The sequence below is a fragment of the Streptomyces sp. NPDC033131 genome, from assembly GCF_055578365.1.
Map to the genome: position 1 here is coordinate 1 of NZ_JBVIPA010000011.1, position 57,263 is coordinate 57,263.

The following is a 57,263-nucleotide window of genomic DNA, read 5'->3' on the forward strand; positions in this document are numbered from 1 at the left end:
ACGGTGGCGATGCCCTTGTCGAGGGCCTCGCGCGGGGTGGAGAAGCGCACGGGGGTGCCGTCGACGAGGAAGTCGCCCTCGGTGTGCTGGTGCAGTCCGGAGATGATCTTGATGAGGGTGGACTTGCCGGCGCCGTTGTCGCCGAGCACGCAGGTGACGCGGCCGGGGTGGACCTGGAGGTCGACGCTGTGCAGGGCGCGGACGTTGCCGTACGACTTGCCCGTCCCCCGCAGTTCGACGATCGGGGCGTCCGTGTCCGGTGCGGCGGCGTCCCCGTCGGGAAGGACGGCGCCGTGGGTGCCGGTTTCATTGGTTGTCATGCGGGTCACCTCCGGGTCGCCGACTGGCGGACCCACAGATTGATCAGGACGGCGCCGAGGAGCATGACGCCGAGGAAGGCCTTGAACCAGTCGGGGTTCCAGCCGGCGTAGACGATGCCCTGCTGGACCATGCCGAACATGAAGGCGCCGAAGACCGGGCCGATCGCCGAGCCGTAGCCGCCGGTCAGCAGACAGCCGCCGATGACCGCCGCGGCGATGTAGATGAGCTCCTGGCCGACGCCCTCGCCGGACTGGACGGTGTTGAAGGTGAACAGCTGGTGCATGCCGACGAACCAGGCGCCGAGGCCGACCAGCATGAACAGGGAGATCTTGGTGAAGGTCACCGGCACACCGACGGCGCGCGCGGACTCCTTGTTGCCGCCGACCGCGAAGATCCAGTTGCCGTACTTGGTGCGCAGCAGCACCCAGGTGGCGATCGCCGCGAAGACCAGCCAGTAGAAGACCGTGATCTTCACCTGGACGCCGCCGATGTCGAAGGACGAGGCGAAGATCTTCTTCGCCTGGTCGAACCCGGCCATGTCGCTGATGTCGTCGGTGGCCACGTTGGTGGTCACGAGCTTGGTGACCGCGAGGTTGGCGCCCTGGAGGATCAGGAAGGTCCCCAGGGTGACCAGGAAGCTGGGCAGCCCGGTCTTGACCACCATCCAGCCGTTGAAGAAGCCGACCGCGAGCGACACGATCAGCGCGGCGAACACACCGACCCACACGTTCATGGTCAGTTGGTAGCTGAGCATGCTCGCGGTGAGCGCCGAGGTGAGCACCGCGACACCGGACGACAGGTCGAACTCGCCGCCGATCATCAGCAGGGCGACCGGCAGGGCCATGATGCCGATGGTCGACGACTGGTACAGGATCGTGGACATCGAACTGCCGTCACGCACCGGCGGTGCCGCGATCAGGAAGAACACGTACACCGCGGCGGCGCCGAGAAAGACACCCACCTCGGGGCGGGCCAACAGCCTGAACACCAGCGGCCGTTGGGAGGCACGGCCATCGGTCTTCTGTGGGCCGGAGGCCGGCGGTGTGGTCACCGCCGGCTCGGCGTGCTGGGTCATACCCATCACCTGGTGCCCTTCGCGGCGAACGCGGCCACGGCGTCGACGTTGGACTTGTCCACGAAGGCCGGCCCGGTCAGCACCGGCTGTTCACCGCCGCCCATGTAGTTGCCGTTGTTCTTGTAGAGCCACAGGGAGTCGATCGCCAGGTAGCCCTGGAGGTAGGGCTGCTGGTCCACGGCGAACTCGATGGTGCCCTGGTCGATGGCGCCGGTCAGCTGCTTGTTGAGGTCGAAGGTGGCGATCTTCGCCTTGCTGCCGGCCTCGGACACCGACTGGGCCGCGGTCAGCGCGAAGGGGGCGCCGAGGGTGATGATCTGGTCGATGGAGGAGTCCTGCTTGAGCTTCGCGGTGATCGTCGACTTCACGGACGGCATGTCAGTGCCGTTGACGAACAGCGTCTGCAGCTTGCCGGAGAAGGTCTTCTCCACGCCGTCGCAGCGCTGGGTGAGGCCGATGTTGCCCTGCTCCTGGACGACACAGACGGCGTTCTTGGCGCCGGTCGTGTTCAGCTTGTTACCGAGGGCCTCGCCCGCGACGGTCTCGTCCTGGCCGAAGAACTCCATCAGGCCGAGCTTCTTCCATTCGCTCACACCGGAGTTGAGGCCGACCACGGGGATGTTCGCGGCCTTCGCCTTGCCCACGACGTCCTTGAGGGCGTCCGGCTTGGCGAGGGTGATGGCGATGCCGTCGACCTTCTGGTCGATCGCGTTCTGGACCAGGTTGGCCTGGTTGCCCGCGTTCGGGTCGGCGGAGTAGATGAGCTTGATGTTGTCCTTGGCGGCCGCGGCCTCGGCACCCTTGCGGACGATGTCCCAGAAGGTGTCGCCGGGCGACTGGTGGGTCACGAGCGCGACCGTCATCCGAGGAGTGGTGGCCTTGCCCGCGGAGGCACCGGCCTCGCTCTCCTCGGCCTTCTTGCCGCCAGAGCTGCTGGAGCAGCCTGCGAGGGTCAGGGCCGCAGCCGCGGCGACGGCCACCACCGGGGTCATTCTGCGGGAGCGGAAGCGAGAAGAGCGGTCCATCTTACCTGCACCTCACTGGGCTACTGAAAAAAGCAATCACGGGGATTCAGGGCCCGGGACCTCGGAAGACCCGGGTCGTATGTCGCGAAAACGCGGCAGTTGCGCTGGGACGGGATCCAATCCTTTGCCACGCCCACTGTCAATACTTTGTTAAGACATCATTTCACAAGCAGGTCCGAATGTAAGTACAAACCATTGACAGCGCGGTCCCCCGCGGCCTACACCTGGGGGCGGCGGGTCCCGCGGGACCCGTCTCCCCCCGCACAGCTCGAGGAGGTCGCGCATGGCCGGATCAGCCAATTTCTTCGACCTGATCACTATGGGCCGAATCGGAGTCGATCTCTACCCCCAGCAGTCCGGCGTGCCGCTGGCACGCGTGGAGAGTTTCGGGAAGTTTCTCGGGGGTTCGGCCGCGAACGTGGCGGTCGCCGCCGCCCGGCTGGGCCGCTCCACCGCGGTGATCACCCGCACCGGCGCCGACCCGTTCGGAGTCTATCTCCACCAGCAGCTCCGCGAGTTCGGGGTCGACGACCGCTGGGTGACACCGGTGGCCGGGCTCCCCACCCCGGTGACGTTCTGTGAACTCTTCCCGCCGGACGACTTCCCCCTGTACTTCTACCGCCGCCCCAGCGCCCCCGACCTCGCGATCCACACCGACGAGTTGGACTACTTCGCCATCCGCGCCGCCCGGATCTTCTGGATCACCGGCACCGGCCTCAGCGAGGAGCCGAGCCGCTCGGCGACGCTCGCCGCCCTGAAGTCCCGCGACAAGGCGGGCACGACGGTGTTCGACCTCGACTGGCGCCCCGCGCTGTGGAGCGACACGGCGTGGCGGGATCCGGAGGAAGCCCGGCCCTACTACGCCGAAGCGCTCCGGCACGCCACCGTCGCCGTAGGCAACCTCGACGAGTGCGAGATCGCCACGGGCGTGCGCGAACCGCAGGCGTGCGCCGAGGCGCTGCTGGCGGCGGGTGTGGAGCTGGCCGTGGTGAAGCAGGGACCCAAGGGTGTCCTCGCCGTGCACCGCGACGGCACGACGGCTCAGGTCCCGCCCGTCCCGGTCGAGGTCGTCAACGGGCTCGGCGCGGGCGACGCGTTCGGCGGCGCGCTGTGCCACGGCCTGCTCGCGGGCTGGGAGCTGGAGCGCACCATGCGGTACGCCAACGCCGCCGGCGCCCACGTCGCCGCCCGCCTCGCCTGCTCCTCCGCGATGCCGACCGGGGCCGAGGTGGAGACCCTGCTCGCGGGGGCTCCGGAGCCGACGACCGCCTGAGACGGATCCGGTCCGTACGAACGCCCGAGGCGGGTGGCCCCGTCTCCGTACCGCTGCCGGCCCACCGCCCGCCACCACCACCTGCGACCCCGCTCCCGACCCCCCGAGGGAGGTACGCCCACATGGCGAAGACCGGCGGCTACCCACGTGCTGCGACCACCCGCACGCTGAGCTCCCTGGACTTCGCCCTGGACCGGAGCAGTCCGGTGCCGCTGTACTACCAGCTCGCCCAGCAGCTGGAGGCGGCGATCGAGCACGGCGTGCTCGCCCCGGGTGACCTGCTCGGCAACGAGATCGACCTGTCGGTACGTCTCGGGCTGTCCCGGCCGACGGTCCGCCAGGCCATTCAGTCCCTGGTGGACAAGGGCCTCCTGGTGCGACGGCGCGGGGTCGGCACACAGGTGGTGCACAGCCAGGTCAAGCGCCCGCTCGAACTCAGCAGCCTGTTCGACGACCTGGAGGCGGCCGGACAGGGACCGGCCACGCGGGTCGTGCGCAACGAGAGTGTCCCGGCCCCCGCCGACGTCGCTGCCGCCCTCGGCGTCGCGGAGGGCAGCCAGGTGACCGTCCTGGAACGGCTGCGCTCCACGCACGGCCAGCCCGTGGCCTTCCTGTGCAACCACCTCCCCGCCGGTCTCCTCGACCTGGACACGGCCAGGCTCGAGTCGACCGGTCTGTACCGGATGATGCGCTCCGCCGGCATCACCCTGCACAGCGCCCGCCAGACCATCGGCGCCCGCTCCGCCACCGTCGAGGAGGCCGCCCTCCTCGACGAGCGGGAGGGCGCCGCACTGCTGACCATGCGGCGCACGGCGTACGACGACACGGGCCGGCCGGTCGAGTACGGGACGCACATCTACCGCGCCTCCCGGTACGCGTTCGATTTCCAGTTGCTGGTCAGAGGCTGAACCGCAGGACCGCCTTGACATACGGGCATAACGGTCCAAGATGTACATATACATCGTAAACATACGGACCAGGACTCGTCGGCCCTACTCCGGGAGGCACCGACATCATGAGCACTTCTGACCTGAGCAACCACCCCGTCTTCGCTCCGCCCTCCACCAACGGCGGCCCTTCCGAGCACGGCTCCCGCAGGGCCGGCGACCGGCGGGCTCACCCCTTGCGCCGGGCGGAGGACCAGCCCCCACCCCGCGCCACCGTGAGCCTCGTCGTGCCCGCCCGCAACGAGGCGCGCAACATTCCCTGGGTCTTCGAGCAGATCCCGGACTGCGTCGACGAGGTCATCCTGGTCGACGGCGACTCCAGTGACGCCACGGTGCACATGGCCGCGGACTGTCTGCCCACCGTCCGCCAGGTCCGGCAGAGCGGTCCGGGCAAGGGGAACGCCCTGCGCACCGGCTTCCTCGCGGCTACGGGCGACTACATCGTGATGATGGACGCGGACGGCAGCATGGCGCCCGGGGAGATCCCCCACTTCCTCCACTTCCTCGACAACGGCTACGACTTCGTCAAGGGGTCGAGGTTCATCGCCGGTGGCGGCTCCCTCGACATCACCCGCATCCGGCGCCTGGGCAACCACGTCCTGCTGACGGCCACCAACCGCCTCTACCACGCCTCACTGACGGACCTCTGCTATGGATTCTGCGCCTTCCGCCGCAGCTTCCTGAAGGATCTCGACCTGCACTCCACCGGCTTCGAGATCGAAACCGAGATGATCACGCACGCACTCCGTTCCGGTCTGCGCATCGCCGAGGTTCCCAGTCTCGAGCTGCCCCGCCGCAGCGGCCGCTCCAACCTGCACGCGATATCCGACGGCCGCCGGGTGCTGCGGACGCTGCTCTCCGAGCGGCCGCATACCCGGACGCCATCGCCGACCAGAGGGAGCACGGGGTGATCACCGCCCCCCGGCTCCCCGCCGGTGCCCGTTCGACGGTGGATCCGTTGCTGCTCACCGAGCCCGCCTACACCCCGGTCCGGGTCGTCGACATCGATCTGGCCCGACCGTACGGATTCCGTGGACCCGGCGGCGGCGCCGTCGTCCGCCCGGCAGGCCCGGTGCTGGCACTGGTGCGGCTGCACGGTCATCCGCTGGGCGTGATCCGGACGGCCGGCGACCGGGCCGTGAACGGCGGTGGCGGCCCCGACGAGCTGTGGCAGTTCCTCGCGTGCACGGCGTTCCGGCGGTTCGCCGCTCCACTCGCCCGGCACCTGGAGGCCGACGCCGTTTACGGCCACCTGTACGACGCCCCTCCCGGGGCCCCGCCGGCCATGCGGTCCGGCCGGCTGCCCCACCCTTCGCTCCTCGGTCCGCAGGACCCGGGCCCGCTGCCCTGCCAGGCCGCGCGGCTCCGCGTGCTCCGCTCCCCGCCCGCCATCAGCGTGATCGTCGCCACGCACAACCGGCCCGAGCTGCTGCGGCAGTGCCTGACGTCCCTGCTGCGGACGGAATACCCCCGGTTCGAGGTGATCGTCGTGGACAACGCACCCGCCGACGACACCACCGAGCGACTGGTCCGGGACGAGTACGGCCCGAGGGTCCGCTACCTCCGGGAACCGGTGGCCGGCCTGGCCCGCGCGCACAACCGTGGCCTGGCCGTGGCACGGGGCCGGATCGCCGCCTTCACCGATGACGACACCCTGGTCGATCCGGGGTGGTTGGCCGCACTCGCCGAAGTCTTCGAGAAGGACCGCGGCATCGGGTGTGTCACCGGCCTCATCGTCCCGGCCGAACTGCGGACCGCGGCACAGGCGGCCCTGGAGAACCACGGCGGCTTCGCCAAGGGATACACCCTGCGCACCTGGTCCCTGCGCGCCCCACCCGAGGATCCCCTCTTCCCCTTCACCGCCGGACGCTTCGGCTCCGGCACCAACATGGCGTTCCGCGTCGACCAGTTGCGCGCCCTGGGCGGATTCGATGCCGCCACCGGTACCGGAACGCCCGCCCACGGAGGCGACGACCTGCTCGCCTTCTTCAGGGTCCTGGCAGCGGGCCAGACCCTGGTCTACCAGCCGGACGCGGTCGTCTGGCACCGCCATCGCCACACCGCGGACGCCCTGGACGGCCAGGCATTCGGCTACGGCGCGGGGCTGGGCGCGTACCTCACCAGTGCCCTGCTCCACGAGCCCCGCATGCTGCCGGCCCTGCTGCGCAGGCTCCCCAGAGGTATCCGGTACGCCCTCGCTCGGACACAGACACGGGCGGAGGCAGGAGCCGGCTGGTCACGGCGGCTCGCGCTGCTGGAGTTGCGCGGTCTGCTCTACGGACCGCTCGGCTACCTGCGCAGCCGCCGCCTCCTGAAACGGGACGGCAGTGGCGGAGGGCAAGGAGGAGCCGCGACATGATCCCCGAACCGTCCCTCTCCGTCATCGTGTGCGCCTACACCCTCGACCGGTGGGAGGACATCCAGGCGGCCATCGCCTCGATACGGTCGCAGCACCGGCCGGCGGACGACATCGTGCTGGTCGTCGATCACTGCCCACAGCTGTGGCGACTGGCGCGCCGCTCACTGCCAGGCATCCGTGTGCTCCCCAACCTGCAGCGCAAGGGTCTGTCCGGGGCCCGGAACACGGGCGTCGCAGCGGCGCACGGTGACGTGGTGGCCTTCCTCGACGACGACGCGGCGGCCGGCCCTTCCTGGACCGAACACCTCCTGGCGCACTACGACGATCCCCGTGTCGTGGGCGTCGGAGGACTCGTGGTCGCGAACTGGCACACCGGCCGCCCGGCGTGGTTCCCGCCGGAGTTCGACTGGGTGGTCGGCTGCTCGTACCGGGGACTGCCCCGGCGCCCCGCCCCGGTACGCAACTTCATCGGCGCCAACATGTCGTTCCGCAGGGACGAACTGCTGGCGGTCGGCGGCTTCCGCACCGACCTCGGACGGGTGGGGTCCCGGCCCCTGGGCTGCGAGGAGACGGAACTGTGCCTGCGGATCACGGCCCGCCACCCGGACGCGGTGCTTCTCTACGAGCCTTCGGCGGCGGTCCGGCACCACGTTCCGCAGGCGCGTGCCCGCTGGCAGTACTTCGGGCGGCGCTGCTACGCGGAAGGGCTCTCCAAGGCGCTCGTCGTGCAGCACAGCAGGAGCAGAGCAGCCCTGGCCAGTGAACGGACCTATCTGCGGTCCACCATTCCCCGCGCCTTCCTCCGGTCGGTGCGGCCAGGCCGGCCCGCCGCCCTGCGCACGCTCACGGCCTTGTCCGCCGGAGTCGGCGCCACCGTCGCGGGCTACGCCATGGGCCGGATCCGCTCCCTGCGTTCCGCCGGGATCCGTCCGCCCGGTCCCGCGTCGCCGATCGGCCCCGTGCTGCGCGGTTCCTCGGACACGGGAACGGGGAGGGTGGCGTCACGATGACGCATGCGCCGGTGCCTGTCTTCGTCTACCACTCGGTGTCCGTGGACCCGCCGCCGTGGATCGCCCCCTTCACCGTGCACCCCCGCGCCTTCGCCGAGCAGCTCGGCCTCCTCGCCGACGACGGCCGCGTCATCGTTCCGTTGCGGCGACTGGTCGAGGCCATGCGGGGCGGACCGCCCCTGCCGCCCCGGTCGGCGGTGCTGACGTTCGACGACGGATTCGCCGACTTCCACTCGACGGTGGCCCCGCTGCTCGCCGCACGGCGGCTGCCCGCCACCCTGTACGTCACCACGGGCGCTGTGAGCGGGCCCGGCGCACCGGAGGACCGGGGAGGAACCCGGGGAAGCCTGTTCCCGCCCGCCGCCATGCTGACGTGGCGCCAGGTGGCGGAGCTGGACGCGCTCGGTGTCGAGATCGGCGGGCACACCAGGACGCATCCGCAGCTGGACACCCTGCCACGGCGTCAGGCCCGGGAGGAGATCGAGGGCTGCAAGAGCCGGCTCCAGGACACGCTGGGGCATCCCGTCCACTCCTTCGCCTACCCGCACGGCTATTCCAGCCCCTCGGTGCGCCGCCTGGTGAGCGAGGCGGGCTGGACGTCGGCCACCGCCGTCCGACTCGCCTTCAGCTCCGGCGGGGACGAGCCGCTGCGCATCGCCAGGCTGATGGTGCGGGCCGACACCGGCCGGGAGCGTTTCCGGTCGTGGAGCCGGGGCACCGGCGCCCCCGTGGCGCCGTTTCCCGAGGGCACGCGTACGACGGCATGGCGCGCCTACCGCCGGCTGCGGGCAGGCGTCCACCGGCCGTACGCGGCACTTCCTCGCCGGTCGGACACGTGACGCTTCCGGTCACCGCTGCCAGACACGCACCCAGTCCACCTTCATCTGCGCCGATTTCACGGACGAGGGCGGTGATTGCGGAACGCCCACGGCCAGGTTGAGCAGAACCTCCATGGGCACGCGGGGAATCCGCTCCGCACCGGTCACCCGGAACCGCCGGACGCCGTCCACGTACCAGCTCAGCTCGTCGCTCGTCCAGCGCAGCCCGAACACGTGGTATCCGTCGGCGAAGTCCACCGGACCGTACGTGCCCCGCGCCTTCCGGCGGTCACCGTCCTGCTGCCGCCAGTGCACGTACATGGAGACCTGCCGTGTGGTCCCGAGAAACTCCATGATGTCCAGTTCGGGGGGCGTGAACCTCGACGCGGGCATCATCCAGAAGGCCGGGAACATGCCTGCCTGCGAGGGAATCCTGATGGCCGCCTCGAAGTACCCGTAGGTGAAGGTCCGCCGGGGCCGCGCGTCCCAGTCGTCACGGCCGGTGGAGATCATGCCGGACGCCCAGGGGTAGGTCTTGCCGTCGCTGCCGGGGGTGGAGCGCCGGACGGCGGCCAGCGTCAGGGCACCGTCTCCCACCGAGACCTGACCGGGCAGGTACCACTCCTCCTCGTCGTTGCCGCTGTTGGTGCACCCGTTCTCGTTCCAGTCGTAGCAGGTGGCCCAGCGCGCGGTGTCGAGCTCCGTGCCGTTGAAGTCGTCGTGGAAGACCACCTTCCAGTCGCCTTCGGCCAAGGGCTTCGGCGCCGTCGTGTCCCCGCCACCGCACGCCGCCGCCAGCACCAGCGCGACCGCGGCGAGCGCTCGCCCGACAGCATGCGACGGCATGGCCATCAGCCCTTCCTCGTCGGCTGAGTGCCGTCGGGAGCGGCCGGGGCGCCTTGCTCTTCTCGGCGGTGAGGTCCGTCGGACCGGGGGAACAGTGCCAGGCCGGAGGTGACGACGGCTAGGGCGATCAGCACGCGTGTGGTCGTGAACGCGCCACTCAGGTAGAACGCCACCACGGCGAGCACCGACAGCGACATGCTGATCACCACGGCCAGGACGGCCGTCTCCAGAGCGACCGCCCGGCCCGCCCTGCCCGCCCCGGGCGACGCGGCCGGCCGGGCCCACCGTGCGGCCGCCAGCCCCGGGCACAGGAGCAGGAACACCGTCGTGACGAGCACGCGCAGAGGGGCGCCGTCCGGCAGGGCGCGGACCGCCGCCCAGGCCAGCCAGCCGGACACCGCCAGTCCACAGCGAAGCGGGAGGCCCCAGCGGAGCCCGGGTACCGGTCGCAGTGGTGCCATCAGCCCTCCCTCGTGTCCGGGTTCTTGTACTGGTAGACCACGGCGTCCTGGTTGCGGTACACGGGAGCGAACCCCGGTGCGCCGGACATCGCGGCCTCCAGGCGCTGCATGGTGTCGGCGGGCAGCGTCCCGTTGAGGTAGCAGTCCTCGGCCTGCGCGCGGGTCAGGACGATGTAGGCGGGTTGGCTCTCGGTGGCGTTCACGACGAACGGCTCCAGGCCCGCCAGCGGGTCCCGCACGAGGCGTCGCCGGTCCGCGAGGTCCTGCTCGTCCAGTTCCAGCCGGGGATGCTTGTCATAGAACGCGGCCAGGCCGGGCACGGCCGAGGTGAGGGAGACGATCAGGGACCCGGGTGGGGTGATGGCCGTGACGAAATGGCCGGCGGCGGCCTCGTCCTTGGTGAAGTGGTTCGCCGCTTCCTTGCCGTAGTAGCCGAAGACGAGTCCGCCGATCATCGCGAGCAGCAGGGGACAGACGGCGATGGCACGAAGGAGCGGCCGCCTGCCCCAGCGGAAGAACAGGGCGGCGACCAGGAAGGCGGCCGCGGGCAGCGCGAACAGGTAGGCCCGGAAGATCATCTCGCCGCCGTAGGCGTTCGCGGCCAGCACCGGCAGCGGAGCCACCACGAGCAGCCAAAGACCGGTCCGGCGGACCCAGGGCCGAACCAGGAACGCGACGGCCGCGAGCAGGAAGACGGCGGCCGACAGGCCCCGGTCGACCCAGGACACCTGGACCTGCCCCGGGGCCGCGGTACCCAGCGAGGCCAGACCCGACACGACGTTGGCATCGGGGTGGACCAGTGCGCCCACGAAGTCGTGCAGGTTGGCCGACACATAGGACCGCGCGATCGTGGCGTCCCACGCCGCGATCAAGAGCACCGTACAGGCCAGGACCGGCAACACCACCCGCCGGTTGCGACGGGGAAGCGAGAGCGCAGCCAATGCCGCGATCAGCATGATCGGCGTCAGCGGATGCGAACAGGCGATCACACCCGCTATCAGCACGACAGGCACCAGCCTGCCGACGGGCCAGGCCCGGCCGGCGGAGTCCTGCGGACGCAGGTCGGAGGAGGGCAGCTGCACCAGGACCAAGGCGATCAGCGTGACGAACAGCAGGAAGCCGAGCGCCTGGGGTGCGAAGTAGTCCTGCCCCACCCAGGAGCACGAGTAGTAGATCCACGCGGCCCCCCAGATCATCCGCCGATCACGTGTGACCGCCCGGTACATCAGCAGCAGCGGGCCGAGCAGCAGGGCGTTGAAGGCCGGCGGCGCCCAGGCCGCGTAGCCGAGCGACGACTCGATGCCCGTCGCCTGGACGAAAAAGGCGTTGAGGTGGAAGAAACCCGGCCATTGGTTGTAGATGTCGAACTTGTCCGCGTTCGGGACGTCGCCCTGGTTGCGGATCATCGCGTCGACGACCGCGACGTGCTTCCACGCCCAGCCGTAGCGCAGAGTCGGGTAGACCAGCGTGGGAGTGGCGTGGATGACGGCGATCAGCCCCAGGACGTAGGCCGCGAACCAGCCACCGGCCGTCCTCCGGTCGGACAGTGCCAGGCAGAAGCCGCCGGCGAGCAGGCCGAGGGCGACCCAGAAGAGCACCGGCAGCACCTGCAGCAGGCCGAGGTCGCCCATTCCGTCCAGTCGCACATCACGTATGGACACCAACCAGAGGGCGAGCGCGCAGGGCAGCGTCCCCCGCGCGATCCACTGACGCGCCGGGGTTCGCCGCGCCACGCGCCCGGTCGCGGACCTGTCGGACCGCAGCGCCTCGGCATCGGCGTCCTGCGCCACACGACCGTTCGTCAGCGTCGGGCGCTTTCCCATGGAGATGCCTTCCGCGGAGCAGGTGCGACGTGAGCGCACGGCGGCGCATGGGAGGGCACTCCCCTTCGACGGTTCACGGCAGCCCCGTTCGTCGGTCCGCTCGTCGGTCCACACCGGCGATCAACCGCCCGACATGCGGCAATAATGCTAAAAAGTACGTTACTGCCGTTTGTCGTGATCGGCAGTGTGTGGGGGTCCGTCACGGAAGCACCTGGGCCGCGTCGGCCGGCAGAGGGAGAGCAGTGAGGCCACGAGCGAGGAGAGCACGATCCGGGGCCGGGAACCGCGGTAAGAAGCGGTTCGTCGCCTCGACAGGCGCACTGGCGGCACTCCTGCCGGCAGCGGGCTGCGGTGTGCCGGGATCGGACGACGACGTTCCCCGGCCCGACCATGTCGTGGTGGTCATCGAGGAGAACCACGGCTACGACGACATCATCGGATCGGCACAGGCCCCGTACATCAATGAGCTGGCCAGGCAGGGCGCCTCCCTCAGCCAGTTCTACGCCCTCACCCACCCGAGCCAGCCCAACTACCTGGCACTGTTCTCCGGCTCCGCCCACAGAATCAGCGGGGACAACTGCCCCAACACCCTCACGAGCCGCAATCTGGCCTCCGAACTCCTGCAAGCCGATCTGACCTTCACCGGTTACGCACAGAGCATGCCCGGCGTCGGCTTCACCGGCTGTGCCGACGGTCCGTACGTACGCCGGCACAACCCCTGGGTGAATTTCCACAACGTTCCTGCTTCCGCCAATCGCCCGTGGACCGACTTTCCGCACGACTTCAAGGATCTGCCGACCATCTCGTTCGTGGTGCCGGACCTGGACCACAACATGCACGACGGCGGCGTGCGGAAGGCCGACAGCTGGCTGCGCGACAACCTCGGGGACTACGCGCGCTGGGCGATGACCCACAACAGCCTCCTGGTGGTCACCTGGAGCGAGGACGCGGGCGGAGTACAGGCGACCAATCGCGTTCCGGCCGTCCTCGTCGGAGAGCAGGTCCGGCCGGGCCGCTACGCCCAGCCGAACAACCTGTTCGGACTGTTGCGCACCCTGTTCGACGCGTACGACCTGAATCCCCTCGCCAACAGTGCCGATGCCGAGCCCCTCGAGGTCTGGAAGGACGATGCGTGACCGGCGCCGGAGAGCCGCTCCGGTCGCAGACCCTTCCCCTCCGGCTTAGCCTGAGCAGAAGGAACCGCCCGAAGACCGCACGATGCGCAGCCACTTGATGGAGTCACCGCAAACACGGACTCCCCGTCCGGGCCATTCGTCTCCGCCCAGCCCGGACCCCGCATGCCCGGGAGCCACCGACCGGCGGTCGCGATGAGCCCGGTCCTGGGGAAGCTCCTGCGGTGGGGAAACGACCCCGCGGCCGGGCCGCAGTCAAGGGACCAGTTGCTGCGCAACGGTCATGTGCTGACGTTCAACTCGGTGCTGACCGCGGCCCTCGGGGCGGCGTACTGGGCGTTCGCCGCCCGCGTGTACGACGCCGACACAGTGGGCCGCAACTACTCGGCGGTGTCGGCGATGATGCTGCTCGCGGGCGTGGGCCAGCTCAATCTGACCAACGTGCTGCTCCGGTTCGTCCCCACGGCGGCGGACCGCACCCGGCAGATGGTCACCAGGGCCTATCTGGCGGCCGGCGTGTCGACGGTGCTCCTCGCGGCCGGGTTCCTGCTTCTGCTGCCCGTGCTCTCTCCGGGCCTGGCGTTCCTGCGTGACCCGCTGCTCGGGCCCTTCTTCGTGCTGGCGAGCGCGGCCTACGCGATCTTCGTCATCCAGGACGGGGTGCTGACCGGGCTACGGCGCACGGACTGGGTGGTGCTGGAGAACGCCGTGTTCGCGGTGGGGAAGATCGTGCTGGTGGGGGCGCTGGCCGTCGTCCTGCAGTCGAGCGGGATCCTGCTGTCGTGGGCGCTCGCGGTGCTGGTCGCCATCACGCTCACCAACGGCTTCCTGTATGCCAGAGCCTTTCCCCGGCACGCAGAGAAGGCGCTGGACGAGAGGGCCGACGCCAGCAGACCCACAGGCAGGTACATCACGGCGGACTACGTCGCCGCGTTGTTCTGGCTCGGCGCGACGGCTCTGCTTCCGATCCTCGTCCTCAACAGCCTCGGTCCCGACCAGGCGGCGTTCTTCTCACTGGCCTGGCTCGCCGGGTTCTCGCTGTACCAGTTGAACGCGAGTATGGGCGAATCGCTCATCGTGGAAGCGGCGAACGACCCGTCGCAACTGGTCAGGCAGTGCCACCAAGTGCTGCGGCACACCGGGATGCTGCTCGTGGCGGGGACGGTGCTGCTCTGCGCGGCGGCCCCCCTGGTGCTGCGGGTGTTCGGGACCGACTACGCACGCAACGGGGCCGGACTGCTCCGGCTGGTGGCTCTGTCCGCCATTCCCAATCTGGTGGTCATCACCGCCGTCAGCGCCTGCCGGGCCCAGCGCCGGCTGCGCATGCTGGTCGGCATCCTGGCCGTGGTCTGCTCGCTGTCCACCGTCCTGTCCCTGGTGTTGCTGCCGGTCATGGGAATCGCAGGGGTGGGAGCGGGCTGGCTCATCGCGCAGACCGCGGTGGCCCTGTGGCTGTGGTGGCAGAAGCCGCGGTGGCTGCCTGTCGGCCGGTCGGCGCCGCGGAGGGGCAAAAGCCCGGCCGCCCCGTCCTGAACACGGGTGCCGACGTATCGGCCGGCCCCGAGCAAGGCTTCCGCATTCCGGTGCCGGACCGGACCGGCCTCACGGGCCCACGGCTCCCCGCTCGGTGAGACGGCGCTCCACGGCTGCACGCAAGCCGTCCATCCGCCCCTGCAACCGGGTCAGCGGCATCCGCTCCAGCCGGTATTCCGTGAAGGGGCGCTCCGCGGCAGCGAAGCGGGTCTTGAACTGCGCCAGTGACGCGACACCGCCGGACTCCCCCATCTCGAAGTAGCGGCACCCCGCGTCGCACGCCTGCTCGATGGAGCGGAGCAGAAGGAGCTGGTTCGCCCGCAGCGGGCCGACGGCCTCCTTGTCGCTGCAGCCACGCCAGTGGACGCAGACACCACCGGCGACCAGCGCGATCACCGCTGCCACCGGTCGCCCTTCGAGGACGGCGACCGAGATGCGGCAGGTGCCCGGAAGTGCGGCGGCGACCGCGTGGAACTTGGCGAGTGGCTCGGCGCGCATTCCCCGCCGTCGTGCCACGGCCACGGGCAGGTGCCGCTCCCGCGCCCGCCGGTCGAGCCACCGCACGTAGACGTCGTAGAAGGCCTCGACCAGTTCGGGCGAGCTCCCGCTCACGACGGTCAGACCGGCCTGCTCGGCCGTGCGTTCCGCTCTGCGCATGTTGCTTCGCGCGTTCTTGGACCACCGCTTGGACCATATGACGTCCATTCCGCCGGTGAGGTCGAGAACGTGCACGGTGCGCGGCACCGAGACCAGTCCCGGCGCCGGGCCCGGCCAGGCAGGTGCTGCGAGGAAGGACGGGCGGATGCTGGTGCGCAGTGCCCGGTCGGCGACGAGGTCGGCGAGCACCAGGGCGACCTCGTGGGGCCGCACCCCTCCGGATGCCAGAACGCCTCCCGAGCCCCAGCCGGGAGGGAACGACGCCCGCACGGCGAGCGGGTGCGGCCGCTCCGGCCGGCACACCATGGGCAGGACGAATTCCCGGCCTTCTTCGGTCCGGTAGAGCCGGCCGGCGTCCTGCCAGCCGCCCACCGCGCAGACGCAGTCCACCCATGCGGGCAGGTGGAACGCCATGGCTCCGGGATCGGCGGCGAGCACCCGTGCCCAGGTCTCACGCGGAACCGGGCTCATGGCCCGTACCAGCCCCTCGTCGCTGCGGATGTCCCATTCCCGCGGCTCGTGCTGCCGAACCCGCCGGTGACTCATGTCGGCCTCCTCAGGTTGAGCGTGAAGTGGACCGCCCAATGCCGCCTTGATCGCTTCAGGAGCCGGCCGACCGCGGTTCTCATCGCTGCCGGCTCTCCCCGAAAGGCAGCCCTGCTGATCCCGCGGTCCCGGACCGGCCCAGGGCCGCCCGGGCCCGCGCGAGCCGGAGCAGCCGGGCGGGCAGTCCTGCCCGGCCTGCCTCGGACACCGCCAGCAGAGCCGTCAGGGCCGCGTCGGCGGGTGACAACGCGGGCGGACGGCAGCGGGGGCAGCCTCCTGGGGGGTGCCCCAGCAGCAGCTCCACCGCGTCGGCCAGTCCGGCCTGGTAGGGCCGCCGAAGGACGGTGAGCCCCGCCTCCCGCACCGCGGCGGCGGCGTTGCCCGGCGCACATCCGTGCCGGGCCCACCGCAGCAGCCGGATGTCTGTGGCGCTGTCGCCGACAGCCAGCACCGGGCGGGTGTCCTCCGGGGCGCCGAGCAGTTCCAGCAGCGCCGCGAGGCCCGTCGCCTTGTCGACGCCCAGGGGAACGAAGTCGGTCTGCGTCTCGCCCGGTACGACGGCGAAACCGGCGGCTTCGGGACGGCCGGAACACTCGCGCACGGTCTCGTCGTCGAGCCCTGTGCGGTTCCTGCCGGAGCCCCGGTGCGCCCGCACGCACCACCGGTACTGCGGATCCAGTGTCACGGACGGCAGCCCGGACAGCAGCGCAGCCAACGCCGTGCGGTCGGGACCGGTCACGAGCGGCGTCGAACGATCGCGCACGGCGTCGTACACCACGGCGCCGTATTCGGCGACGCCGCCCAGCAGTCCGTACGCCCGGCAGCGGTCGCGCACCTCGGGCACCGGACGTCCGGTGGCCGGCACCACCTGGTAGCCGTGAGCGCGTAGGGCCCGCAGCGCCATCATCCCGATCGGCGCGGGTGCCGGGGCACCCGACAGGTCCGTCTCCAGAACGCCGTCCACGTCCAGCGCACACCACTCACCCGAGGGCCGCGCGATGGTGTCCACGACAGCGACGCCCTCGGGGTCGAGGTCCCTGAGATAGAGACCGCCCAGATACTCCTGCACGGCCCGGGACCGTGCTCGCCGCGCCTCGGCCTCGTGCATGGCGATGCCGACGCCCGAGCGGGCCAGGCGCTCGGCGTTCCAGCCGTGCACGGCCCCGTACACGCACCAGCGGGCCGCCGGAATCCTGCTGCCCGTGAGCCGCTCGTAGTCGGCCACCAACCGGTCCACGTTCTCGGGCAGTGCCTGCGCCGCGCCCGCCAGGTCGTAGGCCGCGTCGTAGTCGGCCAGGTCCAGATGGCTGAAGAACCCGTCGTCGAAGTCGGTCTTGACCCATCCCTCGGGGCCGGGCCACCAGCGACCGAACTCCGTCTGCCCGTCCACCAGGGAGGCCGCCGGGGTGCGCAGCAGCTCCCTCAGCAGCGGGTCGATCAGCAACGGTCGCAGGGGGTCCGCCAGTCGGCCGCAGCCGCCGGCGAACACGCGCGCGCCGGCCTCCCACACCGGCTGGCGGCCGGTCAGCAGGTGGCCGCGGTCGGCCGGAAGCGGCAGCCGTTCGCGGCGGCGGGCGACATAGCGGACGACGTCCGGCGCGCAAACCTGTTCCGTGCGGGCGAGGTCCACCGACCGGTCGGGCTCACCGGGCAGCCGTTCCCGCAGGAGCACTCCGTCGTGGAATCCGTACACCCGGGGCACCAGATCACCGAGCGCGTCGGCGACCCTGAGCGCATGGCGGCCGAGGTAACCGGTCCCCGCTCCCTGAGCGACCAGGTGGAGCTCCTTGTTGCCGGATTCGGTGTGCACCAGGACGGTGAGCGGTACCTCGAGGTGGGACCAGCGGGACGGCAGCCCCGGCTCGCCCGCCGACAGCGCGAGCACCTTCCGGTCCGGCAGCAGCTTTGCCAGGGTGCCGCGCAGTGACTTCTCCCGCATCCGGTCCCTGATGTGCCAGTCGGCCGGCGGCAGTACGACGCTCGGATGCCCGGCGATGGATCCCGGTACCGGCTGGTCGCCGAAGGCGGCGAAGAGCATGACGATCCGCTCGGCGGGAAAACCGAGCCGCCGCAGCCCCTGAGCCGCCGCGACCAGGGTCAGGCCGGTGGACGGCGGATCGTCGATGAGCAGCGCCAGCGCGCCGTCCCGCCCGGCGGAACGCAGCGCTGCGGTGTCCGCACGCGAGGACGCCGCGGCGGGTCTGGCCGAGCGGACCTCCACGTCGGCGTATCCCCCGGCGCGGAGGGCGGCCGCGGCGAGCGGGGCGAGATAGCCGCCCGAGGTGAGCAGGCCGACGACAAGGAGCCGACGGCTCCGGTCGGGATACCGCCGGGCGAAGCGTGCGACGAGTTCGACGACATCCCGGGGGTGCTGGTCGAAGCTGCGGAACGAGGACGGGGGCCGCAGCAGACTGCCCGCGAGCACTGTCGCGACCGGCTCGGGCACCTCGGCGCCGAGGCGGCCCAGCAGGCAGGACGCCCGCCCGGTGACCGCGCCCCGGCCGGCGGTGTCGCCGTAGGGCGGTGCGGCGGTCACCGCGTCCGCCAACGCGTCGGTCAGTCGCTGTGCCACCGAGCACCAGGCCCTGAGGCGATGGACGGCGGGGAACAGCCCGGCAGCGGTCACGGCGCCGTTCAGCGCTGGACGCAGCACCTTGCCGGCGGGTGTGCCGTGGAGCGTGCGCGTGGCTCGGCTGATCAGCCAGGGGGTGCCGTTCAGCCGGTCCTGGCAGATCTGGACCGTGCCGGCGGCGAAGAGATAGGCGTCGAGCAGGTCACCCCGGCCCACGGCGTCGAGCAGCCCGCGGTGCAGCTCGGTCACGTCCGCGTGCAGGTCGGGAACCACGTGCCCGTCGGCAGGGAGGTCGGCATCGGGAATCGGGATCACTCCTCGCGGGCTCGGACCTGGGTCGCCGGAAGACCCTGCCGGCGTCCCGTCCGGCATCCGGCGGGAGCGGCTGTCAGGCATCCCGGAAACGGATCACGTGTTTGACGGCCGCCCGCAGTCTGCGCTCGGCCGCGGTGGCGGGAAGCCGCTCACGGAAGTAGCGGGGAGACGAGAAGCTGTCCGCGCCGAAGCTCTCCTTGAACGCGGCGAGGGAGGATTCCGGGCGGGACTCCCCCATGTCGTACCGCCGGCAGCCCGCGGCGCACGCGTCCTCGATCGCCAGCCGGTGCAACAGGTGGTTGGCGCGGACGGGATGGGCCAGTTCCCGGTTCATGGCCCCGCGCCACAGCTTGGCGTGGGTGCCGTGGCGCAGTACGACGATCGCCGCCGCGGGTTCCCCGGCGCGCCAGGCCATCCAGATCGAGCAGGACTCGCCGAGCCGGGCCGCCACGGCTTCCAGCTGTCGTACGGGGAAGGCTCTGGTCCTGCGCCAGCGGGCCAGAGCCAGCGGTTCGTGCTGCTGCGCGGCCCAGCGCACGATCGACTGCTCGTACAGCGCGTAGAAGGCGGGGACGAGCCGGCCGGTGCGGTCCACCTCCACCTCGACCTCCGAGCTTTCGGCCCGGCGGACCGCGCGCCGTGCGCGCTGGTGGAAGCGGCGCTCCCAGACCGTCGTGAATCCGCCGTCGAGGTTCAGCGCCTGTGTCGTGTGGGGCTCTCGCCGGAAGTCCGCGGGCGCGGCGCTCGCCCACATCTCCGCGTCCACCGGCCGGAACCGCACGCCGATCCGGAAGGCCGGTCGCCGCGCGAGATCGTCGAAGACCGCCCGCGCCTGCGCAGGACCGACGCCCCCCGAGAACACGGGTCCTCCGATGCCCCAGTCGGCGGGCCAGGACTCCTCCGCGTCCAGCCGCTCCGGGCGGCGTCTCCTGCGCGCGAGGGGGAGCACCAGCCGACTGCCGTTCTGGAACTCGTAGAGGCGGCTGGAGTCCCGGTACGGGCCTGAGGCGCAGAGGCAGTCGAGCCATGCCGGAGTCTGGCTGACGTGGGTGTGCACGTCTTGGCCGGCCAGCTCCCACCAGGTCGCCCGGGGCACGGGCGTGGTGATGTGTGCGGGACCGGCCGGCGTGTCGATCAGGAGCACAGAGGGTGCGTTCACGGCCTTCTCCTGCCGGGCTTGCGGATCCCGCAAGGGCGACGTTCGCGGGGCGGAGACCCACGTGCGTCCACGTAACGATCGTAAGCGGGACGGACAGGGCGGGCATCTCGGATGGAACCGGACAGCGGGGTCCGCTCGTCAGCCGGTCACGTGTGTGGCCACCTCGTCGAGCACGGTCACGACGTTGTCGTCGACCCATCGGTGACTGCGCCCGTACCGGGCCGATTTCGTCACGTTGCCCGCCGCATGCCACAGCCAGGCCAGCAGCGCGAGAGCGACCTCTTCCCGGTCGTCCTGCGCCGGGACCCCCGCGTCGGCGAGAAGCCGCCTGTCTTCGGGCGGCAGGGACCCTCGTCGCACCACGTCGGCGACGACCCGCCCGAACTGCCGCCCTCCCCGCTGATGCCGCATGGTCAGGACGAAGGTGTGGCAGTCGAGCAGGGACGGGCCTTCGGGGACGGCGCCCGCCCAGTCGATCACCCCGCACAGCGCGCCCCGCTCCTCCTCCACCAGCAGGTTCCCGGGGTGGAAGTCACCGTGGGTCCACGCCACCAGCAGGCGGCGGCCGGTCAGTTCGCGCACCAGATGGTCGCCCAGCAGCGTCAGAGCTTCCGCGCCCCTGCCCCGGCGGCACCAGCGGACCTCCTCGGCCAGGGCGGCCAGCCGGGGGTCGACCCAGTGGGCCACGAACGCCGTCACGTCCTCTGTCCGTCCGGTGGCCCGGTGCAGCTCACGGATCGCCCTGAGAGCGGACACGGTGACCTGGCGGGTCAGCTGCGGCGAGCGCCGCAGCAGCGCGTCGGCGCCGATGCCGGGCAGGCAGCTTTCCACCACCAGCGGCAGCGGCCCTTCCAGCCGACGCTCCTGCACCGTGGGCAGCAGCCGGCGCCACAGGCCGAGGCGGTCGTCACGAGCCAGCCTTCCGACCACTTCACATTCGTGCGCCAGCGATGCGGTCGCACGGGGGCTTCGGGGGTGCTTGACCACCACGGGCTGTGCGCCGCCGACCCCGAGGCGGAAGACCAGCAGATCGGAGAAGGTCCGCTGCGCCCCTCGGGGACCGCCGTGGGAGTCACCGTCAGCGCCGAGCGAGGCTGTCAGCCGCCGCGCGGCCAGAACGTCGGCGGGACGGGTCAGAACACCGGCGGGGCGCAGGGGCAGGAGGCCCCGCAGCTCCTCTGTGAACGTCATCCGTCCCTCTTCCGGCCAGACGGCAGCGCGCCCTTCTTTTCATCATCACCGCTGCCGGGCTCGACGTGCGACTCGGCGGCGCGCTCCCCGGCCCCCCGTGGGCCGCACCGTATGTCCGGCAGCTCTTGACTCCCCGGCGCGGCGGAGGGACAGTTTACGTATACATCGTAAACGTACGCTGCCGCGGCGTGCGGGCAGACCGCGACCGCAGCCGGCACAGACGGGAGCGGGCCATGAACGCACCGTCGACCGTCCTCGTCACCGGCGGGGCCGGTTTCATCGGCAGTCACGCCTGTGTCGAACTGCTGGACCACGGCTACGAGTTGATCGTCGTCGACAACTACTCCAACAGCTCGCCACGAGCCTTCGCCCGCGTGGAGCGACTCGCCGGCCGCTTCGTCGGTGCCCTCTACGAACTGGACATCCGCGACCGGCCCGCCCTGGCGGCGGTCTTCGACCGCCACTCGGTGGACGCCGTCCTGCACTTCGCGGGGTACAAGTCCGCTAGCAGGTCGATGAGCAGCCCCGTGGAGTACTACGACAACAACGTCGGCGGCACGACCTCCCTCCTGCGGACCATGCACGACCACGGAGTACACCAGCTCGTGTACTCCTCGTCCTGCGCGGTCTACGGCGGGACCGGACCGGACCCGGTCGGCGAGTCCGCCCCCGCCCACCCCGCCAACCCGTACGCGGCCTCGAAGTGGATCTGCGAGCAACTGCTCTCCGACGTGTGCCGCCGCCGCCCCGAGTACACCGTGCTGTGCCTGCGGTACTGCAACCCGGCCGGCGCCCACCCCAGCGGACTGCTCGGCGAGGACCGGCGCGGCGCCCCGGACAACCTCATGCCGTACGTGGCCCAGGTCGCCGTCGGCCGACGGGAACGGCTGCGTGTCTTCGGCGCCGACTACCCCACGCGTGACGGCACCGCCGTCCGCGACTACGTCCACGTCATGGACGCCGTCGAAGCCCACCGCCTCGCGCTCGACCACCTCGCCGACTCCCCGGGCATGCACGTGTACAACCTCGGCCGCGGCGAGGGCCGTTCGGTGCTCGACGTCGTCGGGGCCTTCTCCACTGCGAGCGGCAAGCACATCCCCTACGAGATCGCCCCGCGCCGCCCCGGCGACGTGGCCGAAGTCGTCGCCGACGCGACCGCCCTGGCCCGCGTCTGGGGCTGGCACCCCACCCGGGATCTCGACGCCATGTGCCGGGACGCCTGGGAGTTCCAGCGGCTCAACCCACAGGGCTACGCCCGGTCCGCTCGGCGAACGAAGGGGTAGTGGCGCCGAGCGCCCTCCACCGCCACCCGGTGTCCCGCGACTCGGGGAGGCGCGTGCCCATGGTGCCGCCCAGCGGCGGACACGGAGCACCCGGCATGCGCGACACCACCATCGAGACCATCGAGCCGCCAGGGTCCGGCAGGCACTCGCCGGCCGCGCTCGACGGAGAGCACGCCCCCTACGGCATCGGCGTCACCTCTCGCCGGCCCGGCTGCGCCGCCGACAGGGCGAACGCCGTCTCCACCAGGGCGATGTGACTGAACGCCTTGGGCGCGTTGCCCAGTTGTCGCCCGGCGGCGGGATCCCACTGCTCCGACAGCAGCCCGACGTCGTTGCGAACGGCCAGGACCCGCTCGAAGGCCTCCCGGGCCTGTTCCGGGTGGCCGACCGCCGCGAGGGCGTGCGCGTACCACAGGGAACACGAGACGAACGCGCCCTCCCGGCCGGGCATGCCGTCCACGTCGTGCACCCCGCGGCGGCCCTGCGCGTACCGCCGTACGAACCCGCCGTCGCCCAGCCGGTGCATCGCCCGGACGGTGCTGCGTACCCGGGGGTCCCGGGCGGGCAGGAAGCCGAGTCTGGACATCAGCAGGGCCGATGCGTCCAGGGCCGGCGAGCCGTAGGACTGCACGAAGGCCCCCTGCTTCGCGTCCCATCCCTCCCGGCAGACCTCCCGGTGCACTTCGTCCCGCATGGTCCGCCACTCGGCCGAAGCTCCGTTGCGGCCGAGCAGTCTGCTCATGCGCAGGGCGCGGTCGGCGGCCACCCAGGCCATGACCTTGGAGTGCACGAACTGGCGGCGCGGCCCGCGCATCTGCCACAGTCCCTGGTCCGGCTCCCGCCAGTGGCGGTGCAGGAAGCCCATCAGCTCCTCGATCAGATTCCACACGTGGGCCGGCAGGGGGATGCCCGCGTGCAACGACAGGTAGAGCGTGTCCATGACCTCGCCGTACGCGTCCAGCTGGAACTGACCGACCGCGGAGTTCCCGAACCGAACCGGCCGCGATCCCTCGTAGCCGGGCAGCCAGGACGCCTCGGTCTCGGGCAGCAGCCGCTGCCCGCCGACGCCGTACACGGTCTGCAGATCCGCGGGATCGCCGGCGATGGCCCGCACCAGCCAGTCCAGCCAGGCCGTCGCCTCCTCCCGGTAGCCGCTGCGCAGCAGGCAGGACAGGGTCAGGGTGGAGTCGCGCAGCCAGCAGTACCGGTCGTCCCAGTTGCGTTCGCCTCCGATGCACCCCGGCAGCGAAGTGGTCGGCGCGGAGACGACGCCGCCCGTGGGAGCGTAGGTGAGTGCCTTGAGCGTGATCAGGGAACGCACCACCGCGTCCCGCCACGGGCCCTCGTAGCGGCACTGGGCGGTCCAGTGGCGCCAGAAGTCGCCGGTCTGCTTCAGCGCCGTCTCCGCCGGGACGGACAGCGGTGCGGGCGGCGCAGGCCGGTGCGAGGGTGCCCACACGAGCGTCAGGGCCAGCCGTTGGCCGGCCCTGACCGTGAACTCGAGAACCGTGGAGCCCTCGCTGCCGAGTTCCCGCACCTGGCCGTCAGCGCTCAGCCACACGGAGTCCGGGCCGGCGACCGCGACGCTGCACCGGTCGGCGATCCGGATCCACGGCACGACTCGCCCCTGGTGGAAGCGCAGGCGCAGTTCGCTGCGCATCGGCACGGCGCCCGACAGTCCCTCGATCACACGGACGAGACAGGGCAGCCGGGACCGTGGTGGCATGAAATCCGTGACGCGTACCGCCCCGTTCCCGGTCTCCCACACGGAGTCCAGGACCAGCGTGTCCGGGCGGTACGACCGGCGCGTGCAGAGCCCCGAGGCGGCCGGGGCCACCTGCCAGAAGCCGTGCTCCCGCGTGCCGACCAGTGCGGCCAGACAGGCCGGTGAGTCGAAGCGGGGCAGACACAGCCAGTCGACAGAGCCGTTCCTGCCGACCATGGCGGCGGTTTCCAAGTCGCTGAGGAGGGCGTAGTCCTCGATGGGTGCGCTCATGACCGATGCCTCTGTTCCCAGCCATCCCGACCTCGTGCCGTATATTTACGACGTATACATACACATTCCTCCCGGAGGTGCATAGAGTCAACTCGGGCAGGACACTGGCCGATCATCGGAGGCAAGGCATGGTCAAGGAGCAGGCCGGGGCACGGGGCGACGACGACGAGGCGGACGGAGCGGGGCCGGCGCGCCGCGCCGCCGACCGCGGCCGCTATGGACGGCTGAGCCGGGAGCGGGTGCTGGCCAGCGCCCTGGACCTGGTGGACCGGGAGGGACTGTCGGCTCTGAGCATGCGCCGGCTGGGAGCCGAGCTGGGCGTGGAGGCGATGGCGCTCTACCGGTACGCGGCGAGCAAGGAAGCCCTCCTCGACGGCCTGGTCGAGGCCCTCTACCTCGAACTGGCGGGACGGCTGGACGGCGACGACGCCGGGGCACCCGACTGGCGCACCGGACTCCACCGCATCGCCCGGGTCACCTACGACGTCTGTCTGGAACACCCACAGGCGGTCCCGCTGCTCGCCGCGCGCATGCTGGCGGTCCCGCTGGCCCGTCGGCCGCTCGCCGTCCTCCAGGACCACGAGCGGGTGCTCCTGCTGCTACGGGAGGCCGGGCTCGACAACGACCGCGCGGCCGCCGCGTTCCGCGCCTTCACCGCCTGGCTCCTCGGCTACGTGTCCGGGGAACTGCGGGCGATGGTGGACAACCCCGACGAGCCGGACCCGGCGTTCCGCCTGGGCCTGCACCGCATGCCGCCGCAGGACCTGCCCGTACTCCGGGAGGTGGCCCCCGCGCTCGCCGGGCGCGGGGGGCCGCAGGGGCTGGCGGCGGGGCTGGACGTGCTGCTCGACCGTTTCGTCGGAGCGGGGTGAGAAGCAGGGCTGCCCTGGCGCGGCGGCCGGGGGGTGCGCCGGGTGCCGTCAGTGGACCTCGTTCAACCGCGCCCGCTGCTCCCCCGTCAGCTCCAGCTCCACCGCCGCCAGGTGCTCCTCCAGTTGTGCCACCGACGACACCCCGACCAGGGGGATGACCGGCGGTTCGCCGCCCAGCTGCCAGGCCAGGACGACCTGGTTGACGGTCGCGCCCGTCTCCCGGGCCACGTCGCGCAGGGCCGCGAGGCGGGCCGGGGTGCCCGGGTGGTCGTAACCCGGCGGAAGCGGTCGGTCGGGGCGCGCGTACGTGCCCTTCAGGAGCGGTGAGTAGGCGACCAGGGTCAGGGCGGGCTCGGCCCTCAGGTAGCTGAACAGGTCCGGTCCCGCCGCGCCCAGCGTGCCGTCGGGGAAGAGGTCGCCGGGTATGTCGGTGCGGGGCCGGAGGTAGCTGTGCTCGTACTGGAGGACGTCGTAGCCGGGCAGACCGGCGGTGGCCGCCAGCGCACGGGCCCGTTCCACCCGCCAGACGGCGTGGTTGCTGACGCCGAGCAGGCCGGCCGTGCCCTCCGCGACCAGCGCGGCGAAGCCTTCGACCGTCTCCTCCAGGGGGACGGTGTGGTCCTCGATGTGGGCGTAGAGCAGGTCCAGCTTCTCGACGCCCAGGCGCTCGCGGCTGCGCTCCGCCGACTCTCGGATCACCTTCGCCGACAGGCCCTCCGCGTTGTCGACGTAGCTCGTGCCGGGGGCCAGGGGGCGGGCGCCGAGTTTGGTGGCGATGAGGACCTCGTCGCCGATGCCGCGGCTGCGCCGCCAGCGGCCGAGCAGTGCCTCGCTCTGTCCGCCCTGGCCGCCGTCGGTCCAGAAGGCGTAGTTGTCGGACGTGTCGATGAAGGTCCCGCCGGCCTCGACATAGCGGTCGAGCACGGCGAAGGAGGTCTCCTCGTCGGTCCGGGAGCCGAACAGCATCGCGCCGAGGGCGAGCACGCTCACCTCGCGGCGGTTGTCCGGGGCGCTGCCGATGGTGCGGTACTTCACGATGGTCCTCCCGTTCGCGCCCTCATTCGGGGCACGAACGGGAGTCTTCATCTTCGAGTGCTCTTCAAGTCAAGGGCGTGCGGGGCGAATTGACGGGGGAGGGCGGTGCCGGTCCGCCGCCTCGGTCAGCGGGCGAACGGCCCTTCCAGTGCCGCCCACTGCAGCAGCATGATCGTCTTCGCGTCGGCGATCTCCCCGGTGCGGATCATCTCCAGGGCCCGGCGGAAGGGGAGTTCGAGGATTTCGATGTCCTCGCCCTCCTCTCCCAGGCCGCCCCCTTCATGGGTGCGGGTCGAGGGGCCGTAGGAGGCGGCGTAGAAGCTGACGCGTTCGGTGACCGAGCCGGGGCTCATGTAGACGTCGAAGACGTGCTGGACCTCGCCGATGGTGTGGCCGGTCTCCTCGACGACTTCCCGGCGTACGGCGATCTCCGGGTGTTCGTCCTCGTCGTCGAGCAGCCCGCCCGGGGTCTCGACCAGCAGGCCGTCCGGGTGGCCGTTGACGTACACCGGGAAGCGGAACTGGCGGGTGAGCAGCACGGTTTCGCGTGCGGCGTCGTACAGCAGCATGGTGGCCCCGTTGCCGCGGTCGTGCGTCTCGCGCTCCTGGGTGCTCCAGGTGCCGTCGGCGTGCTGGAAGTCGAAGACGGTGGTCCGCTCGACGTACCAGTGACTGGACAGGAGGGTCACGTCCCGCACCTTGACCCGCGGGTTTCCGGTGAGGTTCCGGCCGGTGCGGTCGAGTCCGGTGCGGCCCCGGCGGTCGGGGGTGTCGATACCGGCGGTCATCGGATACCCGCCGGGGACGAGGGAGAGTGCAAGTTGGTCATGCTCGCTTCTACCATCCTGCGGTGCCGGGACGTCCCGCAACGCCGGTCGCCGAAACACACGATCATCGGACCGGCCGGACCGTAGGCTCAACGACGTCGACACGCAGGGACTTTCACGTCGGCCGTGCCGCGACACGTGCCGGAAGGGCGGATACATGACGCGCGACGGGCTGATCCGGCCGCTGCCGGAGTTACTGAGGGCGCACGCCGGGAAATGGCCGTCACGCGTGGCGTACGCCGACGACGTGCGCAGCGTCACCTACGCGGAGTTGGAGCGGCGCACCGGCCGGCTGGCCGGGTATCTCGCCGGAGCGGGCGTGCGGCGCGGGGACCGGGTCGCGATCTGTCTGGGCAACTGCGTGGAGATGGTGGAGAGTGTCCTGGCCACGGTCCGGGCAGGGGCGGTCGGCGTGCCGCTCAACCCGCGGTCCTCCGACGCCGAACTCGCCCATTTCCTCGAGGACAGCGGGGCTTCGGTCCTTGTCACCGACTCCGCGCACCTGGCCCGGCTGCACCGCGCGGGTCCCGGGCCCGGCCGTACGCGCGTCCTGCTCACCGGCGCGGGGCCGGTCCCGGCGGACGCCCCCGACGGGACGGTCCTCTACTCGTACGCGGTCGAGGCCGACGACTGCGAACCGCCCCGGGACGACCTCGGGCTCGACGAGCCGGCCTGGATGCTCTACACCTCCGGCACCACCCACCGCCCCAAGGGCGTGCTGTCCACGCAGCGCGCCGCCCTGTGGTCGGTGGCGGCCTGTTACGCCCCGATCTTCGGCCTCTCGCCCGAGGACCGGCTGCTCTGGCCGCTCCCGCTGTTCCACAGTTTCGGCCACTCGCTGGCCGTCCTGGGTGTCACCGCCGTCGGCGCGAGTGCCAGGATCACCGGTGAACTCCTGCCGCCCGGCGGCCTGTTGCGCGAGCTGCGCACACCTCACGAAGCCCTCGGCGGCCCCTACACGGTCCTGGCCGGTGTGCCCGCCGTCTACCACCAACTGGTGGCGTCGGCGGCCGGGGACGCGACGCCCGTGCCAGGTCTGCGGACGTGTGTCGTGGCGGGCGCCCCGAGCGCGCCCGCCCTGCGCCGAGCGGTCGGGGAGCTTCTGGGGGCGCCGCTGCTCGACGCCTACGGCAGCACCGAGACCTGCGGCATGATCGCGGTGAACCGGCCGGACGGGCCGCGCGTCGACGGGTCCTGCGGGCCGCCGGTCCCGGGAATGGACGTACGGCTCGTCGATCCGGGCTCCGGCAACGATGTCACGGACGGCGACGAGGGCGAGATCTGGGTGCGCGGGCCCGGTCTCATGAGCGGCTACCACCACCAGGCCGAGGCGACGGAGGCCGCGCTGCGGGACGGCTGGTACCGCACCGGTGACCTCGGCCGGCGCGTCGAGCACGGTCATCTCATCCTCACCGGCCGGGTCAGCGAACTGATCATCCGTGGCGGCGAGAACATCCACCCCACGGAGATCGAGCAGGCCCTGCTGCACTGTCCCGGCGTGCGGGACGCGGTGGTGGTGGGCAGGCCGCACGACGTGCTCGGCGAGGTGCCGGTGGCCTACGTCGTCCCGGGACCGGAGGGGTTCGACCCACGGCAGGCGCTGGCCGCGTGCCGCGCCCGGCTGGCCGAGTACAAGCTGCCCGTCGAGATCCGCGAGATCGCGGCCGTCCCGCGTACGGCGTCCGGCAAGACCGCCCGCCACGCCCTGCTCCCGGACCTGTCCCGGCCGGTGTCCGACGTCCGCCCGCCCCTCCCCGCGCCGACGGCGGCCGACGGGGCCCTGCGCCGACGGCTGCTGACGCTGCCGCCGGAGGGGCGGGAACGCGCGCTGCGCGAGGCGGTGCTCGCGGAGACGGCGGCAGCCTGCGGCGCCGGACCGCTCGACGGGCATACGCCCTCCGCCGATCCGGACGCCGAGATCCCCTTCACCGACCTCGGGCTGACCTCCGTGGGGGCCGTCACGCTGATCGAACGGCTCGGCGAGGCGACCGGCCTGCGGCTCCCCTCGACGCTGGTCTTCGACCACCCCACCCCGGCCGCGCTGGCCCGGCACCTGCACGGCACCCTCTTCACTCCGGTGTCCGCCGCCCCGGCTGCCTCCACAGCGGAAGCGCGCCCGGACGATCCGGTGGTGATCGTCGCCATGGCCTGCCGTTACCCCGGCGACGTCCACTCCCCCGAGGACCTCTGGCGGCTGGTGTCGCAGGGCGAGGACGCGATCTCCGGCTTTCCCACCGACCGGGGCTGGGACCTGGCCGCCCTGTACGACCCCGATCCGGACCGGGTCGGCACCTCGTACGCCCGCAGCGGCGGATTCCTGCACCGGGCCGCGGAGTTCGACGCGGGCCTGTTCGGGATCTCGCCGCGTGAGGCGCTGTCGATGGACCCGCAGCAGCGGCTGCTCCTCGAGACCTCGTGGGAGGTGTGGGAGCGCGCGGGTATCGCCCCGGCGGCGGTACGCGAGAGCGACACGGGCGTCTTCGTCGGCGTGATGCACGGCGACTACTCCGCCCGCTTCACCCAGCACGAGCTGGAAGCCCATCTGGGCCTGGGCTCGGCCGGCAGTGTGGCCTCCGGCCGGATCTCGTACGTGTACGGCCTGCACGGTCCGTCGGTCACGGTCGACACCGCGTGCTCCTCCTCGCTGGTGGCACTGCACTGGGCGGCGCAGGCGCTGCGCTCCGGCGAGTGTTCCCTGGCCCTGGCCGGCGGAGTGACGGTGATGGCGACGCCGAAGCCGTTCACCGCCTTCAGCCGCCAGCGCGGCCTCTCCCCCGACGGCCGCTGCAAGTCCTTCTCGGCCTCGGCGGACGGCACCGCCTGGGGCGAGGGAGCGGGACTGGTCCTGCTGGAGCGGCTGTCCGACGCCCGGCGCAACGGCCACCCCGTACTGGCCGTGCTGCGCGGCTCCGCCGTCAACTCGGACGGCGCGTCCAACGGACTCACCGCCCCGAGCGGCCAGGCCCAACAGCGCCTGATCACACGGGCGTTGGCCGATGCCGGGCTCCGCGCGGACGACGTGGACGCGGTGGAGGCGCACGGTACGGGCACCACGCTCGGCGACCCCTTGGAGGCGCAGGCCCTGCTGGCCACCTACGGCCAGGGACGCGCCGAGGACCGGCCGCCGCTGTGGCTGGGCTCGGTGAAGTCCCACCTCGGGCACACCCAGGCGGCCGCCGGCGTCGCCGGGGTCATCAAGATGGTGCAGGCCATGCGGCACGGGGAACTTCCGCGCACGCTGCACGCGCAGACGCCCACCCCGCACGTCGACTGGTCGGCGGGCCGGGTGGAACTGCTCACCGAGGCCCGCCCGTGGCCCGCGAAGGACGCCGGACCGCGCCGGGCCGGGGTGTCGGCCTTCGGCATCGGCGGCACCAATGCGCACGTGATCCTGGAAGAGCCTCCGCAGCCGACCGACACGCACGCGACCGATACACATGCGACCGACACGCACGTGACCGAGACGCATGCGCCTGGTACGCATGCGACCGGTACACAGCCGCTCGATGCACAGCCGCCCGGAACCGGATCGAGCACCGCCGAGGTGCCGGCGCCCTGGCTGCTCTCCGGCGCCGACGAAAGTGCCCTGCGGGCCCAGGCCGGCCGCCTGGCGGCCCACTTGGCCGCCCGGCCGTCTCTGTCGTCGACCGACGTCGGCTACTCCCTGGCCGTGTCGAGGGCACCGCTCGCCCACCGGGCGATGGTGCCGGCCGACGACCGCACCCGGATGCTGGCCGCGCTGAACACTCTCGCCGACGGCATGGGCGGCGCGGAGCGAGCCGTCGCCGATCCCGGTGTCCGTACGGCCTTCCTGTTCACCGGCCAGGGAGCTCAACGCCCACGGATGGGAGCGGAGTTGCGCGCCGCGTTCCCCGCGTTCGACTCGGCCTTCGACGAGGTCTGCCGGGCACTGGACGGCCGTCTGGACCGACCGCTGGACGTGGTGCTGTCCGCCGGGCCGGGTACACCGGAGGCCGCCCTGCTCGACCGTACGGACTTCACCCAGGCCGGGCTGTTCGCCTTCGAGGTGGCACTGTTCCGGCTGCTGGAGTCCTGGGGGGTGCGCGCCGACTTCCTGGCCGGGCACTCCGTCGGGGAACTGGCGGCGGCCCACGTCGCCGGAGTGCTGGACCTGGCCGGCGCGGCGGAACTCGTCGCGGCTCGGGGCCGGTTGATGCACGCCCTGCCCGCGGGCGGCGCGATGGTGGCGCTGCACGCGACGGAGGACGAAGTCCTCGCCGTGCTGTCGGAGTTCGGTGACCGGGTGGCGATCGCCTCCGTCAACGGGCCGCGCTCCGTGGTGATCTCGGGCGTACGGGAGGCGGTGCTCGCGGTCGCGGCCGGGTTCGAGGCGCGCGGCCGCAGGACCGTGCGCCTGCGGGTCGGCCACGCCTTCCACTCGGCGCTGGTGGAACCGATGCTCGACGACTTCCGCCACGTTGCCGAGGGGCTGTCCTTCCGGCCGCCGCGGATCCCGGTGGTCTCGGCCGTGTCGGGCCGTCCGGCCGAGGCCCGGGAGCTGTGTTCGCCGGATTACTGGGTACGGCACGCGCGCCTGCCGGTGCGGTTCGCCGACGCCGTACGCCGGCTCGGGGACGACGGGGTGTCGGCGTTCCTGGAGATCGGCCCCGGCCCCGCGCTCACCGCCGCGGCCGAGGACTGCCTGCCCGGTCGGGACGGCGAAGGCCCCGCCCCGATGTGCGCCGTCGCCACGCGTGGCGGCGAGCACGAACCGCGGACGCTGCTGTCCGCCGTGGCGCGCCTCCATGTGCGCGGGGCGCGCGTCGACTGGCCCGCGGTGTTCGCGGGCACCGGTGCGCGGCGGGTGGACCTGCCGACGTACGCCTTCCAGCGGCGGCGGTACTGGCTGGACGCGCCGCGCACCACCGGCGCCGGCGCGGACCCGCACGGACACCCGCTGCTGGGCCCGGCGTTCGCCGTGCCGGACACCGACCGGACGGTGTTCTCCGGTCTGCTCTCCGGCTCGACCCACCCGTGGCTCGCCGACCATGTGATCGGCGGGACGGTCCTGGTCCCCGCGACGGCGTTCGTGGAGCTGGCCGTCCGGGCGGGCGACGAGGTCGGCTGCGGTGCGCTCGACGAGCTCGTGGTCCTGGCCCCGCTGCCACTGCCCGCCGCCACGGGCGTACGCGTCCAGGTCGTCGTGGGCGCGACGGACGAGTCCGGCCGACGCCCGGTCGACGTCTACGCCCGGCCTGTCACGGATGGTGCGGAGCCCGCCACGGATGCCGCCGAGCCGGCCTGGACCCGGCACGCCACCGGAATGCTCAGCGGCACGGAGACCGCTCAGCCGAGGACCGAACTGGCGGTGTGGCCGCCCCGGGGCGCGACCGAGGTCGACCTCGCCGACGCGTACGACAGCCTCGCGGACGGCGGCCTCGCCTACGGCCCGGCCTTCCGCGGCGTACAGGCACTCTGGCGGCGGGGCGGCGAACTGTTCGCTGACGTCCGCCTGCCCGAGCCGGAGTCGGCGTCCGCCGACCGGTACACCGTGCATCCGGCGCTGCTGGACGCGGCCCTGCACGCCCCGCTGCTCGCGGGCTCCGCACCCGAGTCCGACGCGGTCCGGGTGCCGTTCGCGTGGAACGGCGTACGCCTGTACGCGGCGGGCGCGTCGGAGATACGCGTACGGGTCGCCCCGGGCGGCACGGACACGGTGTCGGTGACCCTCGCCGACCCGGCGGGGCGCTTGGTCGCACAGGTGGACTCCCTGGCCATGCGGGAACTGCCGGCCGACCCGGCCGGACAGACGGCCGAGGTGGTGCGACGAGCCCTGCTGCACCCCGGCTGGACCAGCGTCGAGCTTCCCGAGGGCGAGCGGCATCGTGTGCACACCGGACGCTGGACGCTCGTGGGCCCGGACGAGCTGGACCTCGGCGGGCTGCTTCCCGAGGTCGTGGACGCCGAGGCGCCCGAACCGGACGCCGTCGTGGTCACGGCGGTCGCGCCTGCCACGGACACCGGCCCGCTGCCCGCGGTACACGTGCTGACCGGCAGGGTGCTCCGAACCCTGCAGGACTGGCAGGACGACCCACGAACGGCGGGCTCACGCCTGGTGGTCGTGACGCGGGACGCGACCGCGCCGGAGCCGGATCTGGCCGGGGCGGCCGTGTGGGGGCTGGTGCGTGCGGCCCAGGCGGAGCTGCCCGGGCGGATCATTCTCGTCGACGTGGACGGCCGACCCGAGTCGCTACGGCTGCTTCCCGCGGCGGTGGCGACCGGGGAGCCCCAACTCTCGGCGGAAAAGGGACAGTTGGCGGCCCCGCGGCTGGCAGCCCTCAGTGCACTCCCCACCCGGCGCGGCGTTTTCGAGCCGGACGGCACGGTCCTGATCACCGGTGGCACCGGTGCTCTGGGGGCGGAACTCGCCCGCCATCTCGTCACCTCGTACGGCGTACGGCACCTGCTGCTCACCGGGCGCCAGGGGCCCCGGGCCCCGCACGCCGAGGAACTGCGGCGGGTGCTGGAGGAGTTGGGTGCCGAGGTGCGGATCGTGGCCTGTGACGCGGGCGACCGCGCCGCGCTGGCCGAGGTGGTCAAGGGCTGCGCGCCCGCGCTGACCGCCGTGGTGCATGCCGCCGGTGTGCTGGACGACGGCGTCCTGGCGGCGCTGACTCCCGAGCGGATGGCCGCGGTCCTCCGGCCGAAGGCGGACGCGGCCTGGCATCTGCACGAGCTGACCCGGGACCTGGACCTGTCGGCGTTCGTCCTGTTCTCCTCGGTGTCCGGCCTACTCGGTCGCGCCGGTCAGGGCAACTACGCGGCGGCGAACTCCTTCCTGGACGCCCTGGCCCGCCACCGCACCCGCCTGGGGCTGCCCGCCGTGTCCTTGGCGTGGGGCCCCTGGGAGCACGGCGCCGGCATGGCCGGTGCGGGCGCCCCGAGCGGAAGAGCCCCTGACGTGCTCCGGGCGCTGTCCGTGGAGCAGGGCCTTGCCCTGTTCGACGCGGCGCTCGGCGCGGGCGAGCCCGTGCTGGCGCCGATCCTGCTGGACCGGGGCGCCCTGCGGTCCGCACGGGGACCCCTGCCGCCGCTCCTGCACGGACTGCTGCCCCCGCGCAGGCCCGCCGCCGACACCGCAAACGCCGACACCGGCTCCGCACCCGGTACGGAGCAGCATGCGCGGCCGGGAGCCTGGCGCACGCTGCTGGCCGAGCTGCCCGCCGCTCAACGGGAGGATGCGCTCGCGAAGTTGATGAGCGCCGACGTGGCGGTGGTGCTCGGATACCCGGACGCGGACGCGCTGCCCGCCGGCAAGTCCTTCGCCGAACTCGGCTTCGACTCACTGATGGCGGTCCAGGTCCGCAACCGGCTGAGCATGGCGCTGCGGCTCAGGCTCTCGGCCGCCGTGGTGTTCGAGCACCCGACGCCCCAGGGGCTCGCCCGTCACGTGCTCGGCCTGCTGGACGACCTGCCCGAGGCCGCGCCGGAGCCGGAACACGCACCGGCGGACGACCGACCCGCACAGACGCTCTCCTCGCTCTACCGGCGGGTCTGCGAGGCAGGTCAGGTGGTCGCCGCGATGCACATGCTGGTCACGGCCTCCTGGGCGATGCCGACCTTCGGGCCCGACGACAGCCGGGAGCACGCCCTGCCGCCGCTGCGGCGCGCGAAGGGCCCCGAGGGCACGGAAAGCTCCGGAGGCACCGGGGGCTCCCTGGGCTCCCTGGGCTCCGGGGAACGTCCGGTGCTGGTCTTCTTCACCGGGTATCACCCGCCGTTCGCCGCCCCCGGCGGGGAGTTCGCCCGGTTCCACTCCCACTTCCAGGGCGAGCTGGACGTCCTGGAACTCCCGCACCCCGGCATCGGAGCGGGCCGCGCCGTGCCGGCCGACCGGGACACGCTCGCCCGGACCCACGCGGAGACGGTGCTGCACCACGTCGGCGACCGCCCCTTCGCCGTCGTGGGCATGTGCACCGGAGGCGCCGTCGCCCATGCCGTGACCCGGCGGCTCGAAGCCATGGGCAGGGCCCCCGTCGGCCAGGTCCTGCTCGACACCTATCTGATCAACAACGGCAACAGCGACAAGGACTGGCTGCTGTCCCTGCCGGCCGTCATCGCGCCGCGCCTGGGCGGGAACCAGTTCACCGGGGACGAGGACACCGGTGTGGCGGCACTGGGCGCGTACACCCGCATGTTCCTCGACTGGGATCCGGAACCGGTCGGCGTCCCCACGCTGCTGGTGCGGGCCACGCAGCCGACGCCCGAGATGGCGGCGGGAGCGGACCCGGACGCGTGGCAGACCTCCTGGCCGCTGCCGCACGCCCGAGTCGACGTACCCGGCGACCACTTCTCGTTCATGCAGGACCACACCCCGGCCACGGCGGCGGCCGTCCGCGCCTGGCTCGACTCCCTCGGCCGCACGGACGCTCCGTCGGCACCGACCGCAGAAGGAGCACAGTGAACCCCATCGATGAGCAGACGGCGGTCGAGGAGTTCGACGTGGTCGTCGTGGGCGGCGGCCCGGCCGGGGCGACCGCCGCGTCGGCCGTCGCCCTGCGCGGCCACCGCGTCCTGCTCCTGGAGCGGGAGACGTTCCCCCGGTACCAGATCGGCGAGTCGCTGCTCCCGTCCACCGTGCACGGGGTGTGCCGCATCCTGGGCGTGGAGGAGGAGGTCGCGCGGGCGGGCTTCAAGCCGAAGCGCGGCGGAACCTTCCGGTGGGGCCGGAACCCGGAGCCGTGGCAGTTCTCCTTCGCGCTGTCCCCCCGGCTGGCCGACCCGACCTCGTTCGCCTTCCAGGTCGAGCGGTCCCGCTTCGACGCGATCCTGCTGGACAACGCGCGCCGGGTCGGCGTGGACGTACGGGAGGGCTGCCGCGTCAAGGGCGTGCTCGCCGACGAGGAACGCGTCCGGGGCGTCCAGTGGACCGGCCCGTCCGGCGAGATCCGCGAGGCCCGGGCACGCTACGTCGTGGACGCCTCCGGCAACGGCAGCAGGATCCACAGCGAGGTCGGCGGCAGGCGGACGTACTCCGAGTTCTTCCGGAACATCGCGGTGTTCGGCTACTTCGCGGGGGGCGCGCGGCTCCCGGCGCCCAACGACGGCAACATCTTCTGCGCCGCCTTCGACGAGGGCTGGCTCTGGTACATCCCGCTCCGGGACGACCTCACGAGCGTCGGAGCGGTGGTGAGCCGGGACAGCGCCGCCGCGATCCAGCGGGACCCGGTGACGGCCTGGCGCGGGCTGATCGACTCGTGCCCGGAGGTCCGTGACCTCCTGCACGGCGTTCCCCAGGCCACCGAGGCGCCGTACGACCAGGTGCGGGTCCGCAAGGACTGGTCGTACTGGAAGTCCAGTCTGTGGCGGCCCGGCATGGTGCTGGTCGGCGACGCGGCGTGCTTCGTGGACCCGGTCCTGTCCTCCGGGGTGCATCTCGCCACGTACGGCGCCCTGCTCGCGGCCCGGTCCATCAACGGCGGCCTCGCCGGGACGCTGGACGAGGGCCGCCTCTTCGACGAGTTCGAGGCCCGCTACCGGCACGAGTACGGCCTGTTCCACGAGTTCCTGGTCTCCTTCTACGACATGCACCAGGACGAGCGGTCGTACTTCTGGAAGGCCCGCAAGGTCACCCACGTCGACACCACGGAACTGGAGGCGTTCGTGGACCTGGTGGGCGGACTGGCGTCCGGCGACACGTCCCTCGGCGGGCCCGGGCAGGCGGGTGCCCGGCTGACGGCCGCCGCCACGGAACTCGACGAGGCCGTGGGCCGGCTCCCAAACTCCGACGGCCTGCGCAATCCGCTCTTCGAGGCCGCAACGATCCGCCAGGTGTTCCAGGAGGGCGCGGTCCTTCAGGAACGGGGCGTCTTCGGCGGCCCGTTGGAGGACGAGACCCCGCTGCGCCCGGGCGGCCTCGTGGCCTCGGACGACGGCCTCACCTGGGTGGCCGAGTGACGGCCTCTGTCCTCTCGGCCCCCGGGGCCGGCCGTGGGCGGCTGTACGCCCTCGGCCGGCCCCGGGGCCGGGGACTCGTGTTCACAGCAGGTCGGCCCCGGCGGGGCTGTCGTCGAGGAAGCCGCCCGACTGGTGCTGCCACAGCTTCGCGTAGGCGCCGTCCGAGGCGAGCAGTTCCCGGTGCGTTCCCTTCTCGACGATCCGCCCACGGTCGAGGACGACGAGCTGGTCCATGCCGGCGACGGTGCTGAGCCGGTGCGCCACCACGAGCGCCGTGCGCCCTTCCATGAGCCGCCACAGCGCCTCCTGGACGAGAAGCTCGCTCTCGGAGTCCAGCGCGCTGGTCGCCTCGTCGAGCAGCAGGACCGGCGCGTCGCGCAGGATCGCCCTGGCGAGGGCGACCCGTTGGCGCTGTCCGCCGGACAGCTTGATGCCACGTTCACCCACCATGGTGTCGAAGCCGTGCGGCAGCACGTCGGCGAACTCGGTGACGTGCGCGGCCTCGGCGGCACGGCGGATCTCGGCGTCGGTGGCGTCGGGCCGGGCGAAGGCGATGTTGTCCCGCAGCGTGCGGTGGAACATCGCCGGGTCCTGCGGCACATACGCGATCAGGCTGCGCAGGTCCGCCTGGCGCAGCCTGCTGATGTCCTGACCCCCGATCAGGATGCGGCCGGCGTCGATGTCCGTCATCCGCAGCAGCAGCCGGGAGAGCGTGGTCTTGCCTCCGCCGGACCGGCCGACGAGACCGATCTTCGTCCCGCTGGGCACCGTCAGGTCGAGGCCGTCGAAAAGGGTCTCCGCTCCCGCGTGCGCGAACGTCACCTTGTCGAAGCGGACCTCGGCGGCCTCGGGCAGCAGCGGCTCCGGCGCGACCGGGTCGAGCACGGTCGGCGGGGTCAGCAGCAGTTCGGTGAACTGCGCGGCTTCCGTCATCGCGCTCTCCAGGCGCCGGTAGATCTGGTTGAACTCGAACATGATCCGCGTCGCGTTGGTGTAGTACGTGAACGCGACCACGACCGCCTCCACGCCGTTCCCGCCGCCGCCCAGCGTGACCGCGAGCAGCAGGCCCAGCACGTTGGTCAGCACGGACAAGGGTGCCACCAGCGTGTCGATGCGCAGGTTGCCGTAGTCCCACGACCGCAGCGACAGCCGCCGCGACTCCGCGACACGGGTGCGGTGTTCCGCGGCCTCGCGTTCCTCGGCGGCGAACGCCCGGACCGTGTCCATGTTCATCAGGCTGTCGGCGACATGACCCGACACCCGGGCGATCGCCGCCTCGCGCTGGGCGACGAGCACCTGGCGGCGCCGGATGAGGGGCACCACGCACAGTGCCGTCACCGCGATCATCACCAGCAGTCCGACCACGAGGAGCGGTTCGTAGCGCCACAGGATCACCGCCCCGAACAGCAGTGGCACGAAGTTGGCCACCACGTTGAAGGTCAGCGTGTCGACGAACTGCTCGAAACGGGAGGCGAAGCTCAGCACCCGCTTGGTCAGCGACCCGGCGAAGTTGTCGTGGAAGAACGCGGCGTCCTTGGCGAACAGCTCGTCCATGCCGATCACGTACAGGTTCTCGATGCCGAGGGCGTCGAGCCGGTTCAGGCAGTGCAGGCCGACGCGCCACAGCGCCTCCGCGAGCAGCATGACCCCGGCGAACCCGAGGATGTAGGGCAGCGCCGAGCCGACGGTGCTGCCGGTGTCGTCGGCGATGCGGCCGACGAGCTTCGCGACGACCAGCGGCGCGATGTAGTAGAGGCCGATGTTGCCCAGAGCGGGCAACAGCATCCCGGGCACCGTCAGCCACCGGAGCCGGGCCAGTTCCCGTCCGTAGAAACGAAGCGCGAGGAGCACCGGGCCCTTGCCCGGCGGGACCTCGCGCGTTGCAGGCGATTCCATCCCCATCCCGTGGTGTCGTACGGCGGCCCGTCAGGTGTGGCGACGGGCGGTGCCGTGGTCGGTGTCCACGCGTGACCTCGGGTTGGCGTGAGTGCCTCCGCTCGCGCGTCCTGCGCGAAGGCAGGAGCACGAAGAGTGGCGACTCCGTCACTGTGCGAGTACGAGGGGACCGGGCACGGAGTGTCCCGCGACGGCGTACGCGGCGTCCAAGTATTTTTCCCGGCCGGCGGCAAGCACCTCGACGAAAAAAGGGCCCTCACAGGCTCTCGCCTGTGAAGACCCTTCGTCCTGTCGGGACGACAGGATTTGAACCTGCGACCCCTTGACCCCCAGTCAAGTGCGCTACCAAGCTGCGCCACGTCCCGGTGCGCTTCCCCGCGGTGACCCGCGTGATCGCACGAAAGGCACTTTACCCCACGTCGGAGGCTTCCCCGAAGGCGGGAGGGGGTGAGGGGCGGCCGGCGGGTGGGGCGCGGGACAATCGGCGCATGGGCAGTGCATCCTCAGGACGACAGGCGGAGGCGCGGGACCGGGACGACGAGGGGCGGGCGCGCAACGCCCGGCCCCGGGACGGGCTCGGCCGGCCGCTGCCATACGGCGCGGACGGTGTGGAGCGGCAGCCCGAGGGGGTGGTCCGCACCCCGGACGAGAGTGTCGCCGAGGCCCAGGAACTGCTGGACGCGGGGAAGCCGTTCCATGCGCACGAGGTGTTCGAGGACGCCTGGAAGTCGGGGCCCGAGGAGGAGCGCGGCCTGTGGCGCGGGCTGGCCCAGCTCGCCGTGGGGCTCACGCATGCCGCCCGGGGCAATGTCACGGGCGGCGCCCGGCTGCTGAGGCGCGGCGCCGGGGCCGTGGAGGAGTGGGCGGCGGCCGCGGGGCGGGAACGGCCGTACGGAATGGACCTGTCGGGGATCGTGGGCTGGGCGCGGCAACTGGCCGAGAACGTGGAGAGGGACCTCGCGGCCATCGACGCCGGGGCGCAGGCGCCACGGCTGCGGGGAGAGGCGGCCTCCTGAGGGCCGGACGGGCCGGGACGCGCCGGGCAGGGCGCCGCAGGTGGGGACGGGCCGCGGCGCCGGTGTCACCGCCGGCGCGGGTCTGCCCGGCGCGGCGCAGACCGGCCGGGCGGCGGCAGCCGCGCCCGCGAGTCCCGGCGGGCGGCCGGTGCGCAACCACTGCGGCCGAGAGCCTCGCGGGTAGGGAGCGGTGCCCCGGCCCACTCGGTCGCCGACGCACGGCTCGGTCCGACCGCGCCGACGCACGCTCGGTCCGACCGCACCGGCACCGGCCGCCGCCCGGGCGGCAGTCGCCGCGGGCACCCGCGTGGACGCGGTGTACGGGTTGTCAGTGCCGTGCGGCAGACTCGGGGCGTGCGAAAGATTCATGTCATCGGTATCGGCGCGGGCGACCCCGAGCAGCTGACCCTCCAGGCGGTGCGGGCGCTGCGCGGCACGGACGTGTTCTTCGTCCTCGACAAGGGCGAGGTGAAGAACGACCTGGTGCGGCTCCGCCGCGACATGCTCGACGCGCACATACCCGAGGGCACGTACAGGGTCGTCGAGGCGCGCGACCCGGAGCGGGACCGGTCGGCCGGCGGGGCCGCCTACTCCCCCGCCGTCGGGGACTGGCGCAGTGCCCGCGCGGAGATCTACGCACGCCTGATCGCCGAGGAGCTGGGCGAGGACGAGAGCGGCGCGTTCCTGGTGTGGGGGGACCCGGCGCTGTACGACAGCACGATCGGGATCCTGGACGAGATCCTCGAGCGGGGCGCGGTGGCCTTCGAGTACGACGTCGTGCCGGGGATCAGCAGTGTCTCGGCGCTCGTCGCCCGGCACCGCACCGGCCTGAACCGGGTCGCCCGTCCCGTCCAGATCACCACCGGCCGGCGGCTCGCCGAGGGCTTCCCCGAGGGCGTGGACGACGTGGTCGTGATGCTCGACGCCCACCAGACGTTCCGGCAGTACGCCGACCAGGACATCGACATCTACTGGGGCGCCTACATAGGCACGCCGGACGAGATCCTCGCCGCCGGCCCGATCGCGGAGGCCGCGCCCCGGATCGAGCGGCTGCGCGCGGAGGCCCGCGAGCGCAAGGGCTGGATCATGGACACGTATCTGCTGCGCCGCAATCGGCGGGAGTGAGGCGCGGGCCGCCCGGGGCAACCGTGCGGCCCGTCCGAGCTGTGCACGCGGCCGGTGGGCCACGCCCGGGTCGTTGGCGCGGCCTGGGCCGCGTGGCTGAGGGACCGGGCGCAGGGGGACGTCGGGCGGCCGTCGGGGGCGGACCTGCGGCTGAAGGAGCCGGGACCGAGCGCCGCCCGCCGAAAAGCCAAGGCGGAGCGGAAGGGGCGGTTGTCATACTCGCGGCATGTCCCCCGCGCCCGTCCGCTTCCACGATCCCGGCAGCACGGCCTCCGACTTCAGCACGTCGGTGCTGGTCCGCTGTCCGCGCTGTGACCGCATCGCCCACTTCGAGCGCCGGACGCACCCCGAAGCACGTCTGGTCTGCCGGTCCTGCGGCCTGTGCAGGACAACGGGCCGGTGTGCCTGGCCGGCCCTGTGGCTGCGGGCCGAGACCAGGCACGGCGAGATCTGGGCGTACAACCTCGAACACCTCGATCTGCTCCGGCGGTATGTGGCCGCGGCACTGCGGGAGCGGCCGCCCTGGTACGAACACGGCCCGAAGATGACCTACGTCGCCCGTCTGCCCGCCTGGATCAAGAGCGCCGGTAACCGCGACGAGGTGCTGCGCGCCATCGACCGGCTCCGTGCCTCCGTCGTCACCGCGGACTGAGGCCGAACCACGCCAGGACCGCCGCCACATCGGGCACCGCCGTCACGCCCTTCGGCAGCGGCGGGCGTCCGACGACCACGACGGGCAGCGCCAGTTCCCGCGCGGCCGTCAGCTTGGCGGCCGTCGCCTCTCCGCCGCTGTCCTTGGTCACCAGTACGTCGATGCAGTGGTCGTACAGCAGCGCGGACTCGTCGGCCACGGTGAACGGGCCGCGGGCCAGGAGGACTTCGGTGTGCGGCGGCATCGGCGGCTCGGGCAGTTCCACGGACCGTACGACGAAGTGCAGGTCCGTCAGATGCGCGAAGGCGGCGAGGCCCAGGCGTCCGGTGGTCAGGAACACGCGTCTGCCGAGCCGCGGAAGCAGGTCCGCGGCCGTGCGCAACGACGACACGGTGTGCCAGCGGTCCTCGGGTCCGGGCCGCCAGGCCGGGCGGCGCAGGACCACCGCCGCGACCCCGGTCGCCGCCGCGGCCGCCGCCGCGTTCTCGGAGATCTGGGCGGCGAAGGGATGCGTGGCGTCGACGAGTGCGTCCACGCGTCGCTCCCGCAGCCAGTCGGCGAGTCCGTCCGCCCCGCCGAAGCCGCCGATCCGTACGTCCCCGGCGATCACGCCCGGCCGGGCCACGCGTCCGGCGAGCGAGGTGGTGACACGGAGACCGCGGCGGGCCGCGAGCACGGCGGCCAGCTCCCGGGCCTCGGCGGTGCCGCCGAGGATGAGGACGTGCGAGGGCATGGTGCCGAGCCTACGAGAGGCCGGACGGATGACGGCACGCCGGGTAGAAGCCGGATTCCCGGCCGGATGGCCGATGGTCGGCGGCGAACCCTTCGCCTCGGACCCGCCCGCCCTGCCGGGGCCGGCTAGCGAAGCAGCAGCTGCAGGCCGCCGAGGACGGTGGCCCCGATCACGAGCTGTTCGAACAGTCGCTGGTTGATCCTGTTCACAGCCCATTTGCCGATGAACGCGCCGGGCACGACAAACACCACGAGCGCGGCGTCAAGGAGCAGCGAGTGGCCGTCGATCAGGCCGAGGCCGACGCTGAAGGGCACCTTGGACACGTTGACGATCAGGAAGAAGAAGGCGGAGGTGCCGAGGAAGCCGAGCTTGCGGAAGCCGGCGGAGAGCAGGTACATCGACATCACCGGGCCGCCCGCGTTGGCGACCATGGTGGTGAAGCCGCCGAGGACGCCGTACGAGCGGGCCTTGACGCGGCCGGACGGGGTCGCGACCGAGTCGGGTTCCTCCTCGGTGCCGGCCGTGCGGCGGCGCCACACCGTCACCCCGGCCATCAGCAGCAGGATCGCGCCGATCGACGTCCGCACGATCCCGTCGTCCGCCCACACCAGGAACAGCGTGCCGGCGACCACACCGACCGCGACCGCCGGGAACAGTCGCCACAGCGTCGGCCAGTGGGCGTGCCGCCGGTAGGTGAGCACGGCGAGCACGTCCCCGGCGATCAGGATCGGCAGCAGCACGCCGGTGGAGGCGCGGGCGGGCAGGACCGCGGCGAAGATCGCCAGGCTGACCGTGTTGGCTCCGCTGACGGCGGTCTTCGAGAAGCCGACGAGCAGCGCGGCGCAGGCGAGGGCGGCGAATTCCCAGCCGGTGATGTGCCAGAGGCTCATGGTGTTCATGCGGACACCGATGCTATGTGCAGGTAACCGGTGGCGTAAGGAGCGTCTCGTCAGATGGCCGATGTTAACTAGCGTCGCTAGTTTTTACTGCGCATCCGGCGAGTCCTCAGGAACAACGCCCGGTACGGCCGCTGCGGCGGCGTCCTTCGCGGTGTTTGCGCTGGTTCACGCGGGGCACCCGCGCCGCCATGGAGTGGTTGCGCAGTGCGGCCTGCGTGGGTGAGGACCCCGAGTTGTTCTTTCCCGTGGGCACGTCCGGACCGGCGCTGCGAGACATCGCGGCCGCCAAACGCGTGTGTGCCCGTTGCCCGGTGACCGTCCAGTGTCTGACGTTCGCGTTGGACGACGGGCGGACCTCGGGCGTGTGGGGCGGGACCTGCGAGGAGGAGCGCGACGCACTGCTCCGTAAGACCAGAGACGACGCCGCAAGGAGGAGCACCGTATGACTGTCGTGAAGAGCACGATTCCCGAATCCGCCCGTCAGGTCACCGGGGACGCGCTGCAGAGCACGCTGGTGGACCTTCTCGGGCTCTCCCTCATCGGGAAGCAGGCGCACTGGAACGTGGTCGGCCCGCGCTTCCGTTCGATCCACTTCCAGCTCGACGAGGTGGTCACGGCCGCGCGGGACTTCGCCGACACCGTCGCGGAGCGCGCTTCGGCGCTCGGTCTGCCGCCCGACGGCCGGCCGGAGACGATCGCGTCCGCGTTCACGCTGCCCGGCCCGAAGGACGGCTGGGTCCGTGACTCGGAGGTCGTCGAGGTGATGGTCGAGGCCCTGGAGGCGGCCATCGGACGGCTGCGCGAGCGCATCGAGGCGACTGAGAAGGCCGATCCGGTCACCCAGGACCTGCTGATCACGATCACCGCCGAACTGGAGAAGCAGCGCTGGATGTTCGACGCGGAGAACTGGCCGAAGGAAGGCTGACCGGCACCCGGACGCACCCGCACGAAGCCGACCGCTACCTGAACGCACCTGCACGAAGGGGCACTTGATGACCGACGCCCTCGAACTCGACGCGCTGTGGGAGGACTTCCACCGCGTGGTGAACATGACCTCGCAGGAACTGGCCGCGTGGCTGCGGGTCAGCGACGCGGACGAGAACGCGGAGCCACTGCCGGAGCACGCGGGCACACCCACGGGGCAGCATGTCCTCGCGATCCTGCAGAAAAGGCGTACGGATCTCACCGATGACGACATCAGTGTGATGTACGACGTCGTCGACACCGTCACCGACGAGACGGATCCGGAGAACGAGCCCGCTGCCGAGGACACGGCCCGCCGACAGCGCCTGATGACGCTCGGCCACGACCCGCTCAGGCCGTGACCGGCCGGCCGAGAACGCCGAACCGGCCTTGCCCGCCGCCGCGTTGACGCGGCGGCGCCTGGCCGGACAGGTGGCCGAAGACCGCCTCTGCCACGCCTCATGATCGTGCCAGACTGCTCGGACAGCCCGCCGGGCATCTCGCGGGCATCTCGCGGGCATCTCGCGGGCATCGTCGAGCAGAGGAGAACAGCGTGACCCAGCCGGCCGTCCAGCGGACCGACGCGAACCGGACCGGCCCTCACCGGATCGACACCACCAGACCGCATCCGGCCCGGGTCTACGACTGGTTCCTCGGCGGCAAGGACAACTATCCGGTCGACGAGGAACTCGGGCGGCGGATCACGTCGATCGACACCGGAGCCCTGCGGGCGGCGCGCGCCAACCGCCGGTTCATGCAGCGGGCCACCCGTCGGCTCGCCCGGGAGGCGGGAATCCGCCAGTTCCTCGACATCGGCACCGGCATACCCACCGAGCCCAACCTCCACCAGATCGCCCAGTCCGTCACCCCGGACGCCCGCGTCGTCTACGTCGACAACGACCCGATCGTCCTGGCCCACGCCGAGGCCCTGCTCCGCGGCACGCCCGAGGGCGTCACGGAGTACCTCCAGGCCGACGCGCGCGATCCGCGGAGCATTCTCGAACAGGCCCGCCACATTCTCGACTTCGACCGGCCGATCGCCCTGTCCCTGATCGCCCTGCTGCACTTCGTCGCGGACGAGGACGGCGCGTACGAGCTGGTGGACGCCCTGGTCGACACCCTCGCGCCGGGCAGCTGCCTCGTGCTGTCGGCGATGACGGCGGACTTCGAGCCGGAGAACGTACAGCGGGGCATCGCCGCGTATGCCGCGGGCGGGGTGACGCTGGTGGCCCGGTCGCAGGCCGAGATGGGCGGCTTCTTCAAGGGGCTCGAGGTGATGGAGCCGGGGGTCGTGTCGGTCGCCGACTGGCATCCGGAGCTCTCCGCGACGGGCGAGAGGCCTGACGGGGAAGGACCCGTGTCGCTGTACGGGGCGGTCGGACTCAAGCCCTGACGCCCTGGTCTTCGCATCCGCGACGCCCCCCGGCCGGCCGGCCGGCCGGCCGGAGAGTCAAGTCCCCTTCACGTGGGAAACACCGCCCGCACCTCCCAGCCGTGACCGCCGCGCGGCCCCGCCTGCAGGTCGCCGCCCAGCGCGGTCACCCGCTCCTTGAGCCCGACGAGGCCGAAGCCGCCGCCGTGTGCGGCCTCCGGGAGCCGGCTGCCGCCGCGGCCGTCGTCCACGACCGAGACCTCCAGCCGGCGCCCCTCGTGGCGCAGGCGGACGGTGATCCGGGTGGCGTCGCCCGCGTGGCGTCGCACATTGGTCAGTGACTCCTGGACGACGCGGAAGGCGGCCGCCTGCACCTCGTGCGGGAGGTCGTCGCGGACGGTGGGGTCGCACAGCAGAGCGACCTGCTGGAGGGGGCCGGCGAAGCCGTCGGTGAGACCGGCGATGCCCGCGATGTCGCCCACCGGCCGGCGGTCGGCCGGTTCGGTACCGGTGTCGCGCAGCACGCCGACCGTGCGGCGCATGGACGCCAGCGCCTCGGTCGCGGCGCGCTCTATGCCGGCGAGGACCGGGTCGAGATCGTCCTGACGGGCGTCGGCCATCATGCGCGCCACCTGCGTCTGGACGAGGATCCCGGTGACGTGGTGGGCGACGAAGTCGTGCAGGTCGGCCGCGATGGCAAGGCGTTCGGAGCGCCGGGTCTCGCTGACGGCCACGGTCCGGCGGTAATCCATGGAACGCAGATAGGCGGCGAACCCGGCGGTGAGGCCGATCAGGACCAGCCCGACCAGCATGTAGCCCTGCATGGTGCCCGGCGTGCCGCGCAGGGCTCGCACCGGCAGCGCCAGGACGGCCCCGCCGACGAGCACGCCGCACACCACGACCGAGGGACGCGGGCAGTGCCGTACCGCGATGAACAGCAGGCACAGCAGAATCGTCAGCTCGCCGGGGCCGAACAGGGCCCCCGGGTACCGCACCGACGCGACCGTGTAGAGGCCGGAGACCACGGCGGGCACGGCGGTACGCACCTGCGGGGTCAGCCATGCGGGGCGCCGGTCGGCGGGCCACAGCACGGCGGCGCCGCCGACCAGCAGGACGGCGGCGACCGGCCAGGGGCCGACGTCCTGGCCGGCGGAGTAGGCCAGGTCGACGGCCGCCGCACTGACGAGGACGCCGACGCCGAAGCCCCGGGCCAGGCCCCGGAGAGAAACGGACTTCATGCCGCTCACCGTATGCGGCACGGACCGCGGCGGGATCGGCCGAACGGCCGAGGCGGCACCGCGTGAACCCTGGCCTTATGGCCGAGGCGCGTGCCCGGCCGCGCGGGCGAGGGTGGAGCCACTTCCCCGGCAGATGGAGCCGCCGCACCTCTTTCGCAGCGATTCCTCGGCCCTCGCCGCCACCTCGGCCTCAACGGTCGAAGTCGTCAGGAGTACATGATGCAGCGCAAGTTCCTCGTCGGTGCGGTCGGCGGTGCGGCCGCGGTCGCCGCCGTCTTCGGTGTCGGCACCCATCTGCTGTCCGGAACGGAGTCGACCACCGGGCTCGACAGAGGGTCCACCGAGTCGGTCGGCGGGCAGAAGGCACTGGCCGCCGACATCGTCGCGGGCCGCACCGAGAGCAAGTACCACCCGCTCCCCTGGGTCGGGGCGAAGGTCTCCGGCGTCACCTGCCCCACCGGCCTGAAGGCCGTCGTCGGGGCCACCGTCACCTGCACCGGCAAGAAGAGTGACGGGCAGAGCGTCGACATCCCGGTCACCGTGGTCAAGGCCACGAGCGAGTCCGTCACCTGGAAGTTCGAGCGCTAGAAAAGGGCCGCACCCCATCATGAGCATTGTTCTGGCCGGTCACGGCCTCGTGAAGAAGTACGGCTCGACCACCGCCCTGTCCGGCGTGGACGTCGAGGTCGGCGAGCGCGACTCACTGGCGATCATGGGCCCCTCGGGGTCCGGCAAGTCCACCCTGTTGCACATCCTGGCCGGGATCGTCCGTCCGGACGGCGGGCAGGTACTGCTGCGCGGCGAGCGGATCGACAAGCTGGGCGAGAACCGGCTCAGCGCCCTGCGCCGGAAGCGCTTCGGGTTCGTCTTCCAGTTCGGCCAACTGCTGCCGGAGCTGCCCGCCGAGGAGAACGTGGCCCTGCCGCTGATGCTGGAGGGCACGCCCCGCGGGCGGGCCGTCGAACAGGCCCGCCGGTGGTTCGCCCCGCTCGGCCTCGACGGGCTGGAGAGGCGGCGGCCCGGCCAGCTCTCCGGCGGCCAGGCGCAGCGGGTGGCGATCGCCCGCGCCCTGGTCGTCGAACCGGACGTGGTCTTCGCGGACGAACCGACCGGCGCACTCGACCAGACCACCAGCACGGAGGTCGTCCGGCTGCTGACCTCGGTCACCCGCGACCAGGGCGCCGCACTGGTCATGGTCACGCACGACGCGGAGGTCGCCGCCCACTGCGACCGCGTCCTCCAGGTCCGGGACGGCCGGATCAGCAACCACAGCCAGTACACGGCCGCCTGATCCCCTCGCGCCACGAACCTCCGGAGATGCCGATGCGTTCCCCCGTCCTGCCCCTGACCTGGCATCTGGCCCGGTCCGCCGGCCGCCGCGGCCTGCAGAGCCGGCTGCTGGCGGCGGGAGCCGCCGCCGTCGGCGCGTTCGTCATGCTGGTGATGATCGCCGCCGGTGTCGGCGCCGGCATCCGCGCCGACCACACGACATGGCGTACACCCGCCGCCGTACCGGCGAAGCGGGCCACCGCCGTCCAGGCGCTCGCCACGACGTACGTCCGCCACCAGCCCGTGACCGTCGTCTCGCTGGCCCGCCTGCCCGGCCGCCCGGCCACCCCGGCCCCGCCCGGCCTGGGCGCCTTCCCCAGGAAGGGCGAGGTGTACGTCTCCCCCGCCCTGGCAGAGCTGATGGGCAGGCTTCCCGCGGGCCGGCTGGCCGACCGTCTTCCGAAGGTGACGTCGTACGGCACGATCGGCGCCGCCGGTCTCGCCTCGCCCGACGAACTGGTCGCCGTGGTGGGCCGGGCGCCGAGCGACCCGGCGGTGTCCGAGGCGGCCGGCGGCGGCACCACGTGGTTCGACGAGGGTCAGAGTGCGCGTGCCGAGATCTCCGGGTTCTCCGGAACACGGAAGCCCCTGCTCACGGGCTCGGACAGGGATGCGGTACTGCTGGGCCTGGTGCTGCTGGCGATGCCCGTGGTCGTGCTGTCCTCGGCGGCCGGGCGGCTCGGCGCGGCCCGGCGCGAGCAGCGGCTGGCCGCGCTGCGCCTGGCGGGGGCCACACCCCGGCAGATCCTCACGATGACCGCGGTCGAGGCGGCGGTGGTCGGCGCGGCCGGAGCCCTGGCGGGCGCCCTCGCGTACGTGGCACTGCTGCCGGTCCTGGCCGAGGTGCCCTACGGCGTCGGTGGCTGGTACACCGATCAGCTGTGGCTGGGCCTGCCGTGGTGCGCGGCCGTGGTGGCCGGTGTCACCGTGCTCCTCACCGTCAGCGCGGTGTCGATGCTGCGCCAGGTGGCGACCGCGCCGCTGGGCGTCGCCCAGGAGGCGAACCCGCGCCGCACCCGCTGGATCCGGTTCGCCCTGTTCGCGGCTGCGCTGCTCTACATCTGGCATTCCGCGAACAGCGGCGAGCTGTCGTCCCGGCAGGCACTCATCCTGCTGGGGCTGTTCTACGGCACGTTCTGGCTGTTCGGCCCGTGGGTGGTGGACCGGCTGGGCCGGATCGCGGGCCGCTTCGCCCGCCGCCCGGCGACCCTGCTGGCCGCGCGGCGGCTCAGCGACGACCCGCGCGGCGCCTGGCGCACCGTCAGCGGCCTGGTCCTCGCGGGGTTCTTGGCCGGGTTCTTCTCCGTGAGCCAGTTGGGCAGCCTGGACGGCATGGACGTCCGGAATCAGGTCGCCGTGGTCACCCCGAGCACAGCCGACGCCCGGCACGCGGCCGCCGAGGCCCGTACCCTGCTCGACCGCGCGGGCGTCACGGCGACCGTCACCACCGGTGGCGCCGACGACTACGACAACCTCTTGGGCGGCAACCCGGGGGTGATCGCCCATGTCCTGGGCGGTACGGAACGGGTCGACACCGCTGTCACCGCCCTGACGTCCGTCGCGACGGGCACACCCCCGTACACCGAGGACTACGCGAAGGCGCCCGACCACACGGCCATCGACCGCCTCTCCGAGGTCAGCACCGCCACCCTGGCCCTGAGCTTCGCCGTGGCAACCGCCTCGGCCGGCCTCACCGCGGCGGCGAACGTCCTGGACCGGCGGCGCGTGTACGGCCTGTTGCGGCTGGCGGGCACCCCGCTGCGGGTGCTGAACCGGGCCCGGGTGCGCGAGACGGTCCTCCCCCTGGTCGTCCTGGCCGGAGGCACCACCGCGATGGGCGTGTACGGCTCCTACAAGCTCAACCAGGCGGCCGACCTCACGATCAACGCGACCGGCGCCCTGCAACTGGCCGCCTGTGTGGTCGTCGGCGCGCTGGCGATGTTCGCCGCCATCGCCGGCAGCAGACCACTGCTGAAGAAGGTGACGGCCGATCCGGCCCAGACCGCGGACTGACGACCCCGGGGAAGGCCCGCCGCACCTGTCGGCGGGCCGTTGCCCCACCACCCCTGAGGCATGATCGAGCCATGACGAGCCTCACCCCGCCCGGCGCCCCCATCCGTGTTCTCATCGCCGACGACCAGGAGATGGTCCGTACCGGCTTCCGGTTCTTCCTGGACGCGCAGCCCGACATCACGGTGGTCGCCATGGCGGCCGACGGCGAGGAGGCGGTCGCACTGGCCCGCACGGTGCGGCCCGACGTGTGCCTGCTGGACATCCGGATGCCGAAGCTGGACGGGCTGGAGGCCACCCGGATGCTGGCGGGACCCGAGGTGGCCGACCCGATGCGGGTGGTCGTGGTGACCACCTTCGACCTCGACGAGTACGTGTACGGGGCGCTGCGCGGCGGCGCGTGCGGGTTCCTGCTCAAGGACTCGGGGCCGACCCTGCTGGCGGAGGCGGTTCGCGCGGCCGCCGCAGGCGACTCCCTGGTCTCCCCGTCGGTCACGGTCCGTCTCCTCCGGCACGTCACCGAGACGCCGCCGCCGAACGCCCCGACCCGCCCCGCGCCCCCCGACGAGCCCCTCACCGACCGCGAACTCGACGTGGTCCGCCTGGTCGCCCTCGGCCGCACCAACGCCGAGATCGCCGCCGAGCTGTACGTCTCCCTCTCCACGGTCAAGACGCACCTGTCCAGCGTCCAGCTCAAGCTGGCGGCACGGAACCGGGTGGAGATCGCGGCCTGGGCGTGGCAGAACGGTCAGGCACGGGCCCGGTCCTGACCGGCGCTCAGCCGTCCGAGCGGATGAGCCCCGTCAGGTACCGCCACAGCGACGACCGGCGTTTGGCGGCCTGGTCCGGCACGTCCGCCGCGGGAGCCTCGGCCTCCTGGGGCGCGGGCACGTACCGTGCGGCCGAGGCGGAGAGTTCGTAGCGCACGGGCAGCGAGCGCAGCCCTCGCATGAACGGCGAGGAGCGCCAGGGAAGCTGGTCGACCGGGAGGGCGAGTTCCAGGTGCCCGAACCGTTCGAAGAGGCGGCTGACTCCCGCCGACGCGATCGTCGACGCCAGTTCCCGGGCGGGGCACTGACGAGGCCCCGCGCCCCACGACAGGTGTGCCCGGCTGCTGATGGTGGAGGAGCCCGGTGTCATCTGCCCGGCGAAGAGGGGGTCGGCGTGCGCGGCGGCCGAGGAGACCCACACGGGTTCGCCGGCGTGGATGGTGTAGTTCCCGAGCCGGGTGTCCTTGGCCGCGAACCGCGGCACGAAGTTGACCAGCGGCGGCTTGCGCATGACCACCCTGTTCATGCTCTCGCGGACCATCCCGGCGGACAGGGCGGTGCGCACTCCGCCCTCGCGCTCCCCGGAGATCACCTCGACCACGGTGTTGGAGACGAGGATGCCGACGTGGTCGGAGGTCATGCCGAGCAGCATGAACAGCTCCCTGGCCAGCTCGTCGACCGAGAGGTCCGGGTGGGCGGCCAGCAGGTGGGAGGGGAAGTCGTCGCCCGGCTGCTCGATCTTGGCGGCGGCCAGCTCCGAGAGCGTCTTCAAGAGCCGCTCCAGGGCGGGTTCCGCGTCCGGGCCCGCGTCCAGCACCCGCCACATGTCCATCAGGGCGTCGTCGCCCTGCGAGCCGGGGAAGCCCAGCAGATGGCTCGCCGCCATCAGCGGGAGCGGGCGGGAGAACTGGGCCGACAGGTCGGCCATGCCCGTGCGCCCACCCTGTGCGAGCAGGGTGATCAGCTCGTCGGCGTAGACGGTGACGGCCGATTTGAGCCGCTTGGCCTGGGGGCTCCTCGGGTCCTGGAACGGCCGGAGGGCGGCGTCCCACGCGGTGCGCAGCGCCGGGTAACCGGGACCGCCCTGGATCAGTACGTGGTTGACCTCCAGGGAGGGACCGAGCGGCCAGTCTGCGGGGACCCTGCCCTCCGACCGGGCCCGCCAGTTCTCCAGGCCCTTCGGCCAGCCGGCGTCGTCCTGCAGCACCTCGAGCGACTCGCGGTAGCCCAGCACGAGCCAGGCGGGCACGCCCAGCAGGTCCACCGGCGCGACCGGTCCGTGCCGCTCCCGCAGCCGTTCGTAGACGAGTCCGGGACGCGTCTCGTAGTCCCGGGTCAGCAGGGGCTCCGGGTCCAGGGTTTCCAGCCGCGCGCCGGCCGGCGTGGGCTCCCCTTGGTCGACCAGACGGAATTCCATGGTTCTGGCGCCCCCTTCACCGCCCGTAGCGGTCTGCAGCCTGTGAGTGGTCGCGGATCTCGGAGACCGTACCTCAGCGGTCACACACGTAACACGGCGGGGTACTCACCGGTAATGGAGCCGGCAGCGGAGAAGGCCTGCCGACAGGCACTCACCCGAACAGGCTCGTGCGCTGGTGGGCTGAGAGGGCCGGTGGTGCGCTGAGGGACACCTACCACGTCCTCAGGAGGCATCCGTGATGACCGCTCGTCCGTCCCGAACTGTCCGGTTCCTCTCCTCGGCCCTGGCGGCGAGCGCCCTGCTGGCCACCGCGGCCTGCGCGGACGACGGCGGCGGCGGTTCGGCGGACTCGGACGTCGTGGCGACACCCGTGGCCAAGGGCTCGCGGGCCGTCCCGCCGTTGGCCGTGACCTCGCCGACCCCGTCGGCCTCGGCCCGGCTCACCGCCGCCGGGGCCCGGGCCGCGCTGCTCACCGAGGCCGATCTGGAGGACAACTGGGCGCAGATGGGCGACAAGGAGGCCGCCTCCTGGCGCGAGAGTCTGCTCATCGGCAAGGTCGACGTCGCGGAGTTCCTGACGGCCAAGACCGACGCCGTCGACTGCCAGAAGCTGCTCGACACCCTGTACAGCGACGATCTGCTGGGCAAGCCGTCCGGGGCGGGCGCGCTCAGGGGCTTCGAAGAGGGTGACTCCCGTCTTCTCCAGCAGGTCGCCGCCTACGACAAGGTGGCCCTCGACGAGTCCCTGGCCTGGCTGAAGACCCTGCCCACCGAGTGCGACCAGTTCACCGCGACCGACGACACGGGCGACGAGCGCACGGTCCAGGTGACCGAGACCTCCGTGCCGAACGTGGGCGACGCCCGGCAGGGACTGCACGTCACCGTCCAGGGCACGGCCGCCGACGCGCCCGCCACGCTCACCCTGGACGTCGCCGCCGTACGGGTCGGCACCGACGCGATCACCGTCACCGCCGGCGGTCTCGAGGGGGGCGAGGACGACTCGGTCGAGCGGGCGGTCCGGCAGGGCACCGAGCGGCTGAAGGACGTCCGGGCAGGCCGGACGCCCGCCGCGGACCCGGGCGAGATCGGCTGACCTCAGGATCCCGTCTGCTTCCGCACCGCGTGTGGGCTCGGCCGTTTCCGCTCGGCCGTTTCCGGGACAAGCTGATCATCGGACGGCACAATGGCGGCGATGGACGCGGGCGCGATAAGGAGCAGTGACGTGAGCGAGAGCGACACCCCGTCAGGCCGGTCGGCGAGGCTCAACACCGGTGTGGCGCACAACGCACGCGTGTGGAACTACTGGATCGGCGGCAAGGACAACTACGAGGTCGACCAGCAGGTCGGCGAGCACGTCGCCGGGATGTTCCCGATCATCCGCGAGATCGCCCGCGCCGACCGTTGGTTCCTGGGCCGGGCGGTCCGGTTCCTCGCCGAGGAGCAGGGCGTCCGCCAGTTCCTCGACATCGGCACCGGGCTGCCGACGGTGGACAACACTCACGAGATCGCCCAGCGGATCGCACCCGAGTCGCGGATCGTGTACGTCGACAACGACCCCATCGTCCTGGTGCACGCCCGCACCCTGCTCACCAGCACCGCCGACGGCGTCACCGACTACATCGACGCCGACGTGCACGACCCGGACGCCATCCTCGAACGGGCCTCGCAGACCCTCGACTTCAGCAAGCCGGTCGCGGTGATGATGCTGGGCATCCTCAACTTCGTCCTCGACACCGCCAAGGCGCGGGACATCGCGCGCCGCGTCATGGCCGAGCTGCCCTCCGGCAGTTACCTGGCCCTGACGCACCCCACCTTCGACGCGGACCTCGGCGGCGAGGGGCAGATCCCGGCGATGAAGTTCTGGAACGAGAACGCCACGCCGCCGATCTGCGCCCGCAGCCGCGAGGACATCGCCGCCTTCTTCGAGGGACTCGAGCTGCTGGAACCGGGTCTGGTGTCGTGCTCGCAGTGGCGCGCCGAGCCCGACTCCCCCGTCGTGGTACCGCAGTTCGGGGCGGTGGCCGTGAAACCCTGACGCCGGCGCCGCCGCCGGTCCGGCCGAGCTCGTCGTGGAGGACGTATGACCACCCTTGCCGACCCCGTCCCCGGCGGACGTCCCGGAGAGCCGGAACGGGCCGCCGCGCTCGCCGACGAACTGGCCGGGCGGGGCGTGCACGGCGTCGTCCTCTGCTACGTCGACACCGCGGGCGTCACCCGGGTCAAGACCGTCCCGACGGCACGGCTGGCGGCGGCGGTGACCTGGGGCGTCGGCATGTCGCCGGTGTTCGACACCTTCCTCGCCGACGACTCGATCGTCGCCACCGACGTGCTGGGCTCGCCGGACGGCGATCTGCGGCTGTATCCCGACCTGGACCACCTGGTGGCGCTGGTCGGACAGCCCGGCTGGGCGTGGGCGCCGGTGGACCGGCTCACGCAGGAGGGCGAGCCCCATCCGGGGTGCGGGCGTACCCTCCTGCGCCGGATCGTCCGGGAGGCCGCCGAGCGGCACGGTCTTGCCTTCAGAGCGGGCATCGAGATCGAGTGGGCCGTCGGTCAAGGGCCGTCCGCCGACGGGGACTTCGTGCCCGCGACGACGGGACCGGCGTACAGCGCCACCCGGCAGGTCGAGCTCAGCGACTACACCGCCGACCTGCTGGCCGCGTTCGCCGCGCAGGGCGTGGAGGTCGAGCAGCTCCATCCCGAGTACGCGGCCGGGCAGTTCGAGGTCGCGGTGGGCGCGCTCGACCCGGTGGCCGCGGCCGACCGCAGTGTGCTGGTCCGGCAGACGATCCGCGCGGTGGCGGGGCGCCACGGCCTCGTCGTCTCGTTCGCTCCGGCGGTCTTCGCCCAGGGCGTCGGCAACGGCGGCCACGTCCACCTCTCCGCCTGGCGCGACGGTGCGAACCTGCACTCCGGGGGCGGCGGCCGGTACGGCATGACGGCCGAGGCCGAGTCCTTCGCGGCGGGCATCCTGGCCCGCCTCCCCGCTCTCACGGCGATGACCGCGCCGAGCCCGGCGAGCCATCTGCGGCTCAAACCGTCCCAGTGGGCCGGGGTGTTCACCGCCTGGGGCCGGGAGACCCGCGAGGCGGCGCTGCGGGTGGTCACCGGGACCGCGGGGGTCCGCGACCGGGCCGCGAACCTGGAGGTCAAGCCGGTCGACCTGGCCGCCAACCCCTATCTCGCGCTGGCCTGCCTGATCGCGGCCGGTCTGGACGGCCTGGCCTCGTCCGCGCCGCTGCCCGGGGAGATCACCGGGGATCCGGCCCGACTCGATCCCGAGCAGGCGGCGGCCCGGGGTGTACGACGGCTGCCGACCTCGCTGTCCGAGGCCGTCGAGGCGTTCCGCGCCGACGAGTTGCTGCGGACGGTGCTGGGCCCCGTCCTCGCCGACGCGGTGATCGCCGTACGCCTCGGCGAGATCGCGGCCGTCGCCGGGCTGGACGACGAGGGCGTGGCGGCGGCGTACCGCTGGAAGTACTGAGATGGGCGCGGGTCCCGTGCACGAGACGCTCGCCGCCGTGCGGCTGGTGGACCACCACTGTCACGGGGTCGTCACCGCCGGCCTCGACCGGCCGGGCTTCGAGTCGCTGCTCACCGAGGGCGGCGTGTGGCCCGGGATCTCACCGTTCGACAGCCCGGTCGGCGTGGCCGTCCGCCGCCACTGCGCACCGCTGCTGGACCTGCCGCGCCATGTGCCCGCCGAGGAGTACGTGGCGCGGCGGGCCGAGCTGGGTGCGGGCGAGGTGAACCGGCGCTTCCTCGCCGCCGCGGGCACGGAGGTGTTCTGCGTCGACACCGGGTTCACCCCGGACCGCCTCACCACGCCGCGGGAGCTGGCCGAGGCGGCGGGCGGGACGGCGTACGAGGTGGTACGGCTGGAGGCCGTCGCCGAGGCTGTGGCGGCGGGCGGGGTGGAGCCGGGCGAGTACGCCGGGACGTTCCGCGCGGCCGCTCTGGGGGCCGTGTCGCGGCCGGGTGTGGTGGCGGTGAAGTCCGTCGCCGCCTACCGCACCGGCTTCGACCTGGACCCGGTGCGGCCCTCGGACGCGGAGGTCACCGAAGCGGCCCGGCGCTGGCTCGCCGACGGCGGCCGGCTGGCCGATCCGGTCCTCGTACGGGAGCTGCTGTGGACCGCCGTGGATCTGCGGCTGCCGCTCCAGCTGCACACGGGCTTCGGCGACGCGGACATCCGACTGCACCGGGTGGACCCCACCCACCTGACGGACTGGCTGCACCTGACCGCCGGCACGATCCCCGTCCTCCTGCTGCACTGCTGGCCCTACCAGCGCCAGGCGGCCTACCTGGCGGCCGTGTTCGAACAGGTGCACCTCGATGTGGGGCTCACCCTGCACCACGTCGGTCCCTCCCGGGCCGGGGCGGTTCTGGCGGAGGCGATGGAAATCACGCCGTTCCGCAAGCTGCTGTACAGCTCGGACGCGTACGGTGTGGCCGAGTTCTACCATCTCGGCGCGCTGGCCTTCCGGCACGGCCTGGCCGGCCTGCTCCAGGAGCGGGTGGACGCCGACGAGCTGAGTCTGCCGGACGCGCTGCGGGTCGCGGCGTGGACGGGCGGCGCCAACGCGCGCCGCCTCTACGGACTTCCCCCGACCGACACCGATCCCCCTCGTCCCAGTCCCCACCGCGACTGAGTGTTCGCGAATCCCGGAAAGTATGATCAAGCAATGTCTGACATGACCGATACCACGCCCGGCTGGCTCACTTCCGACGAGCTCGAGATGGCGCGCGCCCGGATGCCGATCCTGTACGTGGAGGCCGTGCCCGTGCGCGTCGACGACAGCGGCGAAGTCACCAGCGTCGGCCTGCTGCTGCGCATCGGGTCCGACG

At 72.3% G+C, this 57,263-nt stretch carries 46 protein-coding genes and 1 tRNA gene (1 of these 47 running past the window's edge); 28 read left to right on the top strand and 19 right to left on the bottom strand.

The window, feature by feature from the left end; genetic code table 11:
- The 3 genes from ACZ5XS_RS16185 to ACZ5XS_RS16195 form a co-directional block, all read right to left on the bottom strand.
- Positions 1-320: ATP-binding cassette domain-containing protein (locus tag ACZ5XS_RS16185; protein ID WP_468651698.1), on the bottom strand; the 320-nt coding region annotated here is incomplete at its 3' end.
- A gap of 5 nt (positions 321-325) precedes the next feature.
- The gene (locus ACZ5XS_RS16190; RefSeq protein WP_468651700.1) at positions 326-1,402 is read right to left on the bottom strand and encodes an ABC transporter permease; all 1,077 of its coding nucleotides are present in this window, start codon (positions 1,400-1,402) and stop codon (positions 326-328) included.
- Positions 1,402-2,421, bottom strand: a complete 1,020-nt coding sequence (locus ACZ5XS_RS16195) for a sugar ABC transporter substrate-binding protein (RefSeq protein ID WP_468651702.1) — start codon at positions 2,419-2,421, stop codon at positions 1,402-1,404. The genes ACZ5XS_RS16190 and ACZ5XS_RS16195 overlap by 1 nt, the downstream gene beginning before the upstream one ends.
- A 283-nt stretch (positions 2,422-2,704) precedes the next feature.
- Between ACZ5XS_RS16195 and iolC the strand changes: the two genes are divergently transcribed.
- The 6 genes from iolC to ACZ5XS_RS16225 all read left to right on the top strand — a co-directional run bounded on the left by iolC (position 2,705) and on the right by ACZ5XS_RS16225 (position 8,849).
- Positions 2,705-3,694, top strand: a complete 990-nt coding sequence (gene iolC, locus ACZ5XS_RS16200) for a 5-dehydro-2-deoxygluconokinase (RefSeq protein ID WP_468651704.1) — start codon at positions 2,705-2,707, stop codon at positions 3,692-3,694.
- Positions 3,695-3,816: 122 nt separating this feature from the next.
- A complete protein-coding gene (locus ACZ5XS_RS16205; RefSeq protein WP_468651706.1) occupies positions 3,817-4,602 on the top strand; it encodes a GntR family transcriptional regulator in 786 nt (261 codons plus the stop codon).
- Positions 4,603-4,709: 107 nt separating this feature from the next.
- Positions 4,710-5,552, top strand: coding sequence for a glycosyltransferase family 2 protein (locus ACZ5XS_RS16210; protein WP_468651708.1), 843 nt, complete (start codon positions 4,710-4,712; stop codon positions 5,550-5,552).
- A complete protein-coding gene (locus ACZ5XS_RS16215) occupies positions 5,549-7,000 on the top strand; it encodes a glycosyltransferase family 2 protein (RefSeq protein WP_468651710.1) in 1,452 nt (483 codons plus the stop codon). Before ACZ5XS_RS16210 ends, ACZ5XS_RS16215 begins: the two co-directional genes overlap by 4 nt.
- Positions 6,997-8,010, top strand: coding sequence for a glycosyltransferase family 2 protein (locus ACZ5XS_RS16220; protein WP_468651712.1), 1,014 nt, complete (start codon positions 6,997-6,999; stop codon positions 8,008-8,010). Before ACZ5XS_RS16215 ends, ACZ5XS_RS16220 begins: the two co-directional genes overlap by 4 nt.
- Positions 8,007-8,849, top strand: a complete 843-nt coding sequence (locus ACZ5XS_RS16225) for a polysaccharide deacetylase family protein (protein WP_468651714.1) — start codon at positions 8,007-8,009, stop codon at positions 8,847-8,849. The genes ACZ5XS_RS16220 and ACZ5XS_RS16225 overlap by 4 nt, the downstream gene beginning before the upstream one ends.
- Before the next feature lie 9 nt (positions 8,850-8,858).
- On the opposite strand, the gene ACZ5XS_RS16230 is transcribed toward ACZ5XS_RS16225, so the two are convergent.
- From ACZ5XS_RS16230 to ACZ5XS_RS16240, 3 genes are read right to left on the bottom strand one after another with little or no spacing between them, the layout of a single operon-like run.
- The gene (locus ACZ5XS_RS16230; protein WP_468651716.1) at positions 8,859-9,680 is read right to left on the bottom strand and encodes a glycoside hydrolase family 16 protein; all 822 of its coding nucleotides are present in this window, start codon (positions 9,678-9,680) and stop codon (positions 8,859-8,861) included.
- Complete coding sequence (locus ACZ5XS_RS16235) at positions 9,680-10,135, bottom strand: hypothetical protein (RefSeq protein ID WP_468651718.1); 456 nt, start codon at positions 10,133-10,135, stop codon at positions 9,680-9,682. The genes ACZ5XS_RS16230 and ACZ5XS_RS16235 overlap by 1 nt, the downstream gene beginning before the upstream one ends.
- Positions 10,135-11,958, bottom strand: coding sequence for a glycosyltransferase (locus tag ACZ5XS_RS16240; RefSeq protein ID WP_468651720.1), 1,824 nt, complete (start codon positions 11,956-11,958; stop codon positions 10,135-10,137). Before ACZ5XS_RS16240 ends, ACZ5XS_RS16235 begins: the two co-directional genes overlap by 1 nt.
- Positions 11,959-12,311: 353 nt before the next feature.
- On the opposite strand from ACZ5XS_RS16240, the gene ACZ5XS_RS16245 reads away from it, so the two are divergent.
- Positions 12,312-13,094 carry an alkaline phosphatase family protein gene (locus tag ACZ5XS_RS16245; RefSeq protein WP_468651722.1) on the top strand — a complete coding sequence of 261 codons (783 nt, stop codon included), beginning with the start codon at positions 12,312-12,314 and terminating at the stop codon, positions 13,092-13,094.
- A gap of 162 nt (positions 13,095-13,256) precedes the next feature.
- Positions 13,257-14,624: a lipopolysaccharide biosynthesis protein gene (locus ACZ5XS_RS16250; protein ID WP_468651724.1), complete on the top strand. Its 1,368-nt coding sequence runs from the start codon at positions 13,257-13,259 to the stop codon at positions 14,622-14,624.
- A 69-nt stretch (positions 14,625-14,693) separates the two neighbouring features.
- Here ACZ5XS_RS16250 and ACZ5XS_RS16255 read toward each other — a convergent pair whose 3' ends face one another.
- The 4 genes from ACZ5XS_RS16255 to ACZ5XS_RS16270 form a co-directional block, all read right to left on the bottom strand.
- Complete coding sequence (locus ACZ5XS_RS16255) at positions 14,694-15,827, bottom strand: GNAT family N-acetyltransferase (protein ID WP_468651726.1); 1,134 nt, start codon at positions 15,825-15,827, stop codon at positions 14,694-14,696.
- Between the two features lie 79 nt (positions 15,828-15,906).
- Positions 15,907-18,714 carry an HAD family hydrolase gene (locus ACZ5XS_RS16260; protein ID WP_468651728.1) on the bottom strand — a complete coding sequence of 936 codons (2,808 nt, stop codon included), beginning with the start codon at positions 18,712-18,714 and terminating at the stop codon, positions 15,907-15,909.
- A gap of 73 nt (positions 18,715-18,787) precedes the next feature.
- Positions 18,788-19,873, bottom strand: a complete 1,086-nt coding sequence (locus ACZ5XS_RS16265; RefSeq protein WP_468651730.1) for a GNAT family N-acetyltransferase — start codon at positions 19,871-19,873, stop codon at positions 18,788-18,790.
- A gap of 138 nt (positions 19,874-20,011) precedes the next feature.
- On the bottom strand, positions 20,012-21,064 hold the full coding sequence (locus ACZ5XS_RS16270) for a phosphotransferase family protein (RefSeq protein ID WP_468651732.1): 1,053 nt from the start codon (positions 21,062-21,064) through the stop codon (positions 20,012-20,014).
- Positions 21,065-21,297: 233 nt separating this feature from the next.
- Here ACZ5XS_RS16270 and galE point away from each other — a divergent pair, with 233 nt between their 5' ends.
- Positions 21,298-22,347, top strand: a complete 1,050-nt coding sequence (gene galE / locus ACZ5XS_RS16275) for a UDP-glucose 4-epimerase GalE (protein WP_468651734.1) — start codon at positions 21,298-21,300, stop codon at positions 22,345-22,347.
- A gap of 178 nt (positions 22,348-22,525) precedes the next feature.
- On the opposite strand, the gene ACZ5XS_RS16280 is transcribed toward galE, so the two are convergent.
- On the bottom strand, positions 22,526-24,364 hold the full coding sequence (locus ACZ5XS_RS16280; RefSeq protein ID WP_468652055.1) for a glycoside hydrolase family 15 protein: 1,839 nt from the start codon (positions 24,362-24,364) through the stop codon (positions 22,526-22,528).
- Between the two features lie 107 nt (positions 24,365-24,471).
- On the opposite strand from ACZ5XS_RS16280, the gene ACZ5XS_RS16285 reads away from it, so the two are divergent.
- Positions 24,472-25,215 (top strand): TetR/AcrR family transcriptional regulator, encoded by a 744-nt coding sequence (locus ACZ5XS_RS16285; protein ID WP_468651736.1) that lies wholly within the window; start codon positions 24,472-24,474, stop codon positions 25,213-25,215.
- Between the two features lie 48 nt (positions 25,216-25,263).
- Here ACZ5XS_RS16285 and ACZ5XS_RS16290 read toward each other — a convergent pair whose 3' ends face one another.
- Both ACZ5XS_RS16290 and ACZ5XS_RS16295 read right to left on the bottom strand, forming a co-directional pair.
- Positions 25,264-26,250, bottom strand: coding sequence for an aldo/keto reductase (locus ACZ5XS_RS16290; protein ID WP_468651738.1), 987 nt, complete (start codon positions 26,248-26,250; stop codon positions 25,264-25,266).
- A 125-nt stretch (positions 26,251-26,375) separates the two neighbouring features.
- Entirely contained in the window at positions 26,376-27,038 is a 663-nt protein-coding gene (locus ACZ5XS_RS16295) for an NUDIX domain-containing protein (RefSeq protein WP_468651740.1), read from the bottom strand.
- Positions 27,039-27,234: 196 nt separating this feature from the next.
- On the opposite strand from ACZ5XS_RS16295, the gene ACZ5XS_RS16300 reads away from it, so the two are divergent.
- Together ACZ5XS_RS16300 and ACZ5XS_RS16305 are read left to right on the top strand one after the other, a co-directional pair.
- Positions 27,235-35,502: a type I polyketide synthase gene (locus tag ACZ5XS_RS16300; protein WP_468651742.1), complete on the top strand. Its 8,268-nt coding sequence runs from the start codon at positions 27,235-27,237 to the stop codon at positions 35,500-35,502.
- Positions 35,499-36,995 carry a tryptophan 7-halogenase gene (locus ACZ5XS_RS16305; protein WP_468651744.1) on the top strand — a complete coding sequence of 499 codons (1,497 nt, stop codon included), beginning with the start codon at positions 35,499-35,501 and terminating at the stop codon, positions 36,993-36,995. Before ACZ5XS_RS16300 ends, ACZ5XS_RS16305 begins: the two co-directional genes overlap by 4 nt.
- An 81-nt stretch (positions 36,996-37,076) precedes the next feature.
- Here the strand turns inward: ACZ5XS_RS16305 and ACZ5XS_RS16310 are convergent, their stop codons facing one another.
- Positions 37,077-38,891 (bottom strand): ABC transporter ATP-binding protein, encoded by a 1,815-nt coding sequence (locus ACZ5XS_RS16310; protein WP_468651746.1) that lies wholly within the window; start codon positions 38,889-38,891, stop codon positions 37,077-37,079.
- A gap of 291 nt (positions 38,892-39,182) precedes the next feature.
- Positions 39,183-39,256: transfer RNA gene (locus tag ACZ5XS_RS16315), tRNA-Pro, on the bottom strand.
- 123 nt (positions 39,257-39,379) lie between these two features.
- On the opposite strand from ACZ5XS_RS16315, the gene ACZ5XS_RS16320 reads away from it, so the two are divergent.
- The 3 genes from ACZ5XS_RS16320 to ACZ5XS_RS16330 all read left to right on the top strand — a co-directional run bounded on the left by ACZ5XS_RS16320 (position 39,380) and on the right by ACZ5XS_RS16330 (position 41,684).
- Positions 39,380-39,907, top strand: a complete 528-nt coding sequence (locus ACZ5XS_RS16320) for a DUF309 domain-containing protein (protein ID WP_468651748.1) — start codon at positions 39,380-39,382, stop codon at positions 39,905-39,907.
- 354 nt (positions 39,908-40,261) lie between these two features.
- Positions 40,262-41,032 carry a precorrin-6A synthase (deacetylating) gene (cobF, locus tag ACZ5XS_RS16325; protein ID WP_468651750.1) on the top strand — a complete coding sequence of 257 codons (771 nt, stop codon included), beginning with the start codon at positions 40,262-40,264 and terminating at the stop codon, positions 41,030-41,032.
- A gap of 226 nt (positions 41,033-41,258) precedes the next feature.
- A complete protein-coding gene (locus tag ACZ5XS_RS16330) occupies positions 41,259-41,684 on the top strand; it encodes a hypothetical protein (protein ID WP_468651752.1) in 426 nt (141 codons plus the stop codon).
- Here ACZ5XS_RS16330 and ACZ5XS_RS16335 read toward each other — a convergent pair.
- Complete coding sequence (locus tag ACZ5XS_RS16335; protein WP_468651754.1) at positions 41,671-42,417, bottom strand: cobalt-precorrin-6A reductase; 747 nt, start codon at positions 42,415-42,417, stop codon at positions 41,671-41,673. The two genes, ACZ5XS_RS16330 and ACZ5XS_RS16335, sit on opposite strands and share 14 nt — an antisense overlap.
- A 125-nt stretch (positions 42,418-42,542) precedes the next feature.
- Complete coding sequence (locus tag ACZ5XS_RS16340) at positions 42,543-43,316, bottom strand: sulfite exporter TauE/SafE family protein (protein WP_468651756.1); 774 nt, start codon at positions 43,314-43,316, stop codon at positions 42,543-42,545.
- A gap of 188 nt (positions 43,317-43,504) precedes the next feature.
- Between ACZ5XS_RS16340 and ACZ5XS_RS16345 the strand changes: the two genes are divergently transcribed.
- From ACZ5XS_RS16345 to ACZ5XS_RS16360, 4 genes are all read left to right on the top strand, one after another.
- Complete coding sequence (locus tag ACZ5XS_RS16345) at positions 43,505-43,762, top strand: WhiB family transcriptional regulator (RefSeq protein ID WP_468651758.1); 258 nt, start codon at positions 43,505-43,507, stop codon at positions 43,760-43,762.
- Positions 43,759-44,241: a Dps family protein gene (locus tag ACZ5XS_RS16350; protein ID WP_468651760.1), complete on the top strand. Its 483-nt coding sequence runs from the start codon at positions 43,759-43,761 to the stop codon at positions 44,239-44,241. Before ACZ5XS_RS16345 ends, ACZ5XS_RS16350 begins: the two co-directional genes overlap by 4 nt.
- 67 nt (positions 44,242-44,308) lie before the next feature.
- Entirely contained in the window at positions 44,309-44,641 is a 333-nt protein-coding gene (locus ACZ5XS_RS16355; protein ID WP_468651762.1) for a DUF3140 domain-containing protein, read from the top strand.
- A 191-nt stretch (positions 44,642-44,832) separates the two neighbouring features.
- Positions 44,833-45,672: an SAM-dependent methyltransferase gene (locus tag ACZ5XS_RS16360; protein ID WP_468651764.1), complete on the top strand. Its 840-nt coding sequence runs from the start codon at positions 44,833-44,835 to the stop codon at positions 45,670-45,672.
- A gap of 68 nt (positions 45,673-45,740) precedes the next feature.
- Here ACZ5XS_RS16360 and ACZ5XS_RS16365 read toward each other — a convergent pair whose 3' ends face one another.
- A complete protein-coding gene (locus ACZ5XS_RS16365; protein ID WP_468651766.1) occupies positions 45,741-46,889 on the bottom strand; it encodes a sensor histidine kinase in 1,149 nt (382 codons plus the stop codon).
- A 216-nt stretch (positions 46,890-47,105) separates the two neighbouring features.
- Between ACZ5XS_RS16365 and ACZ5XS_RS16370 the strand changes: the two genes are divergently transcribed.
- The 4 genes from ACZ5XS_RS16370 (at position 47,106) to ACZ5XS_RS16385 (ending at position 50,998) form a co-directional block, all read left to right on the top strand.
- On the top strand, positions 47,106-47,477 hold the full coding sequence (locus tag ACZ5XS_RS16370; RefSeq protein ID WP_468651768.1) for a DUF4333 domain-containing protein: 372 nt from the start codon (positions 47,106-47,108) through the stop codon (positions 47,475-47,477).
- Positions 47,478-47,496: 19 nt separating this feature from the next.
- Positions 47,497-48,180 carry an ABC transporter ATP-binding protein gene (locus tag ACZ5XS_RS16375; protein ID WP_468651770.1) on the top strand — a complete coding sequence of 228 codons (684 nt, stop codon included), beginning with the start codon at positions 47,497-47,499 and terminating at the stop codon, positions 48,178-48,180.
- Between the two features lie 32 nt (positions 48,181-48,212).
- Positions 48,213-50,231 carry an FtsX-like permease family protein gene (locus tag ACZ5XS_RS16380; protein ID WP_468652057.1) on the top strand — a complete coding sequence of 673 codons (2,019 nt, stop codon included), beginning with the start codon at positions 48,213-48,215 and terminating at the stop codon, positions 50,229-50,231.
- A gap of 71 nt (positions 50,232-50,302) precedes the next feature.
- Positions 50,303-50,998, top strand: coding sequence for a response regulator (locus tag ACZ5XS_RS16385; protein ID WP_468651772.1), 696 nt, complete (start codon positions 50,303-50,305; stop codon positions 50,996-50,998).
- 7 nt (positions 50,999-51,005) lie between these two features.
- Here ACZ5XS_RS16385 and ACZ5XS_RS16390 read toward each other — a convergent pair whose 3' ends face one another.
- Positions 51,006-52,415, bottom strand: coding sequence for a cytochrome P450 (locus tag ACZ5XS_RS16390; protein WP_468651774.1), 1,410 nt, complete (start codon positions 52,413-52,415; stop codon positions 51,006-51,008).
- Positions 52,416-52,653: 238 nt separating this feature from the next.
- Here ACZ5XS_RS16390 and ACZ5XS_RS16395 point away from each other — a divergent pair, with 238 nt between their 5' ends.
- From ACZ5XS_RS16395 to ACZ5XS_RS16415, 5 genes are all read left to right on the top strand, one after another.
- Positions 52,654-53,508, top strand: a complete 855-nt coding sequence (locus ACZ5XS_RS16395) for a hypothetical protein (protein ID WP_468651776.1) — start codon at positions 52,654-52,656, stop codon at positions 53,506-53,508.
- Between the two features lie 129 nt (positions 53,509-53,637).
- Positions 53,638-54,450: an SAM-dependent methyltransferase gene (locus ACZ5XS_RS16400; protein WP_468651778.1), complete on the top strand. Its 813-nt coding sequence runs from the start codon at positions 53,638-53,640 to the stop codon at positions 54,448-54,450.
- A gap of 45 nt (positions 54,451-54,495) precedes the next feature.
- Positions 54,496-55,899: a glutamine synthetase family protein gene (locus ACZ5XS_RS16405; protein ID WP_468651780.1), complete on the top strand. Its 1,404-nt coding sequence runs from the start codon at positions 54,496-54,498 to the stop codon at positions 55,897-55,899.
- A gap of 1 nt (position 55,900) precedes the next feature.
- Complete coding sequence (locus tag ACZ5XS_RS16410) at positions 55,901-57,067, top strand: amidohydrolase family protein (protein WP_468651782.1); 1,167 nt, start codon at positions 55,901-55,903, stop codon at positions 57,065-57,067.
- 33 nt (positions 57,068-57,100) lie between these two features.
- Positions 57,101-57,263 carry the start of an NUDIX hydrolase family protein gene (locus tag ACZ5XS_RS16415; protein WP_217236484.1) on the top strand. 374 nt of this gene lie beyond the right edge of the window, so only the first 163 of its 537 coding nucleotides appear in the window; its start codon is at positions 57,101-57,103; its stop codon lies off the right edge, out of view.

What these genes read in the sequence shown, in the direction of transcription:
- ACZ5XS_RS16190 (WP_468651700.1), bottom strand. Translation starts at nt 1,402, where the DNA reads ATGGGTATGACCCAGCACGCCGAGCCGGCGGTGACCACACCGCCGGCC.
- ACZ5XS_RS16195 (WP_468651702.1), bottom strand. Translation starts at nt 2,421, where the DNA reads ATGGACCGCTCTTCTCGCTTCCGCTCCCGCAGAATGACCCCGGTGGTG.
- iolC (WP_468651704.1), top strand. Translation starts at nt 2,705, where the DNA reads ATGGCCGGATCAGCCAATTTCTTCGACCTGATCACTATGGGCCGAATC.
- ACZ5XS_RS16205 (WP_468651706.1), top strand. Translation starts at nt 3,817, where the DNA reads ATGGCGAAGACCGGCGGCTACCCACGTGCTGCGACCACCCGCACGCTG.
- ACZ5XS_RS16210 (WP_468651708.1), top strand. Translation starts at nt 4,710, where the DNA reads ATGAGCACTTCTGACCTGAGCAACCACCCCGTCTTCGCTCCGCCCTCC.
- ACZ5XS_RS16220 (WP_468651712.1), top strand. Translation starts at nt 6,997, where the DNA reads ATGATCCCCGAACCGTCCCTCTCCGTCATCGTGTGCGCCTACACCCTC.
- ACZ5XS_RS16225 (WP_468651714.1), top strand. Translation starts at nt 8,007, where the DNA reads ATGACGCATGCGCCGGTGCCTGTCTTCGTCTACCACTCGGTGTCCGTG.
- ACZ5XS_RS16230 (WP_468651716.1), bottom strand. Translation starts at nt 9,680, where the DNA reads ATGGCCATGCCGTCGCATGCTGTCGGGCGAGCGCTCGCCGCGGTCGCG.
- ACZ5XS_RS16235 (WP_468651718.1), bottom strand. Translation starts at nt 10,135, where the DNA reads ATGGCACCACTGCGACCGGTACCCGGGCTCCGCTGGGGCCTCCCGCTT.
- ACZ5XS_RS16240 (WP_468651720.1), bottom strand. Translation starts at nt 11,958, where the DNA reads ATGGGAAAGCGCCCGACGCTGACGAACGGTCGTGTGGCGCAGGACGCC.
- ACZ5XS_RS16250 (WP_468651724.1), top strand. Translation starts at nt 13,257, where the DNA reads ATGCCCGGGAGCCACCGACCGGCGGTCGCGATGAGCCCGGTCCTGGGG.
- ACZ5XS_RS16255 (WP_468651726.1), bottom strand. Translation starts at nt 15,827, where the DNA reads ATGAGTCACCGGCGGGTTCGGCAGCACGAGCCGCGGGAATGGGACATC.
- ACZ5XS_RS16270 (WP_468651732.1), bottom strand. Translation starts at nt 21,064, where the DNA reads ATGACGTTCACAGAGGAGCTGCGGGGCCTCCTGCCCCTGCGCCCCGCC.
- galE (WP_468651734.1), top strand. Translation starts at nt 21,298, where the DNA reads ATGAACGCACCGTCGACCGTCCTCGTCACCGGCGGGGCCGGTTTCATC.
- ACZ5XS_RS16285 (WP_468651736.1), top strand. Translation starts at nt 24,472, where the DNA reads ATGGTCAAGGAGCAGGCCGGGGCACGGGGCGACGACGACGAGGCGGAC.
- ACZ5XS_RS16295 (WP_468651740.1), bottom strand. Translation starts at nt 27,038, where the DNA reads ATGACCGCCGGTATCGACACCCCCGACCGCCGGGGCCGCACCGGACTC.
- ACZ5XS_RS16300 (WP_468651742.1), top strand. Translation starts at nt 27,235, where the DNA reads ATGACGCGCGACGGGCTGATCCGGCCGCTGCCGGAGTTACTGAGGGCG.
- ACZ5XS_RS16310 (WP_468651746.1), bottom strand. Translation starts at nt 38,891, where the DNA reads ATGGAATCGCCTGCAACGCGCGAGGTCCCGCCGGGCAAGGGCCCGGTG.
- ACZ5XS_RS16320 (WP_468651748.1), top strand. Translation starts at nt 39,380, where the DNA reads ATGGGCAGTGCATCCTCAGGACGACAGGCGGAGGCGCGGGACCGGGAC.
- ACZ5XS_RS16330 (WP_468651752.1), top strand. Translation starts at nt 41,259, where the DNA reads ATGTCCCCCGCGCCCGTCCGCTTCCACGATCCCGGCAGCACGGCCTCC.
- ACZ5XS_RS16335 (WP_468651754.1), bottom strand. Translation starts at nt 42,417, where the DNA reads ATGCCCTCGCACGTCCTCATCCTCGGCGGCACCGCCGAGGCCCGGGAG.
- ACZ5XS_RS16340 (WP_468651756.1), bottom strand. Translation starts at nt 43,316, where the DNA reads ATGAACACCATGAGCCTCTGGCACATCACCGGCTGGGAATTCGCCGCC.
- ACZ5XS_RS16345 (WP_468651758.1), top strand. Translation starts at nt 43,505, where the DNA reads ATGGAGTGGTTGCGCAGTGCGGCCTGCGTGGGTGAGGACCCCGAGTTG.
- ACZ5XS_RS16350 (WP_468651760.1), top strand. Translation starts at nt 43,759, where the DNA reads ATGACTGTCGTGAAGAGCACGATTCCCGAATCCGCCCGTCAGGTCACC.
- ACZ5XS_RS16355 (WP_468651762.1), top strand. Translation starts at nt 44,309, where the DNA reads ATGACCGACGCCCTCGAACTCGACGCGCTGTGGGAGGACTTCCACCGC.
- ACZ5XS_RS16365 (WP_468651766.1), bottom strand. Translation starts at nt 46,889, where the DNA reads ATGAAGTCCGTTTCTCTCCGGGGCCTGGCCCGGGGCTTCGGCGTCGGC.
- ACZ5XS_RS16370 (WP_468651768.1), top strand. Translation starts at nt 47,106, where the DNA reads ATGATGCAGCGCAAGTTCCTCGTCGGTGCGGTCGGCGGTGCGGCCGCG.
- ACZ5XS_RS16375 (WP_468651770.1), top strand. Translation starts at nt 47,497, where the DNA reads ATGAGCATTGTTCTGGCCGGTCACGGCCTCGTGAAGAAGTACGGCTCG.
- ACZ5XS_RS16380 (WP_468652057.1), top strand. Translation starts at nt 48,213, where the DNA reads ATGCGTTCCCCCGTCCTGCCCCTGACCTGGCATCTGGCCCGGTCCGCC.
- ACZ5XS_RS16385 (WP_468651772.1), top strand. Translation starts at nt 50,303, where the DNA reads ATGACGAGCCTCACCCCGCCCGGCGCCCCCATCCGTGTTCTCATCGCC.
- ACZ5XS_RS16390 (WP_468651774.1), bottom strand. Translation starts at nt 52,415, where the DNA reads ATGGAATTCCGTCTGGTCGACCAAGGGGAGCCCACGCCGGCCGGCGCG.
- ACZ5XS_RS16395 (WP_468651776.1), top strand. Translation starts at nt 52,654, where the DNA reads ATGACCGCTCGTCCGTCCCGAACTGTCCGGTTCCTCTCCTCGGCCCTG.
- ACZ5XS_RS16405 (WP_468651780.1), top strand. Translation starts at nt 54,496, where the DNA reads ATGACCACCCTTGCCGACCCCGTCCCCGGCGGACGTCCCGGAGAGCCG.
- ACZ5XS_RS16410 (WP_468651782.1), top strand. Translation starts at nt 55,901, where the DNA reads ATGGGCGCGGGTCCCGTGCACGAGACGCTCGCCGCCGTGCGGCTGGTG.